General features: G+C 32.6%; 55 protein-coding genes and 1 pseudogene (1 of these 56 running past the window's edge). 23 read left to right on the top strand and 33 right to left on the bottom strand.

Going from position 1 to position 57671, the window contains the following annotated elements; translation table 11 throughout:
• Positions 1 to 361, bottom strand: partial view of a phospholipid scramblase-related protein gene (locus AC6CH4_RS15870; protein WP_498104616.1) — the 5' portion only. The gene continues 209 nt to the left of window position 1, outside the view; the window shows 361 of its 570 coding nt (coding positions 1–361); its start codon is at positions 359 to 361; its stop codon lies beyond the left edge, outside the window.
• A gap of 528 nt (positions 362 to 889) precedes the next feature.
• On the opposite strand from AC6CH4_RS15870, the gene AC6CH4_RS15865 reads away from it, so the two are divergent.
• Positions 890 to 2176, top strand: a complete 1287-nt coding sequence (locus AC6CH4_RS15865) for a sensor histidine kinase (protein ID WP_498104614.1) — start codon at positions 890 to 892, stop codon at positions 2174 to 2176.
• 14 nt (positions 2177 to 2190) lie between these two features.
• On the top strand, positions 2191 to 2619 hold the full coding sequence (locus AC6CH4_RS15860; protein WP_498104612.1) for a response regulator: 429 nt from the start codon (positions 2191 to 2193) through the stop codon (positions 2617 to 2619).
• A 164-nt stretch (positions 2620 to 2783) separates the two neighbouring features.
• Here AC6CH4_RS15860 and AC6CH4_RS15855 read toward each other — a convergent pair whose 3' ends face one another.
• From AC6CH4_RS15855 to AC6CH4_RS15765, 19 genes are all read right to left on the bottom strand, one after another.
• Positions 2784 to 4064 (bottom strand): hypothetical protein, encoded by a 1281-nt coding sequence (locus AC6CH4_RS15855; protein ID WP_498104610.1) that lies wholly within the window; start codon positions 4062 to 4064, stop codon positions 2784 to 2786.
• 66 nt (positions 4065 to 4130) lie between these two features.
• Positions 4131 to 4526 carry a hypothetical protein gene (locus tag AC6CH4_RS15850; protein ID WP_498104608.1) on the bottom strand — a complete coding sequence of 132 codons (396 nt, stop codon included), beginning with the start codon at positions 4524 to 4526 and terminating at the stop codon, positions 4131 to 4133.
• 240 nt (positions 4527 to 4766) lie between these two features.
• Positions 4767 to 5237: a phage holin family protein gene (locus AC6CH4_RS15845; RefSeq protein ID WP_192187617.1), complete on the bottom strand. Its 471-nt coding sequence runs from the start codon at positions 5235 to 5237 to the stop codon at positions 4767 to 4769.
• 12 nt (positions 5238 to 5249) lie between these two features.
• Positions 5250 to 5714: a hypothetical protein gene (locus AC6CH4_RS15840; RefSeq protein ID WP_498104606.1), complete on the bottom strand. Its 465-nt coding sequence runs from the start codon at positions 5712 to 5714 to the stop codon at positions 5250 to 5252.
• 89 nt (positions 5715 to 5803) lie between these two features.
• Complete coding sequence (locus AC6CH4_RS15835) at positions 5804 to 8404, bottom strand: fibronectin type III domain-containing protein (protein WP_498104604.1); 2601 nt, start codon at positions 8402 to 8404, stop codon at positions 5804 to 5806.
• 33 nt (positions 8405 to 8437) lie between these two features.
• Positions 8438 to 9076, bottom strand: a complete 639-nt coding sequence (locus AC6CH4_RS15830) for a hypothetical protein (protein ID WP_498104602.1) — start codon at positions 9074 to 9076, stop codon at positions 8438 to 8440.
• Positions 9077 to 9091: 15 nt separating this feature from the next.
• Positions 9092 to 10147 (bottom strand): hypothetical protein, encoded by a 1056-nt coding sequence (locus AC6CH4_RS15825; protein ID WP_498104600.1) that lies wholly within the window; start codon positions 10145 to 10147, stop codon positions 9092 to 9094.
• Positions 10148 to 10290: 143 nt separating this feature from the next.
• Positions 10291 to 10593 (bottom strand): hypothetical protein, encoded by a 303-nt coding sequence (locus AC6CH4_RS15820; RefSeq protein WP_498104598.1) that lies wholly within the window; start codon positions 10591 to 10593, stop codon positions 10291 to 10293.
• Positions 10580 to 10891: a hypothetical protein gene (locus tag AC6CH4_RS15815; protein ID WP_498104596.1), complete on the bottom strand. Its 312-nt coding sequence runs from the start codon at positions 10889 to 10891 to the stop codon at positions 10580 to 10582. The genes AC6CH4_RS15820 and AC6CH4_RS15815 overlap by 14 nt, the downstream gene beginning before the upstream one ends.
• 220 nt (positions 10892 to 11111) lie before the next feature.
• Positions 11112 to 11444 (bottom strand): hypothetical protein, encoded by a 333-nt coding sequence (locus tag AC6CH4_RS15810; protein ID WP_498104594.1) that lies wholly within the window; start codon positions 11442 to 11444, stop codon positions 11112 to 11114.
• 5 nt (positions 11445 to 11449) lie between these two features.
• A complete protein-coding gene (locus tag AC6CH4_RS15805) occupies positions 11450 to 11920 on the bottom strand; it encodes a hypothetical protein (RefSeq protein ID WP_498104592.1) in 471 nt (156 codons plus the stop codon).
• A gap of 4 nt (positions 11921 to 11924) precedes the next feature.
• On the bottom strand, positions 11925 to 12407 hold the full coding sequence (locus tag AC6CH4_RS15800; RefSeq protein ID WP_498104590.1) for a M15 family metallopeptidase: 483 nt from the start codon (positions 12405 to 12407) through the stop codon (positions 11925 to 11927).
• Positions 12408 to 12799: 392 nt separating this feature from the next.
• A complete protein-coding gene (locus AC6CH4_RS15795; protein ID WP_498104588.1) occupies positions 12800 to 13258 on the bottom strand; it encodes a hypothetical protein in 459 nt (152 codons plus the stop codon).
• Between the two features lie 3 nt (positions 13259 to 13261).
• Positions 13262 to 15532: a hypothetical protein gene (locus tag AC6CH4_RS15790; protein WP_498104586.1), complete on the bottom strand. Its 2271-nt coding sequence runs from the start codon at positions 15530 to 15532 to the stop codon at positions 13262 to 13264.
• Positions 15533 to 15567: 35 nt separating this feature from the next.
• Positions 15568 to 15912 (bottom strand): hypothetical protein, encoded by a 345-nt coding sequence (locus AC6CH4_RS15785; protein WP_498104584.1) that lies wholly within the window; start codon positions 15910 to 15912, stop codon positions 15568 to 15570.
• A gap of 424 nt (positions 15913 to 16336) precedes the next feature.
• Entirely contained in the window at positions 16337 to 16762 is a 426-nt protein-coding gene (locus AC6CH4_RS15780) for a hypothetical protein (RefSeq protein WP_498104582.1), read from the bottom strand.
• Positions 16763 to 16892: 130 nt separating this feature from the next.
• Positions 16893 to 18080, bottom strand: coding sequence for a DUF2586 domain-containing protein (locus AC6CH4_RS15775; protein WP_498104580.1), 1188 nt, complete (start codon positions 18078 to 18080; stop codon positions 16893 to 16895).
• 306 nt (positions 18081 to 18386) lie between these two features.
• Positions 18387 to 18566: a hypothetical protein gene (locus tag AC6CH4_RS15770; protein ID WP_134151036.1), complete on the bottom strand. Its 180-nt coding sequence runs from the start codon at positions 18564 to 18566 to the stop codon at positions 18387 to 18389.
• 112 nt (positions 18567 to 18678) lie between these two features.
• Positions 18679 to 19254 carry a hypothetical protein gene (locus AC6CH4_RS15765; RefSeq protein ID WP_498104578.1) on the bottom strand — a complete coding sequence of 192 codons (576 nt, stop codon included), beginning with the start codon at positions 19252 to 19254 and terminating at the stop codon, positions 18679 to 18681.
• A gap of 283 nt (positions 19255 to 19537) precedes the next feature.
• On the opposite strand from AC6CH4_RS15765, the gene AC6CH4_RS15760 reads away from it, so the two are divergent.
• Positions 19538 to 20338: an XRE family transcriptional regulator gene (locus AC6CH4_RS15760; RefSeq protein WP_498104576.1), complete on the top strand. Its 801-nt coding sequence runs from the start codon at positions 19538 to 19540 to the stop codon at positions 20336 to 20338.
• Positions 20339 to 20433: 95 nt separating this feature from the next.
• Here the strand turns inward: AC6CH4_RS15760 and AC6CH4_RS15755 are convergent, their stop codons facing one another.
• The 10 genes from AC6CH4_RS15755 to AC6CH4_RS15710 form a co-directional block, all read right to left on the bottom strand.
• Positions 20434 to 20652 (bottom strand): hypothetical protein, encoded by a 219-nt coding sequence (locus tag AC6CH4_RS15755; protein ID WP_498104574.1) that lies wholly within the window; start codon positions 20650 to 20652, stop codon positions 20434 to 20436.
• A gap of 7 nt (positions 20653 to 20659) precedes the next feature.
• Entirely contained in the window at positions 20660 to 21520 is an 861-nt protein-coding gene (locus tag AC6CH4_RS15750) for a hypothetical protein (protein WP_498104572.1), read from the bottom strand.
• A 10-nt stretch (positions 21521 to 21530) separates the two neighbouring features.
• A complete protein-coding gene (locus tag AC6CH4_RS15745) occupies positions 21531 to 22832 on the bottom strand; it encodes a hypothetical protein (RefSeq protein ID WP_498104570.1) in 1302 nt (433 codons plus the stop codon).
• Entirely contained in the window at positions 22825 to 23382 is a 558-nt protein-coding gene (locus tag AC6CH4_RS15740; protein WP_498104568.1) for a DUF6046 domain-containing protein, read from the bottom strand. Before AC6CH4_RS15740 ends, AC6CH4_RS15745 begins: the two co-directional genes overlap by 8 nt.
• Before the next feature lie 17 nt (positions 23383 to 23399).
• The gene (locus AC6CH4_RS15735) at positions 23400 to 23870 is read right to left on the bottom strand and encodes a hypothetical protein (RefSeq protein WP_498104566.1); all 471 of its coding nucleotides are present in this window, start codon (positions 23868 to 23870) and stop codon (positions 23400 to 23402) included.
• A gap of 64 nt (positions 23871 to 23934) precedes the next feature.
• Positions 23935 to 24129 carry a hypothetical protein gene (locus tag AC6CH4_RS15730; RefSeq protein WP_498104564.1) on the bottom strand — a complete coding sequence of 65 codons (195 nt, stop codon included), beginning with the start codon at positions 24127 to 24129 and terminating at the stop codon, positions 23935 to 23937.
• 388 nt (positions 24130 to 24517) lie between these two features.
• Positions 24518 to 26938 (bottom strand): beta strand repeat-containing protein, encoded by a 2421-nt coding sequence (locus tag AC6CH4_RS15725; RefSeq protein WP_498104562.1) that lies wholly within the window; start codon positions 26936 to 26938, stop codon positions 24518 to 24520.
• Between the two features lie 337 nt (positions 26939 to 27275).
• Positions 27276 to 28889 (bottom strand): ligand-binding sensor domain-containing protein, encoded by a 1614-nt coding sequence (locus AC6CH4_RS15720; protein ID WP_498104560.1) that lies wholly within the window; start codon positions 28887 to 28889, stop codon positions 27276 to 27278.
• 236 nt (positions 28890 to 29125) lie between these two features.
• Positions 29126 to 29305, bottom strand: a complete 180-nt coding sequence (locus tag AC6CH4_RS15715; protein WP_498104558.1) for a hypothetical protein — start codon at positions 29303 to 29305, stop codon at positions 29126 to 29128.
• 18 nt (positions 29306 to 29323) lie between these two features.
• The gene (locus AC6CH4_RS15710; protein WP_498104556.1) at positions 29324 to 29950 is read right to left on the bottom strand and encodes a hypothetical protein; all 627 of its coding nucleotides are present in this window, start codon (positions 29948 to 29950) and stop codon (positions 29324 to 29326) included.
• 453 nt (positions 29951 to 30403) lie between these two features.
• On the opposite strand from AC6CH4_RS15710, the gene AC6CH4_RS15705 reads away from it, so the two are divergent.
• The 7 genes from AC6CH4_RS15705 (at position 30404) to AC6CH4_RS15675 (ending at position 39941) form a co-directional block, all read left to right on the top strand.
• Positions 30404 to 34699, top strand: coding sequence for a hypothetical protein (locus AC6CH4_RS15705; protein ID WP_498104554.1), 4296 nt, complete (start codon positions 30404 to 30406; stop codon positions 34697 to 34699).
• Positions 34680 to 35696: a hypothetical protein gene (locus tag AC6CH4_RS15700; RefSeq protein WP_498104552.1), complete on the top strand. Its 1017-nt coding sequence runs from the start codon at positions 34680 to 34682 to the stop codon at positions 35694 to 35696. The genes AC6CH4_RS15705 and AC6CH4_RS15700 overlap by 20 nt, the downstream gene beginning before the upstream one ends.
• A gap of 240 nt (positions 35697 to 35936) precedes the next feature.
• The gene (locus AC6CH4_RS15695) at positions 35937 to 36506 is read left to right on the top strand and encodes a Crp/Fnr family transcriptional regulator (protein WP_498104550.1); all 570 of its coding nucleotides are present in this window, start codon (positions 35937 to 35939) and stop codon (positions 36504 to 36506) included.
• A 127-nt stretch (positions 36507 to 36633) separates the two neighbouring features.
• Positions 36634 to 37428, top strand: coding sequence for a type 1 glutamine amidotransferase domain-containing protein (locus tag AC6CH4_RS15690; protein ID WP_498104548.1), 795 nt, complete (start codon positions 36634 to 36636; stop codon positions 37426 to 37428).
• 95 nt (positions 37429 to 37523) lie between these two features.
• Positions 37524 to 37835: a putative quinol monooxygenase gene (locus AC6CH4_RS15685; RefSeq protein WP_498104546.1), complete on the top strand. Its 312-nt coding sequence runs from the start codon at positions 37524 to 37526 to the stop codon at positions 37833 to 37835.
• 140 nt (positions 37836 to 37975) lie between these two features.
• Positions 37976 to 39370 carry an aldehyde dehydrogenase family protein gene (locus AC6CH4_RS15680; protein ID WP_498104544.1) on the top strand — a complete coding sequence of 465 codons (1395 nt, stop codon included), beginning with the start codon at positions 37976 to 37978 and terminating at the stop codon, positions 39368 to 39370.
• 127 nt (positions 39371 to 39497) lie between these two features.
• Positions 39498 to 39941 (top strand): YybH family protein, encoded by a 444-nt coding sequence (locus AC6CH4_RS15675; protein WP_498104542.1) that lies wholly within the window; start codon positions 39498 to 39500, stop codon positions 39939 to 39941.
• 2 nt (positions 39942 to 39943) lie between these two features.
• Here AC6CH4_RS15675 and AC6CH4_RS15670 read toward each other — a convergent pair whose 3' ends face one another.
• Positions 39944 to 40762 (bottom strand): helix-turn-helix domain-containing protein, encoded by an 819-nt coding sequence (locus AC6CH4_RS15670; RefSeq protein WP_498104541.1) that lies wholly within the window; start codon positions 40760 to 40762, stop codon positions 39944 to 39946.
• Positions 40763 to 41231: 469 nt separating this feature from the next.
• Between AC6CH4_RS15670 and AC6CH4_RS15665 the strand changes: the two genes are divergently transcribed.
• Entirely contained in the window at positions 41232 to 44702 is a 3471-nt protein-coding gene (locus AC6CH4_RS15665; RefSeq protein ID WP_498104539.1) for a patatin-like phospholipase domain-containing protein, read from the top strand.
• Positions 44703 to 45098: 396 nt separating this feature from the next.
• On the opposite strand, the gene AC6CH4_RS15660 is transcribed toward AC6CH4_RS15665, so the two are convergent.
• Positions 45099 to 45692, bottom strand: coding sequence for a hypothetical protein (locus tag AC6CH4_RS15660; RefSeq protein ID WP_498104537.1), 594 nt, complete (start codon positions 45690 to 45692; stop codon positions 45099 to 45101).
• Between the two features lie 485 nt (positions 45693 to 46177).
• On the opposite strand from AC6CH4_RS15660, the gene AC6CH4_RS15655 reads away from it, so the two are divergent.
• The 11 genes from AC6CH4_RS15655 (at position 46178) to AC6CH4_RS15605 (ending at position 56066) form a co-directional block, all read left to right on the top strand.
• On the top strand, positions 46178 to 47431 hold the full coding sequence (locus tag AC6CH4_RS15655) for a tyrosine-type recombinase/integrase (RefSeq protein WP_498104535.1): 1254 nt from the start codon (positions 46178 to 46180) through the stop codon (positions 47429 to 47431).
• A 1-nt stretch (position 47432) separates the two neighbouring features.
• The gene (locus AC6CH4_RS15650) at positions 47433 to 48098 is read left to right on the top strand and encodes a hypothetical protein (protein WP_498104533.1); all 666 of its coding nucleotides are present in this window, start codon (positions 47433 to 47435) and stop codon (positions 48096 to 48098) included.
• Positions 48099 to 48202: 104 nt separating this feature from the next.
• On the top strand, positions 48203 to 48481 hold the full coding sequence (locus tag AC6CH4_RS15645) for a helix-turn-helix domain-containing protein (protein WP_059116779.1): 279 nt from the start codon (positions 48203 to 48205) through the stop codon (positions 48479 to 48481).
• 80 nt (positions 48482 to 48561) lie between these two features.
• Positions 48562 to 49689, top strand: a complete 1128-nt coding sequence (locus AC6CH4_RS15640) for a primase-helicase family protein (RefSeq protein ID WP_498104531.1) — start codon at positions 48562 to 48564, stop codon at positions 49687 to 49689.
• Between the two features lie 367 nt (positions 49690 to 50056).
• A complete protein-coding gene (locus tag AC6CH4_RS15635; protein WP_498104529.1) occupies positions 50057 to 50989 on the top strand; it encodes a DUF8464 domain-containing protein in 933 nt (310 codons plus the stop codon).
• A 122-nt stretch (positions 50990 to 51111) separates the two neighbouring features.
• Positions 51112 to 51492 carry a plasmid mobilization protein gene (locus AC6CH4_RS15630; protein ID WP_498104527.1) on the top strand — a complete coding sequence of 127 codons (381 nt, stop codon included), beginning with the start codon at positions 51112 to 51114 and terminating at the stop codon, positions 51490 to 51492.
• Positions 51489 to 52508, top strand: coding sequence for a relaxase/mobilization nuclease domain-containing protein (locus AC6CH4_RS15625; RefSeq protein ID WP_498104525.1), 1020 nt, complete (start codon positions 51489 to 51491; stop codon positions 52506 to 52508). The genes AC6CH4_RS15630 and AC6CH4_RS15625 overlap by 4 nt, the downstream gene beginning before the upstream one ends.
• 18 nt (positions 52509 to 52526) lie before the next feature.
• On the top strand, positions 52527 to 53078 hold the full coding sequence (locus AC6CH4_RS15620) for a hypothetical protein (protein ID WP_498104523.1): 552 nt from the start codon (positions 52527 to 52529) through the stop codon (positions 53076 to 53078).
• Positions 53079 to 53609: 531 nt separating this feature from the next.
• Positions 53610 to 54284: a hypothetical protein gene (locus AC6CH4_RS15615; RefSeq protein WP_498104521.1), complete on the top strand. Its 675-nt coding sequence runs from the start codon at positions 53610 to 53612 to the stop codon at positions 54282 to 54284.
• A 216-nt stretch (positions 54285 to 54500) separates the two neighbouring features.
• Complete coding sequence (locus AC6CH4_RS15610) at positions 54501 to 55256, top strand: hypothetical protein (protein WP_498104519.1); 756 nt, start codon at positions 54501 to 54503, stop codon at positions 55254 to 55256.
• Between the two features lie 354 nt (positions 55257 to 55610).
• A complete protein-coding gene (locus tag AC6CH4_RS15605; RefSeq protein WP_498104517.1) occupies positions 55611 to 56066 on the top strand; it encodes a DUF8479 domain-containing protein in 456 nt (151 codons plus the stop codon).
• 242 nt (positions 56067 to 56308) lie between these two features.
• On the opposite strand, the pseudogene AC6CH4_RS15600 reads toward AC6CH4_RS15605, so the two are convergent.
• A pseudogene (locus AC6CH4_RS15600) lies at positions 56309 to 56636 on the bottom strand (IS982 family transposase); the annotation flags it as partial.
• A 605-nt stretch (positions 56637 to 57241) separates the two neighbouring features.
• Here AC6CH4_RS15600 and AC6CH4_RS15595 point away from each other — a divergent pair.
• Positions 57242 to 57671, top strand: a 430-nt coding sequence (locus AC6CH4_RS15595; protein WP_498104515.1) for a T9SS type A sorting domain-containing protein, incomplete at its 3' end; no start/stop codon positions are given.

The raw sequence follows: 57671 nt of genomic DNA, 5'->3' as shown, positions 1-57671 counted from the left end.
TTTTAGCGATAACCTCGTTAGTGCTGTTTAAAATTTTGAATTCAGGTTTAAGAAGCTTTGAGTTTCTATTAATAACTCCTACTTTTTTCCCGGAAGCATCCTGTACAATAATTTCCGATTTTGCAAAGAGACCTTTTTTTAAAATTGAAGCCTCTAAACCACCATTGGCACTTCGAATTTCTACAGAAAAAGGCAGCAGCGTTTTGCTTATTGGAAAGCGTAATACTTTTTGTAATACGGTTAGTTTTTGTTTAATTCTGCCAATACGTTCGCGTTTGTCGTTATATACATTGTAATGCTCCTGAAAACTATTTTTTTTGTCAACGAAATAGTTATTTGTTTCAAAGAAATCTGAGATCATAATTTTATTTCAAATGAATTAATAAAAAAAACTATTAGGGGCTCTCAAAAGTATCAATTAAGTATCATAAACAAGTAAGTATTAATACCTGTTTATTAGAAATTAATAGCCTGATTATATGTGGAATAAAAGGAATGAAAAAAACGTATAAAAAAGTATCTCTGACTCTGGTTTATTCTTACTGAATAAAAGCATGAAATTTTTAAATGAATGAGGAATTTTATTGCAGAATCATTTTAGTATTAGAAATCCATTATGAATTGTATTTGTAAAAACCACTAAAAATTGATGTCATTAAAAATTATATTTAATTGAAAAAATATACATTACTTAAAGTTTGGTATTATGTTTTTTTTGTATAAATTGGTGAAGTCTTATTAATAATTTTCTTAATCATTTAATTTTAAAACAATTTAAAGTCAAAGTTTTTGCATATCCTCAAATTGCTGATGCGAGGCTAAATTTCTTATAACCTACAGCCAAAAGCTAAAAAGAGAATTTAAATAACAACCCAAATTGCCACAAAACATGAAACAAGAAATTGATGCTTTAGAACAATCCATGCACATTAAAGATTTTCTTTTTGTAATTAAAAAAAAATCAGATCACTTAACTAATTATTTCCTCATCAGTTTTTTTGTCGTCGGCTTGTTGCTTTCTTTTTTTTATGACACCTGGCAAATCGGAGTTGGAGTTGGCAGCCTGCTGCTTATTGCGTATTATTCCACAAAAGTTGTCCTGCCTAAATCAAATTTATACCAATATGTCCTTAGTGTTGTATTGGGAATTTTCATGGCTCAATTTATTTATCAGATGCATGGAATGTTCGAAATGCACTTTATGGCATTCATTGCAAGTGCCATACTTATTACGTATCAAAACTGGAAGTTGCAAATACCACTTATGCTGGTTGTGGGAATACATCATGGAGTGTTTGGTTATTTTCAGTATCTGGGATTGGATGAAATTTATTTTTCTCAGTTAGATTATATGTCATTGCAGACATTTATTATTCATATGATACTTGCAGGTTGTATTTTTTCTATTTGCGGGTTGTGGGCCTATCAATTTAAAAAATATAGTGAAGCGCATATGGAGCTAATTTTTAAAAAAAGGGAAATTGAAAATCAGGAATTAAAAACCGCCAATTATGAACTTGACCGTTTTGTTTACAGTACCTCTCATGATTTGCGAGCGCCACTGAACTCAATGCTCGGTCTTATTGAAATAGCAAAAGAAGATACTACCGAAGAGTTGATGCTTAACTATTTTAAAATGCTAAAAGGCAGCGCAAAAAAATTGGATGGTTTTATCTGTGATATTCTTGATTATTCGCGAAACTCTCGTATGGAAATCAATAACGAGCTAATTAATTTCAGAGAACTGATTAATGGTGTGACGGAAAATTTAAAATTCATTGGTGATAATAACAGAATGGTTGAATTTAAAATTGAAATCTCTGATGAAGCTTCCTTTTATTCTGATAAAAATCGCCTAATCACTATTTTAAATAATCTTATTTCAAATGCTATTCGGTATCAAAATTCTCAAATTCCAAATCCCTTTGTCAATATTAAAATAGAGACGTCTCCAACTGAAACCAATATCTTCATTCAGGACAACGGAATAGGTATTGATGAAGAATCGCAATCGAAAATATTTAACATGTTCTACCGGGTGTCGCAGGAATCCGTTGGTTCTGGACTAGGATTGTATATTGTAAAAGAAGCTGTTAATAAACTGAATGGCGATATAAAATTGAAATCTCAAATAGGTGAAGGAACAACTTTCTTAATTAAAATACCAAACAAATAAACCAATCTTAACTAATGGACGAGCAAATAGAAAAATCAACTTTCAAAAAAATTTTAGTGATAGACGACAATCCAACAGATCGTTATATCGCAAAGCGAATGGCTGAAAAATATCATTTCGCCGAAGAAATAATTTTGCAGGAATCAGCTATTGAAGCACTTGATTATATTAAATCATTAGAAAGTACTCCGGAATTACTTCCACAATTCATCTTCTTAGATATCAATATGCCTGGAATGAATGGTTATGAATTTCTTGAAGAATACGCAAAACTTTCTGAAACCATCAAAACAAATTGTATCATTTTAATGATTACAACGTCTATACATCCGGATGATTTTAAACGGGCAGAAAATAATCCTTCTGTATTTCGATTTTTAAATAAACCATTGGATAGAGAAAAATTTAGGCTTATTGAAGATGAGTTTTTATTGAAGAAGTAGAGTTTTTAGTGGTTTTAAAGGTTTAGGATTGGACTTCTTATCTCAGCAATATGATTTAAATTGAATAATTGGAATGTTAAAAGCAAAGCCACCATTAAAAGGACAAAGTCTTCTTATGGTGGCTTTGAGGTGATTTAATTACGCTTAGGAGTTTTCAATTTTTATTAAAATGTTGTTCCCGATGCTCTTATCCATGTATTAGGAGCAATACACCAGTATATATAGTCAGCAACTATTCTAATTTCACCAACCTTTCCAGGAGCTGTAGCTGATGCAGGAGCAATGGTTCCAATGATACTACTAAGATATTCTTTAGTTAAAACAGCTTTACCTGTTGTGTCTCCAATAATTAAAGCAGTTGTTTGAACAGGTAGTGTGGTTAAATTTGTTGAATTAGATATTAATCTTTGTGTTCCGACACCGTCTGATACTATTACAGTATTTTCTAAGGCAGCTGCTAAACCACTTACTTTACCCAAAATAGTATTGCCTGATCCTGTAGTGATACCTGTAGTGTTACCATTGTTTTGGGCAAGGATTAAATTGTTAGACCCAGTAGTTATACCACCTCCAAATTGTATAAATCCTGTGCCAGCTATGATTGTATTATTGCTGCCTGTAGTAATACCACTTCCGGATTGAAAACCTATTGCTATATTGTGTGTACCTGTAGTATTGTTATTTAAAGCGAAATTGCCTATTCCTATACCATTTCCGGTTGTATTATTAAACATTGCACTTGCTCCAATGGCTACAGACCTGTGTCCAAATATATTTGAACCGGCAGTGCCTATATTTTTAGCCAAAGCACTTACTCCAATAGCTACATTTTGGCTGCCATATTGATTGGCTTTTAAAGTATTGCATCCCATAGCAACGTTATAAGAACCAGTAGTATTCGCCATAGAAGCTGCATCACCAAAGGCACTATTTTGGCTACCCGTTGTATTCATTTGTAGCGCACCCCAACCCATAGCTGTATTATAGCTGCCAGTTGTAACATCTCTCAACGCCTCAAATCCAAATGAATGATTTTCAACAGCAGTTGTTGCCGAGTTTTGTGAATTGATTCCGAATACTACATTATCAATCCCCGTACTATTACCTCGGCCAATTCTTACACCTCTAATAGTTTTATCTACACCACCTAATTCCTGTAAAGGTGTATTATTAACAATACCAGCAATAGAATCTGATACCGGAGTAAATGGAACGTCTCCAGAACCCAGTAAAGAAATGCCATTTACAGTTTTAAGGCCGGAACCAAGAAACTCACTTCGAGGAACAAACTTTACAATTTTATCAGTACCACGTACAAGTACGCTGTCAGACTTCTCTCCCTTAGTTACGCTCTCTAAACGTAATGGCTTTTGAATTAAATAAGTGGATTGTGCCGTTGAGAAAAGCGTAGCGGACAACGCTAATAATAAGATTATCTTTTTCATTTTTTATTTTGTTTAGTTATATTTTTTTTGATCGTTGTATGAGCTTTGTTTCGAGTAGAAAACAATCTATTTCCTGAAACTTATTAAACCATTTTTCACCTCATCAGTTGCTATAAAAGAGCTGTCTTCCTGATCAAACTGAATAGTGAAATCTGTTTTGTAATCAAGAATTTCAAATTGTGATCCGTCTCCGGTAATGACGATACCAAGAGATTCTTTTAAAATATTAATTTCCTTGTCACAGATTAATTCGTTGTAAGACATAAAGAGTTCGTAACTTTTTGTTTTTTCATATCTTTTTGTGCCAAATGTTACTTTGTAAATTTCTGCTTCAAACAATGCCGGGAATTCTTTTTTATTTACAACAGAAAAAGAATTACTTAAATCAATTATGTTTTCGATTTTTCTGATCTTAAATATTCGCTCTAATAAATAGGGTTCATTTTTGGTTTTTACTTTCAATTGGTTAATTGGTTATACGCTAGAATTCAGATTCAGAAGAAAAAGGAAGCAGTTTAATCTGGCGGTATTTGAGATGAATAATTTGAGAAATTAATTTCTCCTTCTAGGGTATAAATCAATTTGTACATAAGAATCCATATCCTTTTTCTACCTTTTCATAAGGGAATAAAAACAACTGTTTTCTTATAGTTGTTTTTATTCCTTTACTTATATAGATATTATTTAGGATGAAGTATTCGCTTATTTTTCGATATGATATTTAGGATCAATCGTAATCAAAAGTCTTTTGAATAATAGTATTAAACGATCTCTGATTGATTTAAGAATCAAAGTCATTGCGTCAAAATTTTCGACTTCTTTTTTTGTTTTTATGGCAATAATATTGCTGATTATTGAAATTCCGTCGCTAACAATAAGTAAATCCATTACTATGGTTACAAACCATTTAAAGTTGTAATTAAGTCCTTTACTCATTAATGCCAAAGCGGTTGGTATTAGCAATACGGCTAACTTAGATACAAATCCCAGAGCTAATTTTTTAAAGCTGAAAGGATTGTTTAGTACTATGGTTTTTATAATGCCTAAAAAAGTATCCATTACCATTAAGTAAAATAATATCTTAACGATTTCTGCATCCATTTCTAAGTAAATAAAAATTCCGTAAAGCAATAATTTTAGTTCATTTGAATATTCTGAGATTTTATGTATCATAGGTTTGTGCTTTTAGTCTTCTACTATAGATTTTTGGGCGTGATCAAAATCAATTACTCCCAATAAGTTGGTAAATCTTTTCCCGAAAACCGATAGGGTATTGTCTCTTTCGTTTTCTCCTAAATTGTCGCTTATGGTTTCCTGGACAGCACCAAATTTATTTGTCGAGGAAGCGATAATAAAATTGTCATTTAATAATGTTCCGGCAATAGTATTTCCGGTAATGTCGATGCTTAAACTAAGTTTTCTCAGATAGGTTAAAAAACCTTTCCATTTTATGATGGCATATACAAAACAAATAGGGTAGATGCCTAAATAACAAATCGATGCAAATAAAAAGAGGATCCATTCGGTATAATGTTTTTTCGAAATTAATAGGGTGGGAAGTAATAAAGCAACTACTGCTGTCATTGTCAAGATTGTAATTAAAAGCCACAGCAAGGCCGAAGCTGTAAAAATAAATTTCACAATTTTCATGTATTGTTTTTTAAGTTGAATGGTTTTAGGTAAAGAAATCTTTTGGGGTAATTAAACCCCAAAAGATTACTAAATAGTTATTTTGTTTTTTATGGTTGTGGATCGTGCGGATCTTCTGGTTTATTGTTGTGAGCAACAATTCCTGAAATAACATAATTATCTACATTCTCAACATCTAAAAGGGCAACTTCCAAAGGTTCTTCTTTGAATGTTATTGATTCAATAGCCTTTGTTTTTCCTGTTTTGTCAATTAATAACATGGTTTGTGACACATTTTTCACACATACCCATTGCACGTTTTCGCCATCTTCAGTAACTAATAAAGGATGTTGTCCGGTAACTTTAATCGTAGTGTCGGCAGTTTTGATTTCATAGTAATCTGGCTGAACACTTGTTACTTTGTTTACAACAGTTACTTCAGTTTTAGTAGCTTCCTCTAATTTTCCACTCCAGATCATATAATCTCCATCAGATTCATCAATCTCATTCGGGAAAGAAAATCCCTGAAGTTTATCTCCAACTACAATATTCTTTAATTTCTTTGATTGTCCTGAAGCCATTGTTACTAATGATTCTACATCGAAACATTCTATAACTCTTGGTTCTGTTGTTATTCCCACTTCCCCAGTAAAACCAGAGTAACCTGTATTATATAGGGCTCTTACTTGAAAGAAGTAGGTAGTGTCAAATAAACCAGTATCATAATAATAGGTTCTTGAACCGGGAGTGGTGTCATGTGGTGAGGAAGTTCCACTACCAGCTTGTCTTCTCCAAATATCATAGCTAATAACCCCTGGACTAGCCGGTGCATTCCAACTGATAAACATCTCATTTTCACTTTGTAAATAACCATCAAAGTTTGTTGGTATGGTAGTATCTACATTTGTTGTGGTTGGATTTATTGTATTACTCTTAAGTGATGAATTTCCTTCAGCATCTTTTGCCATAATATAAAAACTATAAGATGTGTCGGCGGTTAATCCTGTAACAGTATAGGAAAGAACATTGCCTAATGGGGCTAACAAAGTATCATTTTTATATACCAAATAATTTGTAACACCATATTCGTCAGTTGATGCTGTCCAGTTTAACTTTAAACTTGTATTAGTAATATTTGATACTGTTAAATTTGTTGGAGGTGTTGGAACTACTACATCTTTTGGACGTCCTGTATATTCAATGAATTGAACAACTCTGTAAGGATTTAGCATTGTGAAAGATTTACCTCCTCCAACTGTTTGCTCTAAAGCATCGCCATTAGTGTTATAATTCGAACCTAAATTTCCAATTGCCATCTGACTATTATCGCCTCCATCAGCACCGGTTCCAGTAGAACTACTGTTGCCATAGTCACCAGATCCCGCTGCAAAACTTTTAAAATGAGAGTTTGGCTTGTGATGATAGTGTGGAGGCATTTCTTCAGTAAGGATTTTTTTACCTATTCGTCCTGCGCTATATCCTAATGTGTCAAAAGGAAATACTGGAGAATTAAAACTATCTCTATAATAAGTCAAGCCGTTACCGCCATCTGCATCTAGTTGTTCACTTCTTTCTTGAGGAGTTGGATTATAAAGTCCAACAGGCATTTTTCCTCTCAATGGCAAATATTCTTCCCAACCTTCAGGAAATGGAGCAGGTTTCCCCCAAATAGCAACCATTCCAAGAGGTACAGCAGTTGCAGGTTTTTCTTCTAAATCAGTAATTCGCTTCAGTAATGAATTGAGTAGGTTATTGCTTTTAAGGACCTGATTTAGACCATCTATCAATAACAAAGAATTGTCAGAACGTTTAGCAACAGTAAAATCTTCTAAACTCGTATCTGCATTGTTAAAGTATATTTTTCCATTAACATAGGTATTCTCCCAATCCGGACCGTAATTTAGAGTAAGACTTGTCGCCGATGAGGTGCTGCTGTCAACTAAAGCTCTTCCCAAATAATCATTTGGATGTAATAATCCTCTTCTGTTTATTGAGCCTAATTTAAAATCTTCAACTCTTACATTTGCTGCCGAACCTTCTTTTATATCTAATTTTGATAATTGATGAGCCCCCAGATCTAAGTCTCCCTGCATCGCTTTTGAGCCGTTAAGCGGAAGATAAGATTGATTAATCAAATTGATATCTGTTTTAATTACATTGATATTTCCTTCAATTGCATTGATATCTCCTTCAACAACGCCAATGTTAGCCTCAATTGCATTAATGTTGGATTGAATTGCCTGCAGAATTTCTTCGATTGCCTTAATATCTTTAACGATCTCAAAATTTCTTAAATCATAATAATAGACCGTTTGTACCTGACCACTTTCAGAAACAAAAACACCATCATTCAATTTGGCAGGGCTGTATTCTGCTTCATAGTCATAATAAGCGGGTTGAGATTCTCCGGTTCCGTAGATTAAATTTGTCTCTGTTCTGGTGGTTTTTAAATAATTCGTTGGAGTTCCATTTTTAATAGGGTATAAAATTCCTGTCTGATTTTCCGGGTTTACAGCATCTTCCTGACGGATAACTGCCCAGCCTTTTGCTTCGCTTGTTGCCTGAGCTACAATATAATCGTTATTGTTATCGATACTTAAATGCCTTTTTAAAGCTTCGTATAATTCAGACCTGTAGGCAGTTTGAAGTTTTTCTAAAGTTTCTTGCTCGAGCGGAAATCCTCCCGAATGGCTAAAATTTACTTGTTTCATTTTTATTGATTTAAATGGCTGTTGTTTTTGATACTATTTTTCTAAGACTTCTGGTGAATAAGGATAACTTTCATAACTTTTGCCAGCTAGTTTATAGAAGTTAAGGAGGTTGTGGAATTCAATGTTTGCCACTTTTATGGCCGCTGTTTTCGATACAGCTCCATCTTTATCTGGTTGGATTGTTATAGTTCCGTTTGTTATTAAAACTTCAGGTATAAATACTCTAAAATTAGCATAGGCCAGCGTGGTGTAATCTTTACGATGGGCTAGATAAACAGGTTTGTTATTTTTGTTTTTATATTCCTCTCGCTTAAATATTTTTAACAATGGAATCATTAACGTTCCGTCCGGTTCATAATACTCTTTATGGCGATATACATATTGCAAAGTAGGTTTGACCGATTCGTCTATATAAATTAACTCGTCTAATCGTTTTTGCTCCGTGCTTGTATTAGGATCATAAATTTTGGTTGGATTGAAGGTTTCGTTCAGTACTTTTTCCAGATAAATTACCTGGCCTGTATGCTGCATTTTATAAAGAGTCTCTTCATAAATGGAACGAATTGGCGATAGTAAAACATTGAGCCATTGCGCATGTGTTTTTTTTCTAAGAATAGGAGGGATGAGCCATAATAATAGCTTTTCCCATTTTAAAATCGTGTATTTATTCATTGTTCAAGTATTAGACTATTGTTTATCGCGGTAAAATGTATAAGGAATGTAGTTTACCTCAACTTCAAGGGTATCCAAATCAAAATACCCTGCTTTTGGAATGAAATATTCTATTCTGGTCACATCAGGAAGTGTCGGATTCGGCTCATCATTTGGATTTGTCGCCACGGCAGTTTGGACCTTTGTTAAAATCGGAATTTTAACCCCCAGCGCTTTCTGAATGGCATCAACCAAATATGTTTTGACAAAAGCGCCATTAAATTCGATGTTTCTTAAATGATCTTTTACAGCCTCAATCACTGGATATACCTGATTATTTGATATCAATGAACCATTTAATGGATCTAATTCATAACTTTCGGCTGGGACTATATCCTGATCTGAGTTGCTGTTTGAGATTTTTGTTTGATAGTATTCAATATCTTTCGGATTGATATAAATACTTAAAGGATCGATATAAACATTTAGACTTAGTTTCAGAATATCTCCCTGGTCAGAACTTATATAGACCTGATTTCCTGCATCTTTAATTTTGGAAATGTATTCTTTAAAGGCATAAAGTTCGTTGGGTACATCGATTCTGGAAATTTTATCCTCTTTTACAGTGGCAACTTTTATAAAAACAACTCCAACTTTATTATGGAAATAGTCAGAAAAAATTTCTTCTATTTCTTTGCTTGGGTTGAGGACTGTTTCTAAGTCAATTTCACTTACAGCACAATGTTTTATTATTTTAGACTCTTCAATTTCTGATTCTGTAAGACCTGTCGTATCAAATTGATACGAACCATCCTGCCAGATTAGGGACATTCCGTTACTCGAGTCTGGCTCTAATGGAACCCCATAATGAAAATTTAAAGCCTGATCTCTATACCAGTTTAAGGTGTGAGGCCTTGAAACCAAGGCATTTTTTTCGACTATTTTTTCGTGTACCCAAATTGCAGTAGCCACAATGTTAATCCAAAGCCTCCAAATGCTTGTCTTTGAGGAGCTTGTTAAGCCGTTTAGAGAGGGTTGGTTCCCTTTCTCAGTCAGAATTTCATTCTGTATTTCAGCAATTGTACGTGCCATATTTTATTTTTTAGATATAGTTTAGCCTGTAAGACATGTGTAATATGCTTATAGATAATTGTTTATGTTCTTTGTAAATACTACAGAGTTGTAGTTTTCTTTTAGAGATTACTAAAAGTTGAGATTAGATTTTTGATAATTGATTAATAGATGATGAAGTCATCTTCAATAATCATATAATCAATTCCGGAGAAGTTATCCAGTAAAAATTCTTCTTCTTCAGTAAGTGAAGTCGCCGGTTTTAGATTTCTGGAATTGTAATATTCAACAATATCCTTTTTAAAGGCTTCTCTGCCTATTTTTAAATCCTGGTATACAGAAATGCCTTCTGTAATGTTAAATTGATCATTGTCTTCCAAAAGGTCGAATACTTTTTCTATACTTCCGTATTCTTGCAAGGACATGTCAAAAATGTTTTGATTTTCCTGTGGTTTAATAGTTCCCATCGATTTTAATGTTTTGTAAATCGTTAACATCTAATGTTTTCACATAAAAGTTGTCATACGATAATTGTTTGTCTATTTCGTTTTCTAGCCTTAGCCTGGAGGTTGCATCCGGACTGTTAATGTATTTTTTAATTCCTACTCCAAGTATCGGAAACTCTTTGTAGCTTCCTTTTTGGCTTAGCAAAAGGTGTTCGATGTTTTGCTGATCTGAATCTTTAATGGCGAAATCACCTTTTAAATCACCTTCGAAATCACCTTTTATGATTAACAAATCTTCTTCTATGATAAAATCTTTCATCTGTGCTTTTTGCTTTTTTATGGGTTAATATCCTCTTTTGAATCTGCGCGCCATATCCAAAAAATGATGTTTTATTTGATACTGTAAAAATAAGCTATGCTTTCTCCTTAACCAAGATTTTAAGGATCAGTAATCAGTAGTTTCAGTAAGTTCAAATATGTATTTAAGTATTTGTTTGTTAGTGTTTTATCTTGTTTTTAATTGTTTGAAAACAAGATTTTTAAACACCTGGAATAACCAGCTCGATAATAACCCTGAAAATTGTTTTTACAATGTTATTTTTAAGTGTATTCAATCTGATTTTTGATATTCCGGTAGTTTGTAATGCTTGTAAAGCAACCAAATCAAGTTGACTTTTTAAGAGCCATTCTAATTCTTCTTCAGTTAGGGCAGAAGTAGAGAAAAGTAAGATCCAGCGTTCGAGTTTTTCTTTGGATGTTTCTAAAAACGCATTCAGGTCTTTTTCTAATTCTGGTTTAATGTCTTTATAATTATTGGTTATAATAGTTTTTAATCTGCTTTTTAACTCTTTTAATAATGTATCGTTGTCCATAGCTTTTATTTGTTGAAGTTGATTAAATCTAAAAGAGCATCTTTTGATTCTTTGTCTTTTTTACTTTCATATTGAATAAGTAAATCCAAAGCATTTATAACCTGTTTTTCAGATTCGGCTACAAAAACAGGAGATAAAGTTCCTTTAGTTTCCCAACGTTTAAAAAATCCGGATAATAAGTTTTTTTCTTTATCGCTTAGAATTTTCCACATCGCAAAAGTGATTTCGTTATTGGGTTTGCTTTTTTCATATTCAACCAATTTTTCAATGTTTAACAACAGAGATTCAACTTCTTTTTTATTAGAAGTATAAGGCGTTACTGCTTTATCCATCAATTTGGCCGTTTCAATTTTTAACTCTGTTGTTTTTTGATAGGAATATTGATCGAATAAGGCTGTTCTGGTCGAAGTACAGGAAACAACTGCAAAAGAAATCGCAATTAAAAAAGGTATGAGTTTTAATTTAAACTGTTTCATTTGTTTATTTATATAAGATTACATAGTTTTTTTTATCACGTTTTAGCTTACTGAGTACTTTCCAGTCGCTATAACCCTTTTTATCAAAGTGCGGAAGATCCTTAAAGGTTTTCCAGTCACCGCCCCAGTTCCAGTTGTATTTGGCGAAAACTTTGACACATTCCTGCCAATCAGAAATTTGGTCGTTGTCCCAGTCTTTTGCTGTATCCCAGGAAGCTGTTTTGCCATCTATAATAAGACAGATGTCTACAGCAAAACCGTAATTGTGAATAGATTGACCGCCTTTGGCATTCGTAACTTTTTTCCCAGGCTTAGTTCGGCCAAAAGCGTAAAGATCTTCTTGTTCCTGAAAAGTTCTGAGACTTTGTGTAATGCGCACTTTTGCTCTTCCGTTTAAAGCAAGATCACATTCCTCGATAATTTTGGTAACTTCTTCCCTGACCGAAGGATGAAGCAAATCAATGTGTTTTTTTGTTGTTTGATCCATATTTGTATGTATTAATGATTTCAATTTTGAGAATAAAAAGCCTTTCCCGATGGTTCGAAAACAATCACGGTATTCATTAAGCGGTAAGATGATTTGTGTTTTTAGATTTATTTTCGGTTAAAAGAATTCCTTAAATAAATCCTGAAAATGTTTCTTTTTTTGATCTCGATTCTGATGGGATATGTGCTTTTAATTGTACTGTAAAAATACGCCGAAATAGCGTGTTTGGAAAATAATATAAGGTTGTAAATCAGTAGTTTCAGTAGAAGAGGTTGTGGTTTTTTAGTGCTTTGTTTTGTAGTTTTAAATTAAGATAAAAGACAAAAAAAACGCCCGTTTTTCTAGAGTAGAAAAACGGGCGTTTTTAATAAATTATGTTTTTGTAATCAAATTTAATCGATACTTAAATACATGGGTTTGTTTTCATCCAGACATTCTTTTGCAATTAAATAAATATCATTAAAAGCTACTAGACGACCATCTGTTGGAGCTTGATCCCTTGTGTCAACTTTGATTTCTTTATCAAAAACAATTATAGTATATCCATCTTTTGCAGCTTTTCTAATAGATAATATGTGATTTATTTCGCGTTCAAAAATAATTTTTATTCCTGAAATTTCTTCCATTGATAATTCAATATCCATTATTCCCTTTTTGCCAGCTTTTTCTGGAATGACTTCTTTTAGTAATTCTAAAACAATAGGGTATTTCAAATCTAGGTTTTCATTGCTACCCCATTTTTTGTTTTTAGATTCTAAATCAACAGGATAAAAATCTCTATATGTTTTCTCCTTTATGGTTGAATTACTAATAAATATCCAATCTCCATTTTTGTATAAATGATTGCCCATATTTTATTCTTTTAAAAATTTAATAATGACCTCTTCTCTTGTCCATTCTCCTTGAAATTCAACTTTGGTATATCCATTTTCTTTTGCCCATGCTCCTGTAATAGTTTCAAAAGCGGCTTCTTCTTCATCCATTCCACTATCTATAGCTTTCCAAAACTTTTTAAGATTAATAGACTCTCCGCCGTAATGTGCATAGTATTCAGGATATTTTATCCACATACCAAACATACCATTTATTTCAGGTACTTTCTTACTATTTTTCATGAAAGTATGCGCGTCATCAAAAACTATTTTCCCTAAACCGCTATATTGTTCATTAATTTTTGATGGAATATTAAAATCAAGATATAAAATTTCTTCATTTTGTTTGACAGGCAAATCGTATTTTTTTGCAGATTCAATATCTAATAATTTTATTTCGCATTTTAAATCTGTTTTGCTGCCTTTTTTAATCGTTCCAGCTTCTTTTATCGCATTAAATTCGTAAGTGATGCCTTTTTTTGCTCCATATCGCATATTACGAGTAATGAAACCAACGCTTTCTCCTGTTTCATCAATTAATTCAACTTTATTCGCAATGCCTAATTGATTTACATCTGCTAAAGTAATTATTTTCCGATCATTTAACATTGCTTGTTTGGCAAATTTCTCAAACTGTCTTTCACTCATTTTAGAAACATCTTTCCCTGTTTCTGCTTCCACAATTCTGTTTGCTTCATCTGCCACTTTTTTTATTTCTTTGGCATCTTCTGCTGTTTCTGCCAACTCGGCTGCGACGTTTCCTTCTTTTGCTATTTTAGATAAGTTAGGTAATCCGAAAGAAGCAAGATCTACAGTTACACTAAAAGCAATCCACAGCTTGGCTAACCAGCCATAACCGTTTTCGTGCCATTTTTCTAAAGTTCCATTGCTTAACATAGCATAATGAGTAGCGTCTTTTGCCAAAACAACTCCTGCAATTGCTCGTGCCACAATAGGCGCTCCTTTTGCCAACACTACACGCAATGCACCATAAGCAGATAATAAACTCAATAAATCTGTAGCAACATTAAACAAATCCCAGTTCGATTGTTTAGTAGCCATGTTATGGAGTTTTAACGCAATCACAAAAGTGTTTTCATCGCCTGTTTGTTCGCCTAAATTCCCCAGTTTTGTTCCGAAATTTAATTTTGCTAATGGATTAAAACCTTTGTTTGCTATATAATTTTCCGTAAAAGGTATTTCCATAGGATTTTTAAATCCTACTTTTGGTCCCATTTTCGTTGAATTTTTATAATTGTTTATCAAAATTTCTCCTCCAGACCAATCCGTTTCGACATGAGTGTCTCTAAACAAATAATAACTATTATCAAAATATACAGTATCTGCTGTTTTTGAAGTATCGAATTCATCAACCAAACGAGTTAAGAAACGAAGTAGATGTTGCATTTCTTCTCCTTGAAGCCTTGTGTATATTTTATATAATAACTCACTATCGTTAAGAATCATGTATAAACTTTTCCTGTCTTTAATCGCATAAAGAATTTGTAAAATAGCTTTATCTTCATTTGTCCCAACTGATCCTCCAAGTACATACATATCGTTTAAAATGAGATCCAGATGTTTGTATAAATCTGCATCTTCCATTTTACCAAATAAAATTTTAGGAAGAGATTCATAAATGACGTCTAATTTATTAGGATCATTTTTGGCTTCTTTTATATTTTTAAGATATAAATTGATAATAGCTGTGTTACCTGTATCGCTATATTTGATTCCTAAGGATTTAAAAAGAGCCATGAAAAGATCAAAATCATGAACCGTAAATTTGAATGCAGTTTCAGTTAAATCATTGTTGAAAATCGTTAGTATAAAATCGGTTTGTTCAGTTCCAATTTCAATAAATGCCTGAAAAGTGCCTGGTACTAAATTGATGCCCTTAAACTGATTCCATTTTAAAAGAATTCCACCTTCTTTTACATTTCCCTGACTATCGTTATAAGTGAAATTTTCGAAGCCATCGGGCATACTATTTGGAATAGCAACTAAATCATGAAATAACATGCGGTCATGGACTTTTCCAATTTGATTTTTAATACTTTCTATAATTTTTGTTACCGAAACAAGAGTAATGCCGTTATTTATAGTAGAGCTGCTAACATATTTAATCATCTCAGCACTATTTTTATCATCTTCTATTTGCTGACGCCAAATGCTGAGCATAATTTGCCTAAACCGGGCCATTTCAGAAGCACTGGTGTCTTTTAGTTCTATATCATGGTTTTTAATAATCATTTGGATAGTTTTTTAAGGAGAACAGAAAAAGGGTTTTATATTACCTCGACTTTTACTGGTTTAGGTTGAATATGATCTGAGAATGCCGTGGTAATGTTAAGACGTAAATCATCTTCTTGTTCAATTTTGCCATCACCACCCAAATAACAGTTTTTGAATAATACTTCAAGCGCTTTAAATTCATCCATTTTTGAAGCTTGTAAAACTGCAGAGCGAATACTCATATCCGGTTTTTTGAAATAGGCAAACAGAGGAGTTTCATCATCATCTGTAATGGTGAGTTTGACTACTTTTTTATGTTTGTATTTCCACTGGTTTAGTTGTGCTTGTGTGATGTTTCCGTCAAGAACATCGGCAGTTTTTGAGATTGATTTTTCCATTTTGAACGCTGTTATTTGTTTTTATGATTGGGTAATTGATGTCTGATGTAGTGGTGTCTGTTTTTGTTATTGAAATACTGCCAGACACAGGTATAAATGTCATTTCTGTTATGCTAACGGATTGACGTTCTTTTATTTATTTATTTATTTATTTATTTATAGAAATTGATTATGTAGATAAGCGGATTTTAAAAAAAAGAGGCTGCCTGAGTTATTTTTTTGAAGTTAATAAGCTCAAAGCAGCCTCCTGAAGTAGATTCCCAGCTTAAAACGGACTAATAAAGAGCGTGTAGAATAGATTGCTTGCAAAAATCATGTTGCTTTGAACTCCTTTTTTGCGTAACGCATTTGGTATTGGTTTTCTCTTTTTAGTCGGTTTTAAGGCAGGGAAGGGGATTATGGTTTTAGGTATTTATCCTGAAGATTAGTTCCACTCAACGTGAGAACAGATTAAGTCAAAAGAAACCGCGATTTTGGTATCTCCCTGGCTAATTCCTCTGCTGTTTGAGTTAAACTCACAGTTTCTTACTGTGTGAGTGATCACTTCATTACTGTCATCTAAGTAACTTACAATGATGCTGAACGGATTAATATCCTGCAATCTTTGTGCTTTTGGCAAAGCTGCTAAAATAGCTTCTACTTCGTAGTTGTATAAAGTAATGGAAGCTTTTGCCTCGTATTTTCCTCTACCTCTGTGTACTGGCATGTCACCGGCACCGTAATGGTTTTCTTTAGATACTGAGTCGCTATAGTTTACAGCTGTAATACCGGTAACGATGTTACCTGCAATACTTACTTCAATTGATGACCAGCTGTGTTGTTGTCCGTTAATTAATGGTAATTTATTCATATGTAGCTTTATTTGTTTTTTAATAATCCCGATAACGCTCAAGGACTATAACCTTTATTCATTTGTGTTTGCAACAACTGAATTAGAGCGTTATCATTTGTGAATTTTTATTGTTTTTGTGAATTATAAATTATGCTTTGTCAATTCCGAAAGGATTTTTGAATCCTAAATCAACCATAATTTTACGGGCAGTTCCAATTGGTGTAATTTCAGCTTTTACTTTTAATTCTGAAGTTGCCAAAATGTTTTGTTTCGGATCAACATAAACATCAAAATCAGATACTTCCTGGTTGGCAACCATTGCTTCTAAAGCACTTCTGCATAAACCTTCAAAGCTTTTTGAAACTGATTGTGGTAATTTACCATCAATATCAACTAAAACCGGAGAGGCTAATTTTGGTAATAAAGCAGTACGCAATAAACGAGTTGCTTTGTTGATCGTACGGTTGTTTTCAACATAAGCAAAGTCTGATGTACCAGTAGTACAAGTAGAGCTGTCGTTAAAATAAACGCCTGGTAAACCAGTGTGTGTTCTTGCAAAAATGTATCTTTTTTCGTTTAGGTCGCTTAGTGTTCCAAGAGTTTTAACCTCTTCACCACCTACAAAACCTGCTTTTGCAAAACCTTCACCAGTTAAATTAAATTTTTCGATCCAGGCAATGTTCTCAGATACTTTTGCTTTCGAAATTGCGCCTAATGCCAATCCAACTGCTGCAGAGTCTGGGTATAATACAGCTTTTTCAACATCCATAGCGACAACGACAGAAACATTTTCTGCATTTAATTCAGCCAAAGAAGCGGCATCTTCAACATTAAAACCTTTTCCTTCCAGAATAACTTCAAAAGGCATATAATCTGTATAAGCAAGATTAGCTTGTGTTTGTGCTGTTGCTACCGCAGCTAATGTTTGCGCAAAAGTTGTTGGTCCGGCATGGATAATTGCCATTTGGCGAATGTTTCCATTAGCTTTTTCCTGCATATCTAATGCTTTCCCGGCAATGTCTTCATAAGAAGCTGCAATATCGTCATCAGCACCAGAACTAGCTTTCGTTTTCATAATGTACAAGTCTCCGGAAGGATTCATTCTGAAAAATTGTTGAACCTGATAATAAACAGATTGTGATTCACTATCATAACCTTCTGTAATGCCAAGCGCCTCGGCATCTTCTAATGATGCCAAACGTTCTACTTTGTCTAATTCTAATTTTGCAAGTGGTTTACCATCAAAAAGTAATCCCGAAACCATGTCCTGTTCTGGAGTTCTTCTTCCTAATCCGCCAGATAGCTTGTTAATCACTACATCGTTTAATGTACTCATAATATAAAATGTTTAATTGTTTAAAAAAATTTGTTTTTGTTTTTCCGCTCAAAAAAGGGCAAAAGAAGGACTGTAACAATTTGTTAAAATTGTTATTTTTAGTAATTTATTATTTAAAATGGTATTCGTAATCCGGAATCCAAAAAAGTAGAATTTCTATTTTGGACGATTTATAAAAACTGATTTTTTAATTGGATTTTCCTCTTGGCCGAGAGATAAATTTGCTTTTGATATCAAGTACAAATTTAAGGCTCAGGATTGCTTTTTCCAATTTTTGTGATTGTCAAAACCAGTAGTTTCAGTCTTTTAAGCTCTGGCTTCTGTAGCGAGACCTTCATTTATAATAGTATAAATAGTACGCTCTGTTAAGAACAGGGTATCTGAAAGTTCAGATACTACAACTTTCATTTGTTTAGCTTGATTTCTATTTAGATAATTAATAACGTAATCTCTTCTTTTGTCTAATAGTGTTCTGCTTCTTCTCATTTGTGGTATTTATAGTAGGGTTAATTTTTAATTTGTTTTTGGCTTTTTTATAGTTTTTAATTTTGTGTCATATAAATCGGGGTGATGGCAATTTAAATGAGACTGTTAATAATTAAGTAGTTTTGTTTAGTTCTATATCTCCTTCAATTTGATTTGGGTTTATTTCGATAATTCCGGAAGTTAAATCGTATCCCAGCTCTTCTAAATCCTCGTTACTAAGTCCGTTGTTAAAAAGAATATATTTCTTTTTTAGAATATTTTCAATTAATGTCGTTTTATAAGTGATCTCCCAGATGAAATAATCATTTTTATTCCAATAGGTATCTTCATTTGTGCATTGCTTTTCTTTTACTTTAAAAGTAGAATGCGTGTCTATAAGAGCATTACTGGTGTTATTAGACAAGACGGCTTTATCAATACGCTGAGCAATATCAAATGCATTGGCATAACTTGTTGAAGAAATAGTATCAACAGGTAATACAATATACAGGCAAAAGGATACATCGGCTTTGTAATTTTTTTCAGAGGATGTCTCCCAGTTGATATTGTCATATTTAAACATTACTACTGGTGTTTCAATAGAAGTTTTAAAAACAGTATCACTGTAAAGTTGAACTGTTGGCGCATCAGAAGGAAATGCTGTTTCGATGGCACTTTTTTTCTCGGTATAAAAATCTTTTAGAATCATATGATGGATTATTTTTTTACAAATATACAACATATGTTTTAATATATACAACATATTACTCTTTATTTTGCAATAGTTTCAGTAATATGATTTAATTATTTTGATATTATTGGAACATATCGATAAGAAAGAAGTTACAAAATCGCTGTAAATCAGCTATTTTTTGAAAATAATTACGGAAAGACGTAATTATTTATTATATTTATTTAATTTTGCAACATATAGTGGAATGTTTTACGTTATATAAACATATTACATAAAAAAAAATAAACGCAATTACAACATGGAGATACACACTAAGATAAAACGTATTATAGATGAGATGAAGTTGAATAATAACTCATTTGCGAAATTAATAGGAGTAACCAGTACCACAATAGACAGTATTACTATTGGAAGATTACAAGCCGACGGAGATAGAAAAAGAACCAAACCTGGTTTTGATTTGTTGCAAAGTATAATTACACATTGCAATGTAAATCCCGATTATTTTTTTGGAGACAGCGACGAAATTTTTGCCAATAAAACAAATGCTGAAGTTGGTCTGAATCTGCCAAAAGTTATTACGGTAAATGAAGATGGAGAAGAAAATATTAATTTTGTTGGAGTAAAAGCACGAGCGGGGTATTTAGATGGTTATGCTGATCCGGAATACATGGAAACGCTTCCTTCATTCAGTATGCCAATGCTAAAGAACGGAACTTACAGATGTTTTGAAATAAAAGGAAACTCTATGTCAACAACAATACATGACGGAGATTATCTTTTTGGAAAATATGTTGATAATTTTGATGATATTCTGGATGGCAGAATTTATGTTATTATCAGCAAGAATGATGGAGTAGTGGTAAAAAGGGTTTTGAACCGAATTAGAGAAAGTGGAAAATTAATCCTTAAATCAGACAACAGAGACGGAAATTACCCAATGTATTCTATTTATGCTGAGGATATTTTGGAGGTTTGGTATGCGAGTATGTATGCTTCAAAACAAATGCCGGATCCAATTAATATTTATGAAAAGATTCATGATCTCGAAAGTAAATTCTATGAAATGGAAGAGACTTTAAAGAAAAAACTGAATTAAGATTTGTAAAAAAGACTTCGATATTGAAGTTTTTCAAATAAAAATCCCTCTTGCTATAAAAGTAAGAGGGATTTTTAACATTAATTCAAAATCATTTAGGAGATTCCTCCAGTTCCAGTTCCGGTTTGTGCTGATGCAGAACCCGTTGTGGTTACTGTCGTAGTAACAAGTCCTGATTTTACAAATGTGTCAATGGCGGTGGCTAATTTTGCAGCAATGTTATCTATAGAGGAAGAACCATCATCTGTTTTTCCTTTCTCTTCAATTAAAAGAGATTTTATTGCTTGTTCTAAAACTGATTTATTTAAAGGCATAGTTTTATTATTTTAGTAGTTGTGTCAGATTTGTTTTTATTGTCATAAGTTTAGCTAAATTGATTGGAGGTCCCGACGGTCCAACTGGTGTGGTTACTGTAATTTTGCTAATTTCATCAATCAATTCTTCTAATTTTGATTTTAAACTTTTTCCGCCAACATCAATTTTAAATCTATCATCCATTTCAAAAGTTAGATTATCTTTTTTAAATGAAGTTTTAGCATCTGAAATTATAGCTTCAAAACCATCTTTGATCGTTACTTTTGATTCTTTGTCTTTTAAAGTGAATAGCGTATTTCCCTCATTAATACTGATTTTTTGTTCATTAATATTGAAACTGTTTTTAGAAATTTCCTTACCATTTGCATCATAAAAAGAGGTACTAATGTTTGGATTTGAAGTGTTACCGGTAAATTCTAATTGAGCAATGTTTTTGTAGGTTGGTGCCGAAGTCGATGAAGGATCATTATTTTCTTTTTCCTTAAACAACATGTGAAATTTATCTACATTCGTATCAATTTCCAGATAATGATTTTGATCATTTTTGAAACGGATAAAAGTGCGTTCGATCTCTGAAAACTGCGAAATAAATGCTCTCGTTTCGACTCCGTCAATAATTGTGGCCAAAACCCAACTGTCTTTTTTGGGAACCGTAATGATTCCTTGTTCCAAATCCAGGATCGAGGCTTTTAATCTGACATTCTTAATGATGGCACCATCTGCCCGCATGACATTTACAGTATAAGCATCTTGCGGATTATGAAGTGATGCTGCCTCTGTATTTATTTCAATAACTTTTGCCGCAAAAGTTTCGATAATTTGATTTTTGCTCGCGACATCTTTTATTAGATCTGTTATATTTCCCATTTTTGTGTTTTTAGATTGCTTCTACTCTTCGTCCGATATAAATCCTTTGTCTATAGCCGTTTTCACCAAAACTTCGTTCTACTTTTTCTACCTGAAAAGTTCCGTTTTTTTCTTTATCCTTAGCGTTTTCAAGAATCACCTGATCGGTAGGTCGAACAAATGGCTCGCCAAAAGTGAGAAATGAACCTTCAAACCCACTTGGCTTAGATTCCATTGCCCTTAAAGCGGCATATTGATACAATTCTGAAGATACTTGTGTTGTTTCTTTTTTGAAAGCTGCAGGATCTCTTGGCAATTCATCCGTATCATTATGTAATACATGAGTTTTTGCCAGTTGCCCATTCGGATCGCCTAATTCAACATAAATTGGTGTGTTTGAGTTCTTAAAATATTTTTCTACACGAGTGCGTGTGTTTTTTGTCGACTCATTAACCACGATTAATTTATCTTCTATAATATTATAACGAAATCTAAAACGGACTTTTCCGGTAAAACGATCAGAAACTGATCGGGTAGCTTTACTTAATTGCGAACTTAAAAGGCTAAGTCCCTGATTAATTAATTTTTTCACAAGAACTCCTGCTAACGGGCTTTTAATGAAATTTCGGTCTATAAAACCGGCTAATTCAGTCGTAGTATGTTGTTGCGGATTATTTGTAATGGTTAGGACAGGACCAGTTTCTTCAGTTTTAAAATAGGTGTAAATTCCTTTGTCTTTTAACATCTCAAAAACTTGTGATAAACTTTGATTTCTGCTAATTATTACATTTCCCAGATTTTCATCAAGTGCATTTACTTTAAAAGGTAGTTTCAACTCCTTACTTCTTTTTTCAAAAAAAGTTTTAGGATTAAAATTTTCAATATTTGTGGTTGGGTTTGTTGCCACAACATTCAAAGGATCATTCGGGTTCTGAACATCAGCATCTTTTACAGCTTTTACCTTTTTAAAGGCATACATCGCATCTTCGCAGGTTATGGTGGCTGTTATATCGGATTGAACTCCGGTGATGTAGCCTCTAAAAGCAGGTTTGTAATCGCCATCGTATCCTAAAAATATTTCGATATAATCTTCCAGTTTAAAAAAATCATGAATTGTTTTTTCTTCACCAGTTGCATCAGTAAACAAGCTCCGATCGAATCCTTTGGTGTCCGTATATACTTTTTTTGGCATTATAATCGTGGCTGTATCCGTCAGGGATTTGTACGAACTGTTTATGTCGACATTTTTGACATAAGTAAATTCATAAAATTTGGGAGTAGGAATAAGTCTTACCGTTTCGTAAACTCTAATTTTAGCATTTAGTTTAAGCATTGTCTCTAATTATTAGTTCTACAGTTTCGTCTGATGTGGCGCTGGCAGTAAATTTTTGAATATTTTTTGTTCCGGAAATAGAAGGAATAGAATAAGAATCGATAACCAGTTCATAAATACCAAATCGGTTCAAAATAGCATGTGTTACTCTTAAAGAATAAGGAGCATTTAAGAATTGTTTCAATAAAAACAGTTTTTCCTTTGGATATTCGTCGCCTGTTTCATTGGCGATTAGCCCTTCTATGGAAATACTAAAATCACCATTTGTAATGTGTTCTTTGATGGTTGAATCTCTTCCTTCAATTCCCTCTTTTTTTATAATTTTTGAACGATTTAGATTGACAGTAACGGCATCGATTCGCAAACTTGGCAAATTAAGATCGTTTTTTGCGAGAGGCTCAAAAACTAAAGGAGCGAAGACTCTTAAGTTAAATTCACCTCCGGTTTTATCGATGATAAAATCTTTTGACTCAGATTCGTTGTAGTTAATACCACTATATTCGATTTCTTTGGTATCTAAAATTTCGTTTACATTAAAATTGAATTTCATAATTATATTTTTTGTTTTTAATTTGAAAATGTTTGTGCAAAGGCTGTCATGAGTGTGTTTTCCATTCTTTTCTCATTGTGTTTTTGTAGCCAAAGCGCTTCTTCGAGTAATTTATAGAACTCGTCCATTGCTAATTGATACGGATCTACCTGAAAAGCATGTCTGATAAGTGCAGCCGATTTTTTGAATTCATCTTTTTGTGGAGTTGCATCAATAGTGAATTCACTATCCTTTTTGATCAGGGCTACAATAGAATTTCCTGCAGAAAGCATGAATTCATCATCATAATTTTCCTGATCAAGCACGCATTCTTTGAATAAAAACAGAATCGCTTCATGCGGATTGTCTTTATATAAATTTTGATAGTTTAAGAATATAGTAAAGGATGGTTTTTTGCAGTAAGTTGTTGTTAATTGGTCGGCTGAGGTTACTTTTAATACTGTACCGTATTTTTCTTTTAGTTTTTGGAGTGCTATTTCGTCTGGCATTTTTATGGTTTTAGGAATTTTGTCTTTTTTTATGAATAAGAATTAAGCTGTATGATTTCGAATATTAAATGCCGCTGTCTCTGCTTTCTTTTTTAATGACTTCCGCCAGGTTTTCACTTTTTTCAGATACATTTAAAGGCGTGATAGTAAAACTTTCTATAAAAATGCTCCCTTCTGATGCCTGCATTAAAGGATTTTTGAAATTACTCATGTCTGGTGTTTTAGGTGTTTCTCCTAAATCTTTTGGTGTATAATCCATGATTAGTTTATTGTTTTAATTGTTAATATGATTATTGAATGACTTGTATAGTTGAGGTGTCTGTTTTCTAAAATATTTAGAAAATAGAAGCTGTTTTTATGCCTTTTAGGCAAACTAATAGTTGGAATTAGAGTATGTAAAAGTAGGGCAGAAGTGCCTAAAAAACGAAAAATATGGGCTTCGTTTTCAGTAGTTTCAGTAAAAAATAAGTGTCTCTAAATTGTTGTTATTTAGTTTGTTGTCTGTTTAATAATTGAAATATTCATAAAAACAAAAGCCACCAAAAACAAGATTTTTTAGTCTTCTTTATGGTGGCTTTGTGCTAAATTGTGCTTAAAGTCAGATTTAAAAATTGTTTATGTTTTTGGTATTTGTTATTAATTGCTTATTAAGGTGTTACATCTGTAGTTGAGTATTGAATCCAACCACCTGTTGTTTTTTCATAGACTATGGCTCCTCCGGATATTGATAAGCAATGTACTCTGAATCCTGCTATCGCAGAAGGATAGGCAGAGTTCAAAGCTGTGCCAGATAAAGCTGATATGGTAGCATTTACTACAGCTCCCATATTGTCTGAATAGCTTTTTGTAACAATAGCTTTTCCTGTTGTATCAGCGGAAATCAATGCATTTGTCTGAGTTGGAAGCGTTGTTAAACCTGTACTGGCAGACAAAAATCTTGTAACACCGGCACCAGTACCCAGAGCAACAGTATCAGACGTAGTAGGAGAAAAAGCGCCATCCCAACCACCTATTAACGTATTGTTATTTCCCGTTGTTACTCCAGACTTTTGCTTGCTGTCAATAATTATATTATTACTTCCCGACGTGATGCTGGCATTTGTAATATTTTCAATTAGGATATTATTAGAGCCTGATGTAAGTGCTCTTCCAGATTGGTATCCCATAGTTATATTATAATTCCCAGTACTTGTCGTCCCTGTTTCACCATTGGATAAATAGCCTATCGCTGTATTGTAAATTCCAGTAATATTTTGTCCTGCACCAGCGCCTATTGCTGTGTTACCTATGGTAGTAGTGACTTTTTGTAATGAACCACTACCAACAGCTGTATTAAATGTTCCAGTAGTAGCTTTCCAAAGAGCAAAGTCTCCTATTCCAGTATTACTAATTCCGGAAACCAATGTAGATAAAGAGCCTGTTCCTATCGCTACATTATGACCTGCGCCACTAATAAGATTTTGCAACGCAGATGAACCTACTGCTACATTGTAGTTGCTGGTAGCGTTAGTCCATAAAGCGTACGCACCTACACCTGTATTATATGTCCCAGTAGTATTACTATTAAGTGATCCAGATCCTATACCTGTATTATAAGTTCCAGTAGTATTTAAGGACATACTATCTACATCTCCAACAACTAAATTATCTGTAGTCGTTCCAGCTCCTCTTCCTATTCTTACGCCATTTATTATTTTATCTACTCCGCCCAATTCTTGTAAAGGTGTATTATTTACTATACCTGATTGTGAATTTGAAACTGGTAATAGTGGATCTACTAGTGGAATATCATCTAACGTGGCTAAAGTATATTCATCGCTTTTAGTACCACCTTTATTTGGTAATTTAAAAATACCTGCTGTTGTTGCATTCTCGGTAACTATATGACTTATATTATCTCCTAAATTATCCGATGCAAAAGTAATTGCAGGCACCCTGCCTTCTCCTGTAGTAACAACTTTAATGCCCATATTTACAAAAGCTTGGTTTGCTCTGTCTAATGTAATTACACCGTCTACACCACCTATAGCTGATTGTAGATTAGCTGAAAAATCAACTAAACTTATTTGTTGATTTGTAGCTACAGACCCTACATCTAACACATTTTGTAAATCAGGAACTATTGGTGTTGGTATATCATCTATAGTAGCTAAAGTATAAGTTCCATCAGGTTTAAAAGGTAATCTATAATCAATATTAAAAGATGCTAAATTATTAGTAGGACTTAGAATATTTACGGTTCCAGAGTAACCACCAGAACTAATGTAATTATTAATATGCAAACCATATGCGTCTAAAGACGTCATAGAATTTCCTACATTATAATATCTACTAAAATTTGCTTGTATATTCGAATTTCTATCATCATTAGGATCATTTAAAAATGTAATATTTTTGCCGCTAATAGCACTACCAGCACCTACTACACTATCAATATTCGGAATACCTCCCTCAGTAATCTGATCTATTGTGGCTAAAATATAATTACCCCTAGGTCTATCAATTGGTAAACTATATGTGGTTTGACTTGTAGTGTTATAAGGAACTATAAGCGCATTAGACCACGCATTAGTTCCATTATCATTATTTGATAAAATTATGCCAGCATTTGTTGCTGATATATTGCTGTGAACATGTCCTGGTGCAGGTTCTGAATGACTTAAACTGGCAAATGTGTTGCCTAAAATCAAAGATGATTTAGTGCTTGTGTTACCTGTAACTAATTCAATAGTTCTTGAATCAGGATCTCCATTCAGTAGCTTCACTCTACTATTTCCTCCTTCGAATCGGGCAATATCTCCAGTTTCCAAAGTTTGTTGTAAATCCTGAGAACCTCCACAATCAATCCCAATATCCCCCGAGCCTAATATTGATTCTCCATTGATTGTTTTAAAATCAGATTTGTCTGTTTTAGAAGAAAGTAATTCGTCAATATCTTCAATATCTGCCACTGGAACTTTTTGGTCCTTATGTCGAAAAGAATCCCAGGTATCCCAAAATTGAGTTTGTGTCGGTTTTAGACCTTTTCTAAACCAGTTTTTGATTGTGTTTAATGTTTGTATTGCCATGTTTTTGTTTTTTTTTAAATTATTTAGTGTGGTTCTGATAAAAATCAACCTTCTGGATTAGGAGAAATAATGAATTTAGTTTAATTTCTTTGTGCTTGTAAACCAAACAAATAGTTGAAATTAGAGTATGAAAGCAGGGCGGAAAAGTCTAAAAAAAGAAAATATGCATCTCGTTTTATTAGAAAGTAATTGTTGTTAAAGTGTTATTTTATATGTTATTGAAAGTTTTTAGTAGCAATTTTTTGGTACTAAAATGAGATAATCAATAAATTAAAAGCCACCCTTAAAAGATTTTAGACATCGTTATATTTTTTTGTATTAAATGCATTCTTTCACGTTATGGATATATTTCTATTTCAACTCCATTTGCGGCTAGTTGTGAATCTATTAGCAAATTGGTGATTGTGTCAAAAGATTTTATTATAAATGAACTGCCTCCTAAAAAAGCTATCGAATAGTGTATACTGACATTGGTTTGAGCAATGTCGAAATATGTTTTATTTAAATCGACCTTTATTGGTAATGTTAATATATACATGCCTACAGAATTATAACTCAATATCACATCTCCCCCCAACTCGTTTACTATAACTCGAGTAAGAGGAGCACTTGTACCATCTTGAGTTAGTAAAGCTTTATACTTTTTTGGCTGTACAAGTAAGTCATCAAATGTTACATAATTTTCATAACTGAAAATGATGTCTCCATTTTCATTTGTAGTAAGTGGATAAGATTTAGGGAGTTTTTTTTTATATCTGTTAATAGTTTTAATGGTTGCAAAGAAAAACTCATCTTTATTCTCAGCAAATATACCAGTAGCAAAATCTAAGTAATTTGGTAGAATATCTCTAGTTCCATTTGTGTATACACGACTTACAGAATTTTCTAAAGGGTTTGATATAAATAAAGTGTTATCAGTAAAATATATTCTGGATCCCAGAGTATTAGTTCCATTAGGATAAGTATAAAATATATTTTGGTTTCCGTTAGAATCTATTTTATAAATATCTAATCCTATTCTTGTATTGAATATAAGACCTCCTTCATCATCAAATTCCAAAAAAGCAGAATCTTCAGCAATTATATCTCCGTAAGGAGTGTAGGACCCGTCCGTTACATCAATTTTATACAAAGGATAACCCATATTTTTACCACTAATGACATATAAAAATCCATCAAGATATTTCATACTTAAATTACTACAATCTCCAGTATTAAAAATTGTAAGATTGGAAATAGTATTACTTGAAATATTATATTTTACAACTCTATATGAATTGGCACATCCTAGAAAAATATTTTCACCATTAATGGCCATTGATCTATAATCGTTACCAGGTATGTAGCTCTCAACTGATATAACATTATCTGGAGTTATTTTGTATATATAGCCATTTGTAGAACAAGCATATAAGTCTAAATTGGGATGTTCTACTATTGATATAATGCCATTAGAAGGAAATCCAACGATAGGAATTGAAACTAAATCTTTTGATATTCTATTTATACTATCTCCAAAAGATGAAATGGAGTATATATATGTTAATCCTTTAAACAGGCCTGTTCCGTAGTGATTAGCTTGTGCAGTTGTTATTTCATTTTTTTCATTTTTTAAATTAGTAAGGGTTAAACCTGAATTATTTTCTATTCCAGAAGTTATCTCTGTTTTTTTATTAATTGATACTTTATCAGCATAATCTACTATACAGCTATTTTCTATGCCAGTACCATCTATTTTAATTTTTGGAATATTATTTGGGGTTCCTGTAATTAATTCCTCAAAAAGCTCACTTCTGGGAACAGATCTCACTTCATTATCTGTACCATAAACCAAAATATTGTCGTTTGGTTCTCCTTCGTGTACGGTATTTAGTTTTAAAGATTTATTAATTTGATAGGTACCTGCCGATGATTGTGTTTCGTTAGGTTGAATTTCTATATTTTCTTTCATCAGTTTTTTTAAATTAAATTATAAAGGGCTACTTGTGAGGTATTGTTTTTATAGCGACTTTCTTATGTCTGCAGTAATGAAAACTAAGTTTGCTTTCATGCATTTATCAAAGAAACATTCAGGATTATCAGATACTTATATTCTCTGACAATCTTGAATGTTTTGTTTAAAGAATAGGAGAGTTTCATGAATTTTGGCAACTATCTCCGTTCTTTGTTTTAGCTTAGAATATGATTTTAGTTTGCCACACCAGTTTTATTACCATCTTTACCGGCAATTAAACCCAAAGCAATACAAACACTTGTTATTTGCCCGCCAACTTCGGCTGTGATATATCCTAACGCAACGGAAACGGCAACACTTCCCACAATAATTCCGGCTACTGTGGTTTTCCAGTTTTTAATTATATTTTTCATTTTTTATAAGTTTAATGTTTAATCAGGGTTTTCTGAGTTTGGTATTATAAATTCTTCTGAATCGGTTAAACCACCAATCGTATCTGTTAATTTAATAATAGTACCAGGCATAAATTCAAGCCATGATACCCATGATTGTGGGTATTCGCCACTAGGCCATGCACTGGTAAATTCAGTATCTCCAGGTCTTTTATACATAATAAAAATTCCATTATAGGCACCGCAGCTATAAGACCTTTGTAATACTTCATCATTAAGTTCATAAGTAATTATGTCACCGTCGGCGCCAGAAGTAAATGATATAATTCTTCCAACTAAATTGTTTGCGTCAGTAAAACTGGTCATCAAACTCGTATCTCCACCGTAATAGGTTGCCTGACCCAGAAAATTACCTTCACAATATCCTGTTACAGTATCACCGATTTCTAATTCATTAGCTGTATTTGGACTAACTTTAAAAACTATAAACTGTCCGGACGGAATAATTTTATCTCCAGCTAATTGCTCAATCCCTTCAATATCTTCTGCTGGTACTTTTTCGCTTTTATGCCTGAAAGAATCCCAAGTGTCCGAAAATTGAGATTGTGTGGGTTTCAACCCTGTTCTAAACCAGCTTTTTATGGTATTTAATGTTCTTATTGCCATATTTTTTCTTTTTTAATTATGTAAGTAACTTTTAATAAACTCGATCTTTTTTGATGTCATCTCTATAATGAATACGATTTTTATTTTCATAGAGCAGGGTTAAATTTTCTGGTAGAAATATCTTTTCTAAATGCTTGATTCATAAAAAAATGAAAAGTACTCTTGTCCGGTATTTTCGGCATTTTGCTGATGCCAATTGATACTACATAATCCATAATGGTTATTGTTTTTAAAATGATTAATAAATGGTGTTGAGGTTGTTTTTTTGGAAAATAGAAAGAGAGATTCACAAATCATTATTGCGATAAAACGTCACTTCTATTTGATATTTGAGGGTGTAAAAGTAAGACTGAAGAATAGAAAATGAACACAAAAAAGCCTGCTGTTTTCAGTAGTTTCAGCAAAAAGGAAACCTACTGAAACTACTGAATACAAGTGGTTTGAAATTTTAAAATGACACATATCGATAGTACTTTTACACTCAGAAAAAATAGTCTAGCGATGAGTAAAAATGCAATTCACAATTTCAATCTTTCAATAAAAAATGGTGCTGATATAAAAAGCTCAGAACACTTAACAGAAGCTATCCTAAAAGAGTTAGCCAAAGTTTCAAAAGAAATGAGTCAGCAAAAAGATATAGTGCAAGTATGGCAGGAGCAGCAAACTCTAAATACTGCTGCTATTGTTAACAATTCTGGTACCTCAATCGGAGAAGGCGTTACCAATACCACTGCTGAAAAAAGCGAAAAACAAATAGCGGTAAGCACTACTTCTTCGGTTACTGAGGGAACAATAGCAAACCTCACTGTCTCAACTGAAGGAGGCACCAACGGCGCACCAGAGCTGCTTGGTACTACTTCTTCAGTTTCGGAGACAAGAACATCAACTTTGAACGCTTCAATCGGAGAAGGCGTTGCTGATACCATTGGTGGAACGACAATGAGTTTCCCCACATCAGCCAACACTACTTCTCCGATCTCAGGGGCAGAAGAAAATGCGTCAGGATTAAGTGTCGGCATAACGACGCAAACCTATGCAAATGTGGCAGCTCAGCAAACTTTAACAGTTCCTCAAATGCTTCAGACAAATAGTGGTGAACCAACTATCGAAGTTGTAAGAGCAGAAATTAAAAAGAAGTTAGCTGTAGCTATTATTGCAAGCGATTCTGTCGCAATAGCGTATTGGATTAGCATTTCTAAAGCTTTTGATGAAGGGGCAACAGTTCAGGATTTTGATGGTCAGCCAAATAATATGTTGTTTACAGAAATGTACGTCATCCTGAAAAAATCAAATTCGGTTATTCAAAGCCAAAATTTTAATTGGGAGATCATTCGCGAAAAAATGGTTGAGTCAATTGATAATAACATACTGAGCGGGAAAATTTCTAGAGGAAGTAAAAGCCGTTGGGAAATAATCAAAAAACAATTAAACGATGATTCAATCAATGTAGCTAATCTCTTTGAGCAGTATGACGAACTTTTTTTATTGCTAAAAGAAGTGGAAGGGTTGGATGCGTTACCAAATACCATTACAATAACTACCAAAACCAAAATATACCCTAACCTAAGCGCAGATAACCTATATGCAAATATTGGAAAAGAGGCTGTTTACGTATTCCTGAAAGAAATAAATAACGAAGAGGTTCAGGGAAGTACAGTAAATAAAGGTGCTGTAAAAATTAAAAATACAGAAGCAACTTCTTTTATTGTTGGAGAAAGTCTTGAATTTTTCCTTGACGAAAACTTTATAAAACAAAATATATTTCAAAAACAAAATATCAACTGGGTAGTTTATAATAGCAAAAAGAAAAATGACAAAGAAACTATTTTTATAAATGAAGGGACCTCGTTTAGTTACAATTTTGATACAGCAGGGACTTATAAAGTTGAAGCTTATGGAAACAAGCCTGGATCAAATACTAAGAAAAATGTGGGGTTATCAGCTTTTGTAGAGCTGAAAATAATTGCACAGGAAATTGTAATTGCATCTTCCGGGATTACTAAAGATGGACTTACAAGAGCATCTGCAACAGAGCAATTGTTTACAGTAGCCTTAAAAAATCCTGAAGTAAAAATATTAAATCCATTAAAACTTTATTATCAGGTCGAAAGTAAAACTGTTAATAAAATAACTGTAATTTCAGAAGAACAAGAATTGGATTCAACAGGTATTGTAAAATTTTCAATGCCAAATTTGGGAGAATATTGCATTAAAGTAACCAGTAAAGATCAATACAACCTGAGTAAAGAACATAGTATCAACGTAATTAAAAACTTTGTTAGTAGTATAGATAAAGTGAACGACAATGTTGAAAATGATGTTTATTTATATAGCAAAACAAATCGAAATGCCATATTTAAGGCTAAAACCTTTAAGATCGAACCAGCTACGCCACAGGAAAAAGAAAATGTAAAATGGCTCGTTTACGATAAAAAGGGTAATTTATATGTACCAGATGGTTTGAAATTACAAATCGAAAATAGTGATCCTGAAAAACCTTATTTATTTAAAGGTGAATCTTTCATTTTTCCTATTCCTAAAAAAGAAGGCGAATTTACAATTGAGGCGTATAGTAACATTAAACAAGGACTTAAATCGAAGTCAGTTAGAAAAATAGATGTAAAACACCCACAAGTAACCGAAGCTTTTTGGACTTACAATGATGGCGGTAAAAAGAAAACATCTGGTTTTGCCGGAGAGGTTAATCATATTAAAGCAAGCATTCCGGGATATATCAATCAACAGGTGAGAATTAAATTCTTCTTAAATGAAAGTAAAGTTGCCAATTATTACAACGATACTAAAACCAATGCCAATGGTGAAATAAATAAAATCTTAAAATTTGATGCCAATTTGCAGAAGCATTTTGGAATTAAAAATGGCAAAACTGCTAAAATTAGATTCGAACTGGAAGGAATCCAAAACGGAAACGAGTCATACGTATTTAAGCAAAATACCAATTTTTATAATGAAGCAATATTAAATGTTACGACCGGTGCAAAAATAACTGACGCTTATTTTATTTATGATGGCAATCGTGTAAATCCATTTACCCAAGTACCCTATGGTGCGAAAGTAACAGGAGTTGTTAAAACCTTAAATATGGTTGGTAAAGAGGTGAAATTAAAAATCTACAAAGATGTTCATCGTGCCAAACATACTGCTAAAGCTATTGTAGATAGTGAAGGAGTTGCAGTTATTAATTTTACTTTGGATAAAAAATGGAAGGAAATAACCCCATTATTAGGATTTGGGGATGTATTTTATATTGGAATGGAGGGTGTTGAATCTAAAATTTCTTTACAGAATGGGATGAATGCTGTTGTTGTGAATGGTATAAATCCAATTAAAGATAAAAAAGAAATACTTGATGAAAATAATCCACAATTGATTTGGGGATCTAAAGTAAGCAAAGAATTTAGAGTTAAAGTTGTTGAAATTTGTAAGAGACTTTGGCCGAAAAATACAATGGAAATGGCAAATGGTTTGATGGCTGTAATGAACAGAGAAACGGGAGGTAATTTTGCTCCAAATCAAATAGAAGGTAAGTCATTAATTCCAAAAGGTCAGATAACTAAAAAATCATTTGATAAATATATAAAAGGAAAAAAATATTCTAGAGCAGTAGGTTTAATTCAATTTACGCAGAATGCACTTAACAGTATGGGAGAATACAAAGAAGGAGGACTTGATGTACTCAACGAATTAAAGCTCAAGTATGCTAATATGACTCAATTGGAGCAATTGGATAAAGTTGAAAAGTATATGAATAAGGTAGCAGTTTTTCCGAAAATTCCTGAGGATATCTACGTGGCTGTTTTTGCTCCTGCTTATGTTGGAAAAGCTCTGGATAAAACAATGTATAAATTAGGAACAGCAGATTATAGTGAGAATGCTAGCTTAGATGTTGATGAAACAAAGAATGGGATACAAATGAAAGAATTAATCACTGAATATTACACAAGTTTACATGAAGGTGTATATAGTAAAAATACTATTTTGATGAATAATTCTTATAAATTAGTAATGAGTAATCCAAGAGAAATACTAAATTTGGACACTTCATTGACGTTTTGCTATTTTAGTGCTGTTCAAATAAAAGAGATCAGGAAGTCTATTGATAAGTTGGATAATAATGTAGATAAAATAAAAGCTTACCGTATTCTGCAATATTTCGTAGAGTATAATAGCCAAAGGGATGCTACATACAACAGCTTAGCTGACACAATGTGTAATGTAGTTAGCGAATCTATTGCATTGCAGTATTTAGGTCAAATAAATCCCGCTCCAGATCCTAATATGAAGATGGAAGATTTCATGATGGTAATGATTAAAGATATTCTTAAAAAAGGAGATGACAGTAGATTTGAGGCGGCTACCAGAGTAAAAATAGCTAATCAGCTCGGAATTAAAGGTGGGTTCGAAGGTGTAGGTAAAATATTTGACAAAAACATTCATAAAAAACTATTAGAAGATAAATTAAATAAGGGATATGGTGTATGCATGTCTTTATTGGGGCATATAGTAAGAGTGGTAGACGTTAATGATATTGGAATAATAGTTGATGATCCATATGGAAGAATACAGAGTTTTAAGATAAGAAAAGAAAAAGGAGACAAAGGAGGTTATACTGGAGGAAAGAATTCCTCAGATAATTCGGTGCTAAGAGGAGAGTCAAACCTTTGGCTGTGGCAACAACTTAAAGATGATAAAATTAAATTTAATTATTATGAATGGTATTATTTGTAGAATAACAATTATTTGCACATTGTTTTTTATTTTAGGATGCAAAAAAGAAACTATAAAAAAAGAAGTAAAAACAGATGAGTTAAGTATCAATGATATAAAATTACTTACGCTCCAAGATACGTTACGACTTGATTCTGAAGGTGGTGATCTTGGAGAAGATATTGACTTTGGTAAAAATGAATCTCGTTATAAATCATTATTACTTAATAAAATAGTTTTAGATAAAGAGGCTTCTGAGCAATTTAAAAAACTTGGATATAATGATGAAAAATCATTTGAATGGATAAAAATTAAGAAAAGAATTATTCTGCAGCCAAATTATAATACCGTAATACTTTCAACACTTGAATCAGTTTATACATTGTTAAACTATAATTCAAAAGGAGAATTAATTGATTTTCTAGACTTGTCAAAGTATAATCAACAAATTTGCCAATGCACTTCTAAAGTTTATATAGATAAAAATGGTATTATTCATTGTCGTATTGGATCCGGTGAACCTTTTTATCCATTTGTTAATTATAAAGTAAATAATAAAGGGAAATTTGAAATTGTTAATCAATATACTCCTCCAAACGAAGAAAAAATGTCATCCTCAGAAAGACTTGATTATATTATAAAAAAGACAACTATTCTAAATGATGATATAGACTTGAAATCTTATTTACAATCAGATGAGTTCGATTCATCAAACACTACATTTGTAGATGAAAAAGATATTCAGAATGTTTTGTTTTCAAAAAATAAATCTGTTAAGCTTTATAAATTATTTTCAGACTCTATTAATGAATATACAAAAAGTGTTAAAAGCTTGAATGTTTTAGGAAAAATATTAAATAACGATAAAATTTTACTGATTTGTAATTTAAAGCAGGCTGATGAACTTTGTGTAATATTCATACTGAATAAAACAAACGAAATTACTGATTTTAGAATTTATAATACCGATGGTGTTCCAGCAAAAGCAGATATATTAGAACTAATATCGGAGAATTAAATGTTAAAGAAAGAGAAATATGTTTTTTAAAGAAATTTAAATTCAGATTTGGATATCCATTAAAAACTACCATAATCAGGTAGTTTTTTTGCTTTAAAGGGGGCTTTATTTTAGTACAAAAATCATAAAAAATGAATGTATTAAAACAATACAGGAATCTTTCCAAAAGGAACTAAGTAAAATTCCAAATTTTATTAAACACCAATAAATCTTTTATCTTTGGTTTGGTAAAAGACAATTATGGAAAAGCTTAGAAAGCATATTGAAGAAATTATACCAATCACAGATGAAGAGTTTGAATCTATCAAACCCTTTTTTACAATAAGAAGGGTATTAAAGAATCAGTATCTGGTTCAGCAAGGTGATGATGCCAGGTATGAATATATCATTATGAGTGGAATTTTCAGGGTCTTTTATCTGGATGAAGAAGGAAAAGAACACATCGTACAATTTGCAACTGAAAATTGGTGGATGTCTGATTATATGGCCTACTTCAATCAAAAGCAGGCAAACTTATACGTGGTATGTATGGAAGCAGGAGAAGTTTTATGTTTAACACTTGAAGGCAGAGAAAAACTTTCGGCTATTCTGCATAAGATGGAGCATTTTTTTAGAATAAAACTCACCAAAGGTTATATTGCCCTTCAACAAAGAATTATATCCCTGCTTTCCAATAATCCGCAACAGCGATATAAAGAATTCGCAGATCTTTATCCAAGTTTAATGCAAAAAATCCCCAAAAAATATATTGCAGAATATTTGGGAGTCAGCCGCGAAACCCTTAGCAGGCTTTACTCCAACAATAAATAACATAGCCATTAATTCTCAAAGTGTGATTTTCATCACACTTTTTTTGTGACTTTCCTCCTCGTATTGAGGGGGAGGGCTGGTATAAATTTGCCTTATAAATAATCATTAACCAATAAAATTTATAGAAATGAAAAGACTTATGATTTTAACCCTGGCAATTGCTTTTTTTTCTTCTAATGCACAAAGTAAGAAAGAAAACACATCAGTAAAACAACAAACAAACCTTAAAAATGAATCCACAATGAAAAAGAAAATTTTAATTATTGTGTCAAATGCCAATGCAATTGGACCAAACAACAGAAGAACAGGAACCTTTCTTCCTGAAGTTGCACACCCTTATGCCGAATTCGACAAAGCAAATTATCAAATAGATTTTGCCAGCTTAACCGGTGATACTCCTTATTTAGACGCTCTTAATTTGGCAAATGATCCTGATAACCTTGCTTTTCTAACAGGCAAAGGATGGGAAACTATGCAAAAAGCAGTTAAACTATCTAATGTTGAGGTTAGTAAATACGATGCTGTTTTTGTTCCCGGCGGATTAGCTCCAATGGTTGATATGCCGGAAAATGAGCTTCTTAAAAAAGTAATTAAAGAAACTTATGAGCGAAATGCAGTTGTAGGAGCTGTCTGTCACGGTCCGGTATCGCTATTAAATGTAAAACTAAGCAACGGATCGTATCTGGTAAAGGGCAAAAACATAACATCATTTACAGATGAAGAAGAAAGAGGGTATGCTATAGCCGATGTGCCTTTTTTATTAGAAACTGCCTTAACCAAACAAGGTGCAAAATTTCACGCTGCTGCAGTATGGTCAGCACACAGTATTGCAGATGGTAATTTGGTTACGGGACAAAATCCTGCTTCGGCTAAAGGTGTAGCTGAAAAAATGATTGTCATTTTAGAATCTCCCAAAAAGTAAATGATTGAATGATATCGACCTTCTCCAAAAGAAAGATGAAGGTCAATATCATTTATCCCTGAGAATTGAACTTACATTAATTAAAAAAGAATAAAATGAAAAAAAATCAAAATCCAGTTCATGTTTTTGCAACATGGAAAGTAAAAGAAGGTCAGTTTGAAAACGTTTTACAGTTGCTAAAAACAGTACATGATGAGAGCATAAAAGAAAATGGAAATTTGTTCTATAAAATTCATCAAAGTAATTCAGATTTGAATACAATAGTATTATTTGAAGGATATAGCAATGAAGCTACTGTTGCAGAACATCGAAATTCTCGACATTTTCAAGATTTGGTTTTAGGGAAAATTGTCCCATTACTGGATGACAGACAGATTGTTTTAACCACACCTTTAGCTTATTTATAATACAGTTAATTTTTTCATATTATTGAATATCAGGTTGTAATCATCAATAAATTGAGCTAAATTTAAAGGACGAATCATGATAAACTGACTTCAAAATAGTACTGTCATGATTTTTAAGTTTATACATTAAAAAAACATTTATGGAAAAGACCACAAAAATAATATTCCCATATGATCAAAGTCTGGTAAAAGAGCTGCCGCTTGTAACTAAAAAGGATATTGACAACGCCTTAAATACAGCTTACAATTTATTTATTGATCAGTCCAACTGGATTCCGGCTTTCAAAAGAATTGAGATACTTGAAAGAGCAGCTTCAATAATGAATAGCAGAAGTGAAGAATTAATACATTTAGCGATAAGTGAAGGAGGCAAACCGTATAAAGATTCAAAAGCAGAAATACTTAGAGCGATCAAAGGAGTAAAGTTGGCAGCAGAACATATCGCACAAATAAAAGGGGAACAAATCCCTATGGGACTTACTGAAGCTTCTTTAAACAGAATTGCTTTTACTTCAAAAGAACCAATTGGAGTTGTAGTTGCTGTTAGTGCATTTAATCATCCGTTAAATTTGGCTGTACATCAAATCGCTACCGCAGTTGCTGCCGGTTGCCCGGTTATATTTAAGCCATCAAGCAATACACCATTATCAGGGCTTGCGCTTGCGGATATTTTAAAAGAATCCGGATTGCCTGAAGGATGGCTGCAAGTGGTGTTGTGTGATAATGAAACTGCGGAATTATTGGTTACAGATTCGAGAGTTCATTTTTTCTCTTTCATTGGTTCAGCAAAAGTAGGCTGGTCTTTAAAAAATAAACTGGCTCCGGGAACCAGATGTGCATTAGAGCATGGCGGTGCAGCGCCGGTAATTGTAGAAAGTGATGCCGATTTTAGTGAAATGATTCCTGATTTGGTAAAAGGGGGATTTTATCATGCAGGTCAGGTTTGTGTCTCCGTTCAGAAAGTTTATGTAAATCAGGAAATTTGTGACCGTTTTCTAGAACAGTTTGCTGAAGCAACTAATAAATTAATTGTTGGAAATCCGTTTGATGAAACTACAGATGTTGGTTCACTTATTACACCAAAAGAAGTTAGCCGAGTCGAAGAATGGGTTAACGAAGCCATTGAAGAAGGAGCTAAACTAATTACCGGAGGAAAAAGAATTTCAGATACTTGTTTCGAACCGACAATTTTGTTTAATCCATCTGAAGATTCTAAAGTATCTACTAATGAAATTTTCGGCCCTGTTGTTTGTATATATCCTTTTACAGATCGCAGTGAAGCAATAAAAAGAGCAAATACTTTGGATGTTCATTTTCAGGCTGCCGTTTTTACCAAAAACCTGGATGTCGCATTAGATACAGTAAAAAAATTAAATGCCACCGCAGTTATGGTTAATGATAACACTGCCTTTAGGGTAGACTGGATGCCTTTTGGCGGAAGGGATTCTTCGGGTTTAGGAATGGGTGGAATTTCATATACTATAAACGATATGACACGAGAAAAATTAACCGTTTTTAAAAGTAAATATTTATAAGATAAAATCTCATTAACAGAATAATAAAAGTAAAGGTTTTTCTATGATATTGAAGGTAAAAAGTTGTTCGTAATTTTACAATTTCTCACCTGCAGGAATAAGTTACTTTGTGAAAAATATAAATAAAATGAAAAGAACACTTATTCTAAACGGATTATTGATGCTTACCATTTGGTGTAATGCTCAAACTTCAGACCCAGCACTAAAGTCTGCCAGAAAGGCTATAGAAGCCAGTAACGAGATCTATGCAGACCTTGCCAACAAAAATGATGGATCTATTCTTAGCAGGTATACAGAGGATGCCTGTTTGTTTCCACCAAATGCCGCACCAATATGTGGTGCGCAAATACTTGAATTTTTTAAATCGGGACCTAAGGTACATGTTAAGTTTACTATCCAACATTTATATGGAGATGGCAAAACCTCTGTAACAGAAGAAAGCTTTTATGAGATGACAGATCTGCAAGGCAAAAAACTGGACGACGGAAAAGTGATTGTCATCTGGAAAAACACGAAAGATGGCTGGAAGATGTATCGCGATATGTTTAGCAGCAACTATCCGGCGAAATAAATTTAAAAACCAACGTTGACAGCCTGTTGAAAATCAGTGCCATTTTTTATCAGAGAGCTTCTGGAAGCAGAAGGAGTGATGCCTGTGAACTTTCGGAACTCTTTGATAAAATGTGCCTGATCATAATACCCGCAGTCGTAAGCTATTTCGGTCAACGATTGAGTAGTATTGAGTACGAGTTGCAAGCTATTATTAAATCGCAATACCGATGTAAAGGCCACAGGACTGATACCAATATTTGACAGGTAAAGCTTTTGGATATATCTTTCTGATAGTCCTGATTGTTGGGCTAAGGAAGGTAAATCCAATTGCTGATGATCAAGAGAAATCTGCTGACCCAGAGCCTGAACCATCAACACTTTCTTTAATCGGGTTTCGTTTTTTTTGAGTTGTTGGAGAAAGTGGGTTTCTAAGATCGTAATTTTATTGGCGAGTCCATCTGTTTCCATGATACGATCATATAATTCCCTGTTTTCTCCCAATGCCACATCGTACATATCAGTGGCGTAGTTTGTAAATTCTGACAAGGGATCAGAGAAAAACAGTGCACTGGCATGCGGGTAAATCCGGGCTATAAGTACCGATGTGCCTTGTGCTACAGTAAGTCGGGTAGGAAGGGTAAGGTGTCCAAGAAGTTCTATGGATGGTGTGTCTTTTCGCTTACCGTTGATAATAGTTGCAGCGGCTCCTTCAGAGATATTGACAATAAAATCAACATATCCGCTTGGGTAAAAAACTTCGTTGTCAAGATTTTTTTCAATCGTAACAATGGTATAATTCTTTATAAACGGCGCTAAACTGGCGGAAGGTAAAATCTCCATATAATTATTTTTGCTATGATTTAGGGGTTAATCTTTTGATTAATAGCATGTTCTAAATTAGAAAAAAATATAATAGGAAGTAATATATAATCTTAAAAAATAATTTTTTTAGGGTTTTGACTAAATATCAGATAAGATATTAAATAAAAATCGAAATTACACAAATGTTAGGTAATTGCGTTTTTTTTGTGAACTGGATCTGACTAGATCAATATCTAATTTTTAGATAAGTTTAAGAGATTATGTACAAAAACAGGTATTTATACTCGTGTAGGTGTTTTTTTTAAAGTTTAGATTTGTGTTTGTATTTCAGTGTCTTAGCTGTGTTTTGGTTTGAAATATTACAAATGTGTCGGTAAACTACCATAGTCGACGATATTTTTTGAGGTCTTACATATAGGTATCTAAAAAAGAAAATAGATACTTCCAAATATTCATTCGTATTTAGGTTAGCTAAAATAACAATAATATGGACATAGTAACCGATCTTACCGCAGAAGCTGTCTCTTATATTACACTGTTTCAGGATATTTTAAAAAGTAAGTCTGATATTGTTTTTCCGAAAGATTTGATAAAGAAAAGCGATTGGAAGCTTCTTAATGTGGCTGAATTACCTATTAAAGATCTGACAGTTCATCAAAAAGAGAAAATAATAGATTTGATCTGGCATAGCCCCACAAAAGACGATACTGATAGATTTGTCAAAGTATACTTGGACAGAACAGTTTCGCTTTTGCATTGGTTGTCAAGTAATATACCAGTCAATGAGAAAATAACTGATAAATCACAATCTGGAGAAGAAACTAATGAGCTCGTTTTGTTTAAGCCACCTTTTTTCTGGCGACAGGCAATAAGGAGTGTTTTGTATAAACAATCAGAACAACGACTAAAACTTGTAGAGATATTGCAATATATGCCACTGCAAATAATCTTAGCAATGGCGGGAAAAGGTAAATTAGGTTATACTATACGACTCTATCAATTTTATACAAAGTTGCCTCAGGAGGATTCTGGAGTAGGTAAAATATGTAATAATTATGATCTTCTGGAATTTTCAGATAGAAATCTACATTTTTTATTCTGGTCAACCAGGAGAACAGATGCCAAAAATTACCTTGAAAATGATCAGAGATTACTTGATGAGCTAAAAGATCAGGACTTTTCTCTTCCTTTTGAAACTTTGTTCAGGGAGGAGTTAATTGAGATTTCTAAAGCTAGAGTATCTCGGAATAAGGAATTTAATATTACCTCGAAAGAAGGTGATCCACAAAGGGATACATCTTCATTGTTTTCCGATAAAAAAGAAGAGGTTTTTGATCCCTTGGGAAAAGCAGGCGAAATGCAACTAATGGGAATTGCCTTATCAGGTGGAGGTATTAGATCTGCTACTTTTAACTTGGGAATACTACAAAAATTGGCGAGTTTAAATGTACTTTACAGATTTGATTACATGTCTACTGTATCAGGTGGTGGTTATATTGGTTCTTGGTTTACTTCATGGGTACACAGGTCAGGATCTTTTAGCAAAATCAATGATCGCCTTTGCCCTGGAAAATCTCAGGATCCTTTAGCTGATGAAGTTCGTCCTATTAGATGGCTTAGGATGTTCAGTAATTATTTATCTCCTAATGTTAGTATTATGTCTTCTGATGCATGGACATCCGGAATGACCTGGCTCCGTAATACATTTGTCAATCAGGTAATTTTACTGTTAAGTCTTTTGACAGTCTTATCGTTTATTTCAGATATTTATTCTGGGTGGATTTCGATTAAAAATAACATGAAGCAACAGGATGCTCTTCATATTTTTTGCTTCAGTTTTTTTATGTTCATAATAGGTGGTTTTATGGTTGCAACGGCTATGCGTTCTTTTTATAATATTAATAAAAAAGAGTCAAACAAAGGATGTCTCAAACAAGTTGGTAAATTAATAAGGCGTTTTACATGGAAATTCAACCAGACTAATTTAATTCCGCACTTACTAGTACTTTGGGGTGCAATTAGCGCATTGGTTATTAGCACCTATTTTGCCGCATATGAAGCGCCACCGCCAGGTGATAATAGGAGTTCGCTTCTGATGTATGTCTTCTCTTCAGCTTTTCTTGCCTTTTTTTTAGTAGCTCTTCGGGGTAATTACCATAAAAGATGGGATCTAATGGAAATTGGAAGAAAAAATGTCGATACAAAGGAAGATACTAAAGATAAAAATCTTTCTGGACAAATCCTGTTTGCAATCATAGGATCTACTTTTGCTGCTTCGGCTCTATTGGTATTTCTTTTAATGTTGTTTTGGGATAACATAACTAAAGTTTATGATTTTGCAGATTTACTGGGGCTAAAAAAAGATTGTGATGAAATATTTTTGGTGATGAGTATACCTATCATTCTTGAGATATTTTCATTAGCCGTGATTCTTAGAATGGCGCTTATGGGGAATCTTTTTCCGGATTATCGAAGAGAATGGTGGGGCAGGATGGGAGGTTATATTCATCGCTTCATGTTGTTTTGGACGATTGTGAGCTTTGCAGCCCTGATTATGCCAGATTTATGGAATAATTACATGGATGATTTACACAAAGTAAATGGTCCGTCAATATGGCCTGTGATTTGTGCTTGGAGCGGCTGGAGCGGAATTATAGCATGGGGGCTAAAAAAGGCATTCGAATCTAAAGATGAAACCAAAGCTACTACGAAAAGCTATATTACTATAATACTAAAAGTAATACCTTTTATTTTTATGATTGGGATATTATTGATAGGTTCTTGGATTATGGAAATAATAAAAGGCTTTAATTTTCTTTCAGGCCAAATAGAAGGAGAGTCCTTGAGAAACTTTTTTGTGACTTTAATTTTAGCAGCTATTACTTTATTGTTAAGCTGGCGTGTTGGAGTAAATGAATTTTCACTTCATTACTTCTACAGAAACAGATTAATCCGGGCTTTTCTAGGAGCAACACGAAGTAGGGAAGATAGAATAAAAACAGCTAACATATTTACCGGTTTCGATGCCAATGATGATATTTTGCTATCTTCGATGCAAACAGATAATGGTTATTTTGGACCATTTCCTCTTATCAATTCCACACTTAATGCTACAGTAGTGAATGCTCTGGACAGACAAGATCGTATGGGTGAATCTTTTGTTTTTTCTCCATTATATTGTGGGTATGATTTTAGTCCTACACGTTCTTCAACCTACAATATTGACCATGTATATGAATATGGTTATAGGTCAACAGACAAGTTTTCTAATAAGAAAGGCGGGCCAACATTAGGAACTGCTATGGCTATATCAGGCGCTGCAATTAATCCTAATTGGGGTTATCATTCTTCGGCTACGATGGCATTTTTACTTACATTGTTTAATTTACGACTTGGTTGGTGGATTGGTAATCCAAGGCTTGATAAATGGAAGAATCCTGACCCAAATTTTGGTCTTTTGTATTTAATGCGGGATCTTATTGGTAAATCTGATATTAATATGGAATACGTATGTCTTTCTGATGGTGGCCATTTTGATAATATGGGACTATATGAACTCGTTAGAAGACGTTGTCAATATATTTTGATTGGAGATGCAGAACAGGATCAGGAAAGCACTTGCGAAGGACTTGCAAATGCCATTAGAAGGTGTCGTATTGATTTTGGTGTTGACATTGATTTTGGTGTCGAAATTGATAAAATCAAGGATAAAACGGAACATATTGCCAAGGGAACTATTATTTATCCGGGAGCTGGAAAACAGCCGGGTACAATCATATATATAAAAACAGTTATAACGGAAAAAGAATCTGTAGATGTAAGAGAGTATGCTTCAGCGAATAAAGATTTCCCACAACAGTCAACGGGAGATCAATTTTTTGATGAAGCACAGTTCGAAAGTTATCGCAAGTTAGGTTATGATTCAATTAAAAATATTTCACAATTATATCTACCATAAATTATCGGAAAAATGTAGGCTAAACTATAAAAATGAAAAATCGCAATTACCAAAATATTAGGTAATTGCGATTTTTTTTGTGGACTTGACGGGATTACAATCGAACACCTTATTCCTATTTTAATGTTTATTGATAAGCTTGAGAAGAAGCTTTGAATCCCTTTTAAATAAGGGTTTTGTTGCTTCTTTATTTGTTGACTCGTTTTCAAAATCAACTATCCGTTTTTTATTTTCATTTTTAAATAAATAGATCATTTTAAAATGAAAAATACGAGTTCTAAAGATTTTATCATTGTGTGAAATTTTACTTTTCGTCGCTGCACTAATTGAACATTAAGCAAAGTAAAATGGATGTTAAATTCTGTAAGGTAAATTCAGAACCAGACAATTTTTAATTTATGAATTTTTTAAATTTAATAAATCTAAAACTTTCGGTGAAACTTTCAAATCGGATCTAAACTTTAAAACGCCCTTTATGAAATGTTTTTCTAATTCTTTTCTGTTGCTTATTAAAAATGGGGTATTGAATATAATGGCTTTATAAATTATTGTGTTCCTAGAGTTATCGAAATGATATACACAAATATCAAAACCAACATCTTCACCCTCAGATAAAACTACATCATAATTTTTTAGATCGGGATTTGGATATAAAGACTCAAAAGGCAGAGATTCAATAATTGTATCATCTTTATAATGGTGCAAACCATTTTGATCAACTATTAATTTCGTTATTTTATTTTTCCTAATAATAATTGTATCCTTTACTACGACATATATTAAAAAAGACAAAAGAATTACGGATAGTACAACAGAAGAAATTTTAAATTCAACAGATATTTTTCGAGATTCAACAATAATTATCTCTAAATTAATTATTGCTAAAATTATACTCACAAAAATAAATGCTCCGAAAGCCTTTACAACAAAGGTTATTTTCGTTGATTTTGATGATTCTATTTTTGAAAATTCATTATCCTGAAAATCCATTTTTGTTAGATGTTAGAAATTAAAACATTACAGCTGCTGGAGCAAATTTAAGAAAGATAAACTTATTATTCAGATTTTTGGTATTGTAGTAGAAATTAGAGAAAAACTTGAATTCATTAACTGATGTTTCAAACATCTATAAAATGTAAATACGTTAAAAAAAGAGAATTTGTGAATTTGGTGTTCGATAGCAATTTGTACTATGTGGAGGGTATTTATCGAACAGCCGCTATGTTAAATATATTTTGCGCATAATCACTTGAGAATGAATGATAAAAGTCGCTGTTTTATTAAAGAAAAACGGGATGTTTTTTTCAAACATCCCGTTTTTGTGGAGTCGCCGGGTATTGCGCTAATTATATCAGAATCGGTTGTTAGTAATTGATTATCAATAAGAAACGCTTGTTTTGTAGTAATTCTTATATTTGTTATAATTAAATTTTTATAACTAAATATAACATTATTGTCAACTAAATTGTCAACTGATGAAATACACTTTTAATCTTAAAGAGCCGAAGAGTGATAAAGAAACTTTGATTTTATTTTCATGCTATTTTAAAAATGAGAATAAGAAATTTGTCTTTTCAACTGGTGAGAAAATAATGCCTGAAAATTGGGATTTTGAAAATAGATTCCCTTTTGTAAATGGGAAAAAGAAATCAAAATTTGTTCAAAGTATAAGACTTCAGATGAATCGATACTCTGATTTATTTCTTGAAACAGAAAGCTTGTATAAAAGAATAAATGAACCTTTTACTTCGAAGAATTTAAAAAAAGTTTTTGACGAAGAGTTTAAAAAAGCTCCGTCTGGGAAAAATACATTTTTTGATGCGTATGATGAGTTTACAGCCGAAAAGGAAAAAGGCAAAGAATGGTCGGCGTCAACAATAAAAAGGTATAAAAATATAAAGAATATTCTAGAAAAATTTGAAGCAGCTAGAAAATTCAAATTGACATTTAGTAAGATCGATGAAACATTTCATCGTGAATTTACTTCCTATTGTATGGATGATTTAAAGCATATTAATAATACTTATGCTAGAAATCTAGGGCTTTTCAAAACCTTTATGTTTTGGGCTAGGAAAAATAAATTCACTTATAATGATAGTTTTGTAGAATTTAAAAAAGTTGAGAGAGTAATTACAAATCAAATTGCATTAACAATAGATGACTTAAATAAGTTGATGCAACACGAATTTGAAAGTGAAAAGCTAGGGAAAGTTCGTGATGTTTTTGTCTTTGCTTGTGTAACCGGTATGCGTTTTGGTGAGTTATCTTTGATAAGAAGAAGTAATGTAACTAATGATTTTATTTTATTAAAAGAAAATAAAGATGAAACTAAAGAAACTAGGGAGATACCTTTAACCAGTATTTCTAGATATATTTTATTAAAATATGATTATAAACTACCTTTAATTGCCAATCAAAAACAGAATAAATATATAAAAGAAGTATTTCAGGAGATGGAATACAATAATAAAGTTCAAAAAGTTACAACTAAAGGGAAAGAAAATATTAAAGAAGAAATGTTCTTCTTTAATAGAATAAGTACGCATACAGCAAGAAGAACTTTTATTACTATGATGAAAAGACAAGGTAAAAGTGATAAATTAATTGCATCTATAACTGGACACAACGATATGAAAACTTTGAATCAATATTATCAGATTAGCGAACCAGAGAAAAAAGAGGCCATGGATGAAGTTTTTAATGTTGAATTGAAATTGAAAGTCGTTTAGTATGGATATTAAAAAGAAATATTTTAAAAAGAAATCAAAATTTATTGACTTAAAGCCTATTGATAATAAGAATACTAATAGTGAAATTAAACTAGGTGTAATTATTCTTATTATGGTTTTTCTTTTTTTGATTGCTTTTTATTTTTTCGAAAATGTTTTTCTGAAATCGGAAGGAATATTTAGACTAGTTGCTATAGGGATAACGTTTTCGGCCGTAATTATGGTTGTTTTATATTTTCGTCTTTTGATTAATAAGACTGATAAGAGGAATAAAATAAATTCAGCAATAGTAAATTATGATTTTTCGAATAATGAAAATAATACAATAGAAGTTAGGTTTAAAAATTTTTTTAAAGATGAATTGTGTTATCTGAATTTTAAAAATAATGCGATTAAAATTGGATTAATTGACCAAAATTGTAAGTGGTTGTATAAAGAAAAAGAAATTTTATACTTCGCTTTATTGTTTTCTAAATTAAAAGAGAATAATTATTTTAAAAACACAATTGAAAACAAAGATTTTTGTGAGGTTTCTAGTCAATTTTTAGATATTAAAATTAATTCAACGATGCTAACAAAATATGATCTTTCCAAGGAAAATAATCTAATTAAAGCACATCATGAAAAATATTATGAAAATGATTATTCCATTTTTAGCCAAATATAGTTCAACTCATTTTCAATTGAATTCAATTGAAGATATTGAATACAAATAAATTATAATTAATACGATTAAGTTATAAAATTGTAAAAAATTTAATCTACAATTTTATGCAAAATCCATTTGAAACAATTCAATCAGAATTGAAAGAGCTAAAAGGTTTAGTTGCACAACTTCTTACTAAACCAGAAAAAGATTTATCGAATAACATGTACACTGTCAAGGAAGCGGCAGAACTTTTACATGTGGATCGCCAGACCATTAGAAACCATATTGATAATGGTAATATTAAAGCTTCTTCTATTGGGAGAAGAATTTTAATAAATCACGAGGAGTTATTTGACTCTCTTAATGAAGTAAAATCCCTGAAGTATAAGAGACAAGTATAGAAAGTACCATTTCTATACTTGTTTTTTATTATCTAACCTATTGTATAAGCCATAAATACAATAAAAAAACATTGTACAAAATGAAAGAAAAATATTTGCGAGTAGGAATTTCCTATTTCAAGATTATTGATAAACCTTTAATATCTGGCGATAAAGTAAAAGTAATGGTTCGGTGGAATCGTGAAACAATTATTTCAGATCATGGAAAATCGTTTTTTAACGATATATCCAAATTAGATGGTTTTTGCTGTATTTCGAACCATTTTGGTTACCAGCAAATTGTAGATGATTTCTATAATACCTATCATGAATTGCCTAATCAACCAATCGTTAAGGATTTTTCAATTAATGAACTCGAAAAATTGATTCCGAATTCATTGCGATTTATTCAACATATTTTTGGCGATCAAAGAGAGCTAGGCTTAGACTACATAAAACTTTTATATGAAAAACCTACGCAAACATTGCCAATTCTTTGCTTAGTAAGCAAAGAGCGATCAACAGGAAAAAGCTCCTTCATAAAGTGGTTGAAAGCAATTTTTGGAATGAATATGATCTACATAAAAGGCGATTCGTTTGGCTCGCAGTTTAATTCTGATTGGGCAAGTATGTTACTTGTAGCCATTGATGAAGTCTTTTTTGATAAAAAAGAAATTACAGAACGTTTAAAATACCTTTCTACAACTGACAAAGATAAAATAGAAGCAAAAGGCAAGGATAGACAGGAAATAGAATTCTTTGCAAAATTTATTCTTTGTTCTAATAATGAAGATAATTTTATTCAAATAGACGAAGAAGAAATCCGTTTTTGGATTCGCAAAATTCGTATTATAAATACAGAAGATGTATTCTTTCTTAAAAAACTGAATAAAGAAATTCCATATTTCTTAAAGTACCTTCAAATGAGAAATTATTTTTCTCAACAAAAAACGCGCATGTGGTTTAAACCCGAACAGATTATGACCGCTTGTCTGTTAAAGCTTGTAAATCGAAATAAAGAAGAAATCCTTATGCTTGAATTGATTCATGAATGTTTTGAGAAAATGGATGAGAATGAGTTGAAATTAACTCCTAATGATATTTTCATTCTACTGAGGAAGCAAAATAACAGAATAAATATTTCTGCTAATGAAATAAGAAATATTCTCAAGCGATGGGGTTTTACACCCGAAGATAATACGAAGCCTTATTGTGGAATTGAATTATAGTCTCATGGTGAATATGTAAAAGTAGATCGAAGAGGATGCTTTTATACCCTCAAAAAGATTTTGTTTTATAAAATTTTTGATGCTTTGATGCAAAATTAGTATAAAGTCTTGTAATTGAGGGTAAACAGATACATCGAAACTTGCATCAAACTAAAAAACAATCTTTTTTGATGCAAAAACTGATGCAGGATAAAAATAAAGTGATGCACTGACGTAGCTATTGATTCAGTGCAATCTTAAGGTAATCAATGGATTAGGTGGTATCTTCATTAAAACATCAAAAAAAAACAAAATTCTATTCTTTTTTCATTAGCAAAAAAAAGACTTGAATCAAATCAATAGAAGATTTATTAAAAAAAAAACAATTATGGAAAAGTTCACTTGTAAAGCAGCAAATCAAATTGATTTAGTCAATTATCTTGAAACATTAGGGCATGAGCCATCAAAAATAAAAAATCAGGACTATTGGTATCTATCGCCACTCAGAAATGAAAACACAGCCTCTTTTAAAGTGAATCAAAAATTAAATTTATGGTATGACCATGGAACAGGAAAAGGAGGAAATGTAGTCGATTTTGGGATTGATTATTTTAGATGTACAGTTTCTGAATTTTTGCAGCTTTTAAATGGTAATAGTATTTCCTCGGGTATAAGTTTATCACTTAAAAATGAGAATCGACAGTCTTCAAATCTCGGAATTGCAAATGAAAAGAAAGGTAATCCCCTTGATAAAATTGTCATTGTTGGTGTACGGACGTTGGAAAGTAGAGCAGTATTGGATTATTTAGATAAGCGGAATATTTCGCTAGAAATTGCAAGACAACATTGCAAAGAAGTTAATTTCTCTTTAAATAATCGAAAGCATACCGCAATTGGATTTGAGAATATTTCAGGAGGATACGAACTCCGAAATGAATATTTTAAAGGTAGCAGCTCACCAAAAGATATCACTTTCATAGATGTCCAAGCAAAATCAGTAGTCGTTTTTGAAGGTTTTTTTGACTACCTCTCTTATAAAATGATGAATCAAAAATCGGCTAACCTACAAACAAATTTCCTGATACTTAATTCTCTATCTTTTTTTAACAAGTCACAACAGTTAATGGAAAAACACGAGAGAGTTGATCTCTATTTAGACAGAGATACAGCAGGTATAAAATTTACTGGTGAAGCACTACAAAGAGATTCTGTAAAATATACCGACCAAAGTTTTTTATATGAGCAAAAGAAAGATTTAAATGAATGGCTAAACCAGGGACAGCAAGTTAAACAAAGTCATAATTTTAGGAGATCTATATAACGTCCTGGTGGTAGCCAGCTATGTTTTGGTAAAACCAAAACGCTGGCTCCCCTCATGCTGTCGCATTGGTTGAGAGGATTTTTTTCATGCTGCCGCATTCAAAAAATAAATGATGAAAGATTATGGAAGAACAGAATGAAACTAAAAAAAATAGAGGAGGTAGGCCAAAAAAGGTAATAAAGAGAGACCAACTGATGGCAATTAAATGTACACTCTATGAGCGTAAAATAATTGAATCCAAAGCTAAAAAAGCAAATCTTACCGTTTCCGAATACCTTCGTGAAATCGGACTCATGGCAAAGATTGATTACAGAAATAAAGCTCTTCCAAAAGAAATTCTAAGCTTTACCGGAGTGCTTAATCACATGGCGGCCAACCTGAACCAAATAGCTAAAAAGAGAAATAGCAATGATGAATTAAGTCCGCTTGAAAGGGCAGAATTAAGAGTTCAGTCAGAGAAGGTTAAAGATCTTGCTGTCCAAATTAAAAACTTTATGTCATGATAGGACGTGTAAGCATAGGTAGCTCGTTTTACCATTGTATTAGCTACTGTTTGGAAGATAAAAGAGAATTGTCACAAGAGAAAAAACTTGAACTTGCAATGCAAGACCGTTTGCAGCATAAAGACCGAGCAGAAGTATTGGAATATAATAAATGTTTCGGTAACAAGTACGAGCTTACGGGGCAGTTTAAGGATGTTAGGAAATTAAGCAGGCGTGTTGAAAAACCAATGTTGCATCTGACCTTACGTTTAGCCCCGGAGGATACATTGACCAAAGAACAATTGAGAGAAGTTGGAAGAGAATGCGCTAAGGAGTTCGGTATAGCAGACAACCAATACATTTGTGTGCTACATAAGGATACCAAAGAGCAGCACATTCATATTGTAGCCAATCGCGTGGGCTTTAATGGCAAGGTTGCCAACGATAGCAAAAGCTATAAACGCATGGCTGAGCTTTGTCGTCGTCTTGAAAAGAAATATGGTCTTCAGGAGGTATTAAGCCCAAGGGCATTCCTATCCCCTAAAGACAGATTATTGCCACGCAATGACGGTAGAAAAGAAAAATTAAAAGCAGATATCCAAGAGACATTAAAGTCTGCTAGTTCCTATTTAATATTTGAAAGACAGATGAGAGATTTGGGTTATAAAGTTCTTAAGGGCAGGGGGATTTCTTTTATAGATGATAAAAAAGTAAAAATAAAAGGAAGCGAAGTTGGTTTTTCATTGATAAAAATTGAAAAGATATTACATCAGAAACAACAGTATGCCATTAAAAATGCTGGTGAAGAAAAAAATTATGATAGAGATAGTCAATCAATATCTAATTCTTTTAACGCTGAAAAACAAAATAAAGAAAAGCAAGGCTATAGTTTAGATAGACCAGCAGAAACAGTTGTTAAAGAGGTTTTAGGAGCTGTAGGACAATTAATGGGGTCTGAATATGAGCCGGATTATATCGATCCTGAATTACAGAGAATTTCTCAAAAGAAAAAGAAGAAATCAGCATTAAGGAGATAATATTTAAAAAATAGTATTATGGAAACAAATACAAACAAAGGTCATATAGAACAAGAAACATTACAATTAGTACTGGAGGAATTTACACAGGAGCAGAAAGCAAACAATCAGCATATTGAGGCGCTTATTACTGCAGTTAAAAACGTAGAGAGTAAAATCGATGTATCTAAAAAGGAACATAAAATAGAAAAAAATGTTTCAGAACAATTGGATATTAAGCAAATTGAGACTATTCTTCAAAAAGGTTTTCTAGATATAAAATATATGATTGGCAGGCATCCGAAAAGTATCGTTAGGAAATTTCAGATTTTGCTGTTTCCGGAACAGGACGCAAAACTGTTTTATAAAATTGTTTTTGGCAGATGGTTTTTATGGCTTGTTGCAATGTTAGTCCTAACCAATCTTTACAACTGGGGAATACATTATAGTGATAATCGCAAAGAAATTGAAATGCGACAAATTCAAAATGATAGGATAAGAAAAGCTTGGGACTATATGTATATTAATAGTAATAAAGAAACTAAAAATCTTATGAAAAAAGCGTATATAAATTCAATGGAAAGTAAATGATTGTTGAAAATTTGAAAGCTCTGTAATATTTATATTCAAATATTACAGAGCTCAATGTTGTTTTAAACCAGCACAATGTTCATGCAGAGAGGGAATGAGAAATCCAGTGGTTTAGAAACATTGAACTTTCTTACAAAATTTTATACTCATATACTAATAGCGAGATGTGATTAAGTTGTTGAAAACAAACAAAATAGATAAAATTTGCTCTACGTGTGTAGATTTACGTGATGATTTTCTTACATGTGCTTCTTTCGTCACTTATCTTTGAAACGTTACATAAATCATACATTTTAATAACGATTAAAATCTTTCTTCGAGAGTTTATGATTATGAACGGAAATAACAAAGCGAATTGACAATTCAAATCGCAGGTTGGTAGTAAAGTGTCAAGTTGTATTAAACCGAATAAATTTTTTAAATTATGAAGAGAAATATATTGTTGCTTAATTCCTGCTACTGTTAAATGTCACATGCTTTATTTATTACACCCTAGAATTTTAATTTTTAACTAAAACAAACTCAATAAAGATGAAAAAAGCACTTAGTATTTTATTCGTTTTACTCGCCCTTACTGCTGACCTGTCTGCACAATCCAAAACGGATCTCAGTCTTAAGGTTTCAGCAGCGGCTTCGGCTAACCAAGCTCAACTGGTATCCTATACCTGGACACGAACTGTCCAGGTATTCGTCGAAGGTACATTAAAGAATACGGTAGTTAGTTCACTTTCCATAGGTTCCAACGGTAAAATTGTCACTACAGCCGTTTCATCTGTCTCTACAGATCCTCCACCTACCAGCGGACTCAGGGGAGAAATTGCGAAAAAGAAAATCACAGAAATTAAAGCTTATGTGGACGAGGCTGTTAAAGTCAGTATGGAATACATATACATGTCCAAAGGAGGCATGGTGAACTATTTTGATGCGGCCAATATTACTCAGTCCGGTAACACCATTACAGTAAACGGCAGTAACGTGAACAAACCAAGCGATCAATGTACCATGAATATTCGGACCGGCAGTCTGGCTTTCATCAGCCAAAATTTTAAGTCCACACTTTCTTCGGGAGATTCGGTTTCAGGAACATTTAATTACAAAACATTCAGCAATGGCTTGACTGCATTTGATAACGGAGAACTGGATCTGCCCGCAAAAAAAATGAAGCTAATGATTTCCAATACAAATTATGCTAAAAAGCTCCAGTAATGTAATGATGTGTTAAATTGTCTATTTATAAAACAGCAACACCATATCTGAGTAATTGGCTAAGATCAGTATGGTTTTATATTTAATTGACATTGCTAAATAAATCTTTAACGCTAACATAATAATATAATGAAAATTAAATTAATTGAAACTTTAATAGCAGGATGCATAGGCATCTGCTCATTAAATGTACAGGCGCAGGAAAAACCTGTGAAGGTGTCATCAGTAGCAGCTGAAAATGAAGCAGCCGAACTTGCAAAAAAATTAGCCAATCCAATTGCTTCTCTCATCAGCGTACCTTTTCAAAATACTACAGATATTGGTATCGGTGAATATAATGGATCCAAAAATACTTTAAATATTCAGCCGGTTATTCCAATTACCATTTCTTCGAAATTAAATGTAATAACAAGAATTATTATGCCTATTGTTATACAATATAATGTTACTGGCTCAAATACAGAACAAAGTGGGTTAAGCAATTTTACAGCAAGCGCATTTTTTTCACCCAGTAAAACAAAAAACGGCATTACATGGGGTGCAGGTTCAGCTTTTCTTTTACCAACTGCTACCAATGATATGTTGGGTACTAATAGGTTTGCCGTTGGTCCCACAGCTGTAATTTTAAAACAAACAGCCGCTGGCTGGACATTTGGGGCACTGGTTAACCAGCTATGGAGCGGTTCCGGTACAGTAGAAGCTAATGAAGTAAACCAAATGTATATACAACCATTTTTTGCACATAACTGGAAAAGTGGAGCTGGTGTTGGAGGAAGTTTGGAATGGACACAGGCCTGGGGTACCAACACAACATCAGCTTATTTTATGCCCAATGTGTCCGGTGTTACCAAACTTGGAAGCCATATTGTATCGCTACAGGTGGCGCCCCGTATTCCTGTATCCGTACCAAGTGGAACAAGGCCGGATTTTGGGATACGAGCTGTATTAACTCCCGTGTTTCCTAAGAAATGATGTTTGTGAATAAATTAAGCCCGCTCGGGCAAAAGAAAATTAACATCTTTTCAGAGAATACTACTTAAGAACTTCTAAATAGATACTTTAAAGTGACTATTCACATAGATGAGGCTTTAGTCAATCTAAAAATAGAATTGGAATTCCAAAGAATTGAATTCTATGATTATAACTAAAAGATACGAATAGAAAAATAAAAACTTATGAAGATCATTTGTTCAAGTTGTGAAGCTGGAAATAGAATAAGTTCAAAGTATTGTTCAATTTGTGGTTACAAATTACCACTTTTAGAAAGCCAGAATGTAAAAACCGAAATTGAAGAGATAAAAATTATAAAGCCTAAAACAATTTGACTTGAAAACTTTCTTAGGATTTATTGTGTTTTTTGTGAGGCAATTATTTTTCAAACCCACATTTGATAAGAAACTTGTAGAATTCACAAATGAATTTAATAAAAAATGTCCGATAAATGTAGACAAATATACAACTTTGAAAAACATAGTTGCCTTACCAAATAAAACGGTACGGTATAATTATATTTTAGTAGGAATAACAAAAGAAGCCATTAAAATTGATACGATTAAAAAATATGCTTTTCCGGGAGTTTTACAAAACTTAAAAAGTTACTCAGGAATGAAATTTTTTAGAGATAATAAAGTAACATTAAATTATTATTCTGATGAAAATGGTGAATTTGTAGCTGAATATATTGTAAAACCAGAAATGTACAATAGAAATAAGTTGCTTCACTGGCCGCTAAATGATTATCATAGATGCATTAGCGATATTCTATTGAATGCACAGCCATAACATTGAGCAGCACCGCAGAATTTGCAGAAGCCAAAGGGCAAAAATTGAAGCGAAAACAGATTTTAAAATTGCTAATCCCACTAATAGTACAACACAGTAATATGGAAACCATATATTCAATCTGGCAAATAGTCGTCGAGTGTTTGAAAATAAAATAATAGTAATTACGGATATAGCGACTTTAGAAAATAAATTATAACCCGTTTGTTGTAATTAAATTGTTTTATTTTAATATTTTATCCTTTTAGGGTTTTACAATTTGAAATTCTCATATTATTGCATATAGCAACTGGAAAAGGATCATAATATACTACATCTCACAGCAAAAGTCTTTAAAAGAAGAACTTGCAATCTTCATAAAGAAGTTTCCCCTATTTTATAAAGACGCCTGTTAAATTTACTCTTGTCTGACATATTGCGAATGAATTCATAATGTTTCATAAATTGAATAGCAGAGTAATGATTTCCGTAAAAACTTGTTGAGGAAACAATTGCCGTTAAAATAATTTCATTACTACTTACTTGTCTCCTTACATCTTCTTTTCTGCCAATTCCTTGTAAAAATATCATCGATTTTAAAAAAAAATTGAGATCCCTGCTTACATCTACACCTGCATGAGTGTTAAATGAGAAATAAGAAGATTCTAGTGCACTAAAGGAAAAGAAATAGCGTTTCCAGCCCGATATGATATTGCCTTGAGCGAAATAATGGTGTATGAGTGTGATTCCAGTTCAATTTAGCATTCTTGAATTGATAATTAATCATTTAATTCAATGATATAGCGAATGCTTACATGTTATGATTATTTAAAAGAAATATTTTTATACTCATGTCAGGTAAATATTTCTTCTTAAAATATTTAAAATAAATAGGTTAAACAAAATTCGTCTACACATGTATATTTGTGTGCTGGTTTTCCTATACTTTCATCATCCTTGCCTTAGATTTGAAATCTAGGTTAATACCCATTTTTCTAGTTTTTTCTTGGATTTAATTTTATTGAATCCGTAAGTTGAGGTAAAGATGCTCAGAAATGAGCATCTTTCTATAGAGAATTCAATTGAAAAAATGGACTAATCACACAATCCTAAATTTTTTAAGAGTAGTTCATCCAAACTTGTGAATTGCAATTAAATTCTAAAGCCTTACGATGAAAAACAAATCTTATAGATATATGAAAAAAATTACCCTGTTTATTTTTCTGGCAACAGCGGCTATTTCAAATGCCCAGACAAAGCTCAGCTTTGATTATGATATGGCAGGCAATCAGATTGTAAGGGAGTTGTGCCTATCGGGGTGTTCCTCCACGGGCAAGCCAGCCAAAGAAATTAAGGAAGTTGAGGACTTGACAGAAGAGGATTTATTGAAATTCTCCGCCCAGGATGTTATTTCGTATTACCCCAATCCGGTGAGGGAAGAGCTCTACCTGCAATGGCAGCTTGCTCAGAATAACACGGTGGATTCTATTGAAATTTTCGCTGTAAACGGTCAGCTTCTTAGGGCTTGCCGGCCCGCTTCAAGGGAGAACAGCATGACTATTGCTTTTGGCCATTACCCATCAGGACTTTATATCATAGTGCTGCATTATAGTAATGCAGAGTCAG

It is taken from the genome of Flavobacterium sp. GQ95 (genome assembly GCF_059758655.1).
This window is presented reverse-complemented; position numbering and strand designations above follow the sequence as displayed.

What these genes read in the sequence shown, in the direction of transcription:
- AC6CH4_RS15750 (WP_498104572.1), bottom strand. Translation starts at nt 21,520, where the DNA reads ATGGGAAATATAACAGATCTAATAAAAGATGTCGCGAGCAAAAATCAA.
- AC6CH4_RS15635 (WP_498104529.1), top strand. Translation starts at nt 50,057, where the DNA reads ATGGAAAAGTTCACTTGTAAAGCAGCAAATCAAATTGATTTAGTCAAT.
- AC6CH4_RS15655 (WP_498104535.1), top strand. Translation starts at nt 46,178, where the DNA reads ATGAAATACACTTTTAATCTTAAAGAGCCGAAGAGTGATAAAGAAACT.
- AC6CH4_RS15800 (WP_498104590.1), bottom strand. Translation starts at nt 12,407, where the DNA reads ATGGATCAAACAACAAAAAAACACATTGATTTGCTTCATCCTTCGGTC.
- AC6CH4_RS15755 (WP_498104574.1), bottom strand. Translation starts at nt 20,652, where the DNA reads ATGCCTTTAAATAAATCAGTTTTAGAACAAGCAATAAAATCTCTTTTA.
- AC6CH4_RS15680 (WP_498104544.1), top strand. Translation starts at nt 37,976, where the DNA reads ATGGAAAAGACCACAAAAATAATATTCCCATATGATCAAAGTCTGGTA.
- AC6CH4_RS15675 (WP_498104542.1), top strand. Translation starts at nt 39,498, where the DNA reads ATGAAAAGAACACTTATTCTAAACGGATTATTGATGCTTACCATTTGG.
- AC6CH4_RS15815 (WP_498104596.1), bottom strand. Translation starts at nt 10,891, where the DNA reads ATGAAAGATTTTATCATAGAAGAAGATTTGTTAATCATAAAAGGTGAT.
- AC6CH4_RS15650 (WP_498104533.1), top strand. Translation starts at nt 47,433, where the DNA reads ATGGATATTAAAAAGAAATATTTTAAAAAGAAATCAAAATTTATTGAC.
- AC6CH4_RS15700 (WP_498104552.1), top strand. Translation starts at nt 34,680, where the DNA reads ATGAATGGTATTATTTGTAGAATAACAATTATTTGCACATTGTTTTTT.
- AC6CH4_RS15665 (WP_498104539.1), top strand. Translation starts at nt 41,232, where the DNA reads ATGGACATAGTAACCGATCTTACCGCAGAAGCTGTCTCTTATATTACA.
- AC6CH4_RS15735 (WP_498104566.1), bottom strand. Translation starts at nt 23,870, where the DNA reads ATGCCAGACGAAATAGCACTCCAAAAACTAAAAGAAAAATACGGTACA.
- AC6CH4_RS15820 (WP_498104598.1), bottom strand. Translation starts at nt 10,593, where the DNA reads ATGGGAACTATTAAACCACAGGAAAATCAAAACATTTTTGACATGTCC.
- AC6CH4_RS15615 (WP_498104521.1), top strand. Translation starts at nt 53,610, where the DNA reads ATGAAAAAAGCACTTAGTATTTTATTCGTTTTACTCGCCCTTACTGCT.
- AC6CH4_RS15830 (WP_498104602.1), bottom strand. Translation starts at nt 9,076, where the DNA reads ATGAATAAATACACGATTTTAAAATGGGAAAAGCTATTATTATGGCTC.
- AC6CH4_RS15860 (WP_498104612.1), top strand. Translation starts at nt 2,191, where the DNA reads ATGGACGAGCAAATAGAAAAATCAACTTTCAAAAAAATTTTAGTGATA.
- AC6CH4_RS15725 (WP_498104562.1), bottom strand. Translation starts at nt 26,938, where the DNA reads ATGGCAATACAAACATTAAACACAATCAAAAACTGGTTTAGAAAAGGT.
- AC6CH4_RS15770 (WP_134151036.1), bottom strand. Translation starts at nt 18,566, where the DNA reads ATGAGAAGAAGCAGAACACTATTAGACAAAAGAAGAGATTACGTTATT.
- AC6CH4_RS15810 (WP_498104594.1), bottom strand. Translation starts at nt 11,444, where the DNA reads ATGGACAACGATACATTATTAAAAGAGTTAAAAAGCAGATTAAAAACT.
- AC6CH4_RS15630 (WP_498104527.1), top strand. Translation starts at nt 51,112, where the DNA reads ATGGAAGAACAGAATGAAACTAAAAAAAATAGAGGAGGTAGGCCAAAA.
- AC6CH4_RS15670 (WP_498104541.1), bottom strand. Translation starts at nt 40,762, where the DNA reads ATGGAGATTTTACCTTCCGCCAGTTTAGCGCCGTTTATAAAGAATTAT.
- AC6CH4_RS15710 (WP_498104556.1), bottom strand. Translation starts at nt 29,950, where the DNA reads ATGGCAATAAGAACATTAAATACCATAAAAAGCTGGTTTAGAACAGGG.
- AC6CH4_RS15835 (WP_498104604.1), bottom strand. Translation starts at nt 8,404, where the DNA reads ATGAAACAAGTAAATTTTAGCCATTCGGGAGGATTTCCGCTCGAGCAA.
- AC6CH4_RS15685 (WP_498104546.1), top strand. Translation starts at nt 37,524, where the DNA reads ATGAAAAAAAATCAAAATCCAGTTCATGTTTTTGCAACATGGAAAGTA.
- AC6CH4_RS15715 (WP_498104558.1), bottom strand. Translation starts at nt 29,305, where the DNA reads ATGAAAAATATAATTAAAAACTGGAAAACCACAGTAGCCGGAATTATT.
- AC6CH4_RS15765 (WP_498104578.1), bottom strand. Translation starts at nt 19,254, where the DNA reads ATGATTCTAAAAGATTTTTATACCGAGAAAAAAAGTGCCATCGAAACA.
- AC6CH4_RS15760 (WP_498104576.1), top strand. Translation starts at nt 19,538, where the DNA reads ATGGAGATACACACTAAGATAAAACGTATTATAGATGAGATGAAGTTG.
- AC6CH4_RS15775 (WP_498104580.1), bottom strand. Translation starts at nt 18,080, where the DNA reads ATGAGTACATTAAACGATGTAGTGATTAACAAGCTATCTGGCGGATTA.
- AC6CH4_RS15805 (WP_498104592.1), bottom strand. Translation starts at nt 11,920, where the DNA reads ATGAAACAGTTTAAATTAAAACTCATACCTTTTTTAATTGCGATTTCT.
- AC6CH4_RS15840 (WP_498104606.1), bottom strand. Translation starts at nt 5,714, where the DNA reads ATGAAAATTGTGAAATTTATTTTTACAGCTTCGGCCTTGCTGTGGCTT.
- AC6CH4_RS15620 (WP_498104523.1), top strand. Translation starts at nt 52,527, where the DNA reads ATGGAAACAAATACAAACAAAGGTCATATAGAACAAGAAACATTACAA.
- AC6CH4_RS15705 (WP_498104554.1), top strand. Translation starts at nt 30,404, where the DNA reads ATGACACATATCGATAGTACTTTTACACTCAGAAAAAATAGTCTAGCG.
- AC6CH4_RS15720 (WP_498104560.1), bottom strand. Translation starts at nt 28,889, where the DNA reads ATGAAAGAAAATATAGAAATTCAACCTAACGAAACACAATCATCGGCA.
- AC6CH4_RS15790 (WP_498104586.1), bottom strand. Translation starts at nt 15,532, where the DNA reads ATGATTATTAAAAACCATGATATAGAACTAAAAGACACCAGTGCTTCT.
- AC6CH4_RS15845 (WP_192187617.1), bottom strand. Translation starts at nt 5,237, where the DNA reads ATGATACATAAAATCTCAGAATATTCAAATGAACTAAAATTATTGCTT.
- AC6CH4_RS15745 (WP_498104570.1), bottom strand. Translation starts at nt 22,832, where the DNA reads ATGCTTAAACTAAATGCTAAAATTAGAGTTTACGAAACGGTAAGACTT.
- AC6CH4_RS15640 (WP_498104531.1), top strand. Translation starts at nt 48,562, where the DNA reads ATGAAAGAAAAATATTTGCGAGTAGGAATTTCCTATTTCAAGATTATT.
- AC6CH4_RS15690 (WP_498104548.1), top strand. Translation starts at nt 36,634, where the DNA reads ATGAAAAGACTTATGATTTTAACCCTGGCAATTGCTTTTTTTTCTTCT.
- AC6CH4_RS15795 (WP_498104588.1), bottom strand. Translation starts at nt 13,258, where the DNA reads ATGGGCAATCATTTATACAAAAATGGAGATTGGATATTTATTAGTAAT.
- AC6CH4_RS15780 (WP_498104582.1), bottom strand. Translation starts at nt 16,762, where the DNA reads ATGAATAAATTACCATTAATTAACGGACAACAACACAGCTGGTCATCA.
- AC6CH4_RS15625 (WP_498104525.1), top strand. Translation starts at nt 51,489, where the DNA reads ATGATAGGACGTGTAAGCATAGGTAGCTCGTTTTACCATTGTATTAGC.
- AC6CH4_RS15785 (WP_498104584.1), bottom strand. Translation starts at nt 15,912, where the DNA reads ATGGAAAAATCAATCTCAAAAACTGCCGATGTTCTTGACGGAAACATC.
- AC6CH4_RS15695 (WP_498104550.1), top strand. Translation starts at nt 35,937, where the DNA reads ATGGAAAAGCTTAGAAAGCATATTGAAGAAATTATACCAATCACAGAT.
- AC6CH4_RS15730 (WP_498104564.1), bottom strand. Translation starts at nt 24,129, where the DNA reads ATGGATTATACACCAAAAGATTTAGGAGAAACACCTAAAACACCAGAC.
- AC6CH4_RS15740 (WP_498104568.1), bottom strand. Translation starts at nt 23,382, where the DNA reads ATGAAATTCAATTTTAATGTAAACGAAATTTTAGATACCAAAGAAATC.
- AC6CH4_RS15645 (WP_059116779.1), top strand. Translation starts at nt 48,203, where the DNA reads ATGCAAAATCCATTTGAAACAATTCAATCAGAATTGAAAGAGCTAAAA.
- AC6CH4_RS15865 (WP_498104614.1), top strand. Translation starts at nt 890, where the DNA reads ATGAAACAAGAAATTGATGCTTTAGAACAATCCATGCACATTAAAGAT.
- AC6CH4_RS15825 (WP_498104600.1), bottom strand. Translation starts at nt 10,147, where the DNA reads ATGGCACGTACAATTGCTGAAATACAGAATGAAATTCTGACTGAGAAA.
- AC6CH4_RS15660 (WP_498104537.1), bottom strand. Translation starts at nt 45,692, where the DNA reads ATGGATTTTCAGGATAATGAATTTTCAAAAATAGAATCATCAAAATCA.
- AC6CH4_RS15855 (WP_498104610.1), bottom strand. Translation starts at nt 4,064, where the DNA reads ATGAAAAAGATAATCTTATTATTAGCGTTGTCCGCTACGCTTTTCTCA.